The sequence below is a fragment of the Aliivibrio fischeri ATCC 7744 = JCM 18803 = DSM 507 genome (genome assembly GCF_023983475.1).
In the GTDB taxonomy this organism is placed as follows: Bacteria; Pseudomonadota; Gammaproteobacteria; order Enterobacterales; family Vibrionaceae; genus Aliivibrio; species Aliivibrio fischeri.
The window spans coordinates 1151538-1209208 of record NZ_CP092713.1 but is presented as its reverse complement, the minus strand read 5'-3'; the positions used below and the strand labels follow the sequence as shown (position 1 = coordinate 1209208).

At 36.7% G+C, this 57671-nt stretch carries 40 protein-coding genes and 1 pseudogene (1 of these 41 only partly in view); 22 read left to right on the top strand and 19 right to left on the bottom strand.

Features of this window, described 5'->3' with window-relative positions; all coding sequences use genetic code 11:
• Nucleotides 1-183: 183 nt before the first annotated feature.
• Nucleotides 184-1398 carry a sugar metabolism global transcriptional regulator Mlc gene (gene mlc / locus AVFI_RS19000; protein WP_005422660.1) on the top strand — a complete coding sequence of 405 codons (1215 nt, stop codon included), beginning with the start codon at nt 184-186 and terminating at the stop codon, nt 1396-1398.
• A 77-nt stretch (nt 1399-1475) separates the two neighbouring features.
• On the opposite strand, the gene ltaE is transcribed toward mlc, so the two are convergent.
• Entirely contained in the window at nt 1476-2480 is a 1005-nt protein-coding gene (ltaE, locus tag AVFI_RS18995; RefSeq protein ID WP_188863661.1) for a low-specificity L-threonine aldolase, read from the bottom strand.
• A 282-nt stretch (nt 2481-2762) separates the two neighbouring features.
• On the opposite strand from ltaE, the gene AVFI_RS18990 reads away from it, so the two are divergent.
• Together AVFI_RS18990 and viaA are read left to right on the top strand one after the other, a co-directional pair.
• On the top strand, nt 2763-4412 hold the full coding sequence (locus AVFI_RS18990; protein ID WP_188863660.1) for an ATPase RavA domain-containing protein: 1650 nt from the start codon (nt 2763-2765) through the stop codon (nt 4410-4412).
• An 18-nt stretch (nt 4413-4430) separates the two neighbouring features.
• Nucleotides 4431-5879, top strand: coding sequence for an ATPase RavA stimulator ViaA (gene viaA, locus AVFI_RS18985; protein ID WP_188863659.1), 1449 nt, complete (start codon nt 4431-4433; stop codon nt 5877-5879).
• Here viaA and AVFI_RS18980 read toward each other — a convergent pair whose 3' ends face one another.
• Nucleotides 5880-6122: a DUF2960 domain-containing protein gene (locus tag AVFI_RS18980; protein WP_005422664.1), complete on the bottom strand. Its 243-nt coding sequence runs from the start codon at nt 6120-6122 to the stop codon at nt 5880-5882.
• 43 nt (nt 6123-6165) lie between these two features.
• Nucleotides 6166-6603 carry a DUF3069 domain-containing protein gene (locus AVFI_RS18975; RefSeq protein ID WP_069581250.1) on the bottom strand — a complete coding sequence of 146 codons (438 nt, stop codon included), beginning with the start codon at nt 6601-6603 and terminating at the stop codon, nt 6166-6168.
• 208 nt (nt 6604-6811) lie between these two features.
• Between AVFI_RS18975 and AVFI_RS18970 the strand changes: the two genes are divergently transcribed.
• A complete protein-coding gene (locus tag AVFI_RS18970; protein ID WP_054775750.1) occupies nt 6812-7438 on the top strand; it encodes an OmpA family protein in 627 nt (208 codons plus the stop codon).
• Between the two features lie 54 nt (nt 7439-7492).
• Here the strand turns inward: AVFI_RS18970 and AVFI_RS18965 are convergent.
• Nucleotides 7493-7799, bottom strand: a pseudogene (locus AVFI_RS18965) (CreA family protein); the annotation flags it as partial.
• A 336-nt stretch (nt 7800-8135) separates the two neighbouring features.
• On the opposite strand from AVFI_RS18965, the gene AVFI_RS18960 reads away from it, so the two are divergent.
• Nucleotides 8136-11351: a M64 family metallopeptidase gene (locus tag AVFI_RS18960; RefSeq protein WP_188863658.1), complete on the top strand. Its 3216-nt coding sequence runs from the start codon at nt 8136-8138 to the stop codon at nt 11349-11351.
• Between the two features lie 225 nt (nt 11352-11576).
• Here the strand turns inward: AVFI_RS18960 and AVFI_RS18955 are convergent, their stop codons facing one another.
• A complete protein-coding gene (locus AVFI_RS18955) occupies nt 11577-12047 on the bottom strand; it encodes a CreA family protein (RefSeq protein WP_188863657.1) in 471 nt (156 codons plus the stop codon).
• A gap of 373 nt (nt 12048-12420) precedes the next feature.
• Here AVFI_RS18955 and AVFI_RS18950 point away from each other — a divergent pair, with 373 nt between their 5' ends.
• The 3 genes from AVFI_RS18950 to AVFI_RS18940 are packed head-to-tail and all read left to right on the top strand — an operon-like array spanning nt 12421 to nt 15138.
• Nucleotides 12421-12843, top strand: coding sequence for a DUF3010 family protein (locus AVFI_RS18950; protein ID WP_054775757.1), 423 nt, complete (start codon nt 12421-12423; stop codon nt 12841-12843).
• 41 nt (nt 12844-12884) lie between these two features.
• Nucleotides 12885-13370, top strand: coding sequence for a hypothetical protein (locus tag AVFI_RS18945; RefSeq protein WP_054775758.1), 486 nt, complete (start codon nt 12885-12887; stop codon nt 13368-13370).
• Nucleotides 13371-13392: 22 nt separating this feature from the next.
• Nucleotides 13393-15138 carry an HD domain-containing phosphohydrolase gene (locus AVFI_RS18940; protein WP_065604602.1) on the top strand — a complete coding sequence of 582 codons (1746 nt, stop codon included), beginning with the start codon at nt 13393-13395 and terminating at the stop codon, nt 15136-15138.
• Nucleotides 15139-15207: 69 nt separating this feature from the next.
• Here AVFI_RS18940 and gltS read toward each other — a convergent pair whose 3' ends face one another.
• The 3 genes from gltS to AVFI_RS18925 all read right to left on the bottom strand — a co-directional run bounded on the left by gltS (nt 15208) and on the right by AVFI_RS18925 (nt 19650).
• Nucleotides 15208-16431, bottom strand: a complete 1224-nt coding sequence (gene gltS, locus AVFI_RS18935; protein WP_005422679.1) for a sodium/glutamate symporter — start codon at nt 16429-16431, stop codon at nt 15208-15210.
• A gap of 220 nt (nt 16432-16651) precedes the next feature.
• Nucleotides 16652-17647, bottom strand: a complete 996-nt coding sequence (locus tag AVFI_RS18930) for a Solitary outer membrane autotransporter beta-barrel domain (protein WP_188863656.1) — start codon at nt 17645-17647, stop codon at nt 16652-16654.
• A 176-nt stretch (nt 17648-17823) separates the two neighbouring features.
• Entirely contained in the window at nt 17824-19650 is a 1827-nt protein-coding gene (locus AVFI_RS18925) for an ABC transporter ATP-binding protein (RefSeq protein WP_188863655.1), read from the bottom strand.
• A 190-nt stretch (nt 19651-19840) separates the two neighbouring features.
• Between AVFI_RS18925 and AVFI_RS18920 the strand changes: the two genes are divergently transcribed.
• The gene (locus AVFI_RS18920; RefSeq protein WP_155662767.1) at nt 19841-20809 is read left to right on the top strand and encodes a CobW family GTP-binding protein; all 969 of its coding nucleotides are present in this window, start codon (nt 19841-19843) and stop codon (nt 20807-20809) included.
• 67 nt (nt 20810-20876) lie between these two features.
• Here the strand turns inward: AVFI_RS18920 and ylqF are convergent, their stop codons facing one another.
• The 4 genes from ylqF to AVFI_RS18900 all read right to left on the bottom strand — a co-directional run bounded on the left by ylqF (nt 20877) and on the right by AVFI_RS18900 (nt 25640).
• A complete protein-coding gene (ylqF, locus tag AVFI_RS18915; protein ID WP_005422686.1) occupies nt 20877-21812 on the bottom strand; it encodes a ribosome biogenesis GTPase YlqF in 936 nt (311 codons plus the stop codon).
• A 140-nt stretch (nt 21813-21952) separates the two neighbouring features.
• Nucleotides 21953-22402, bottom strand: coding sequence for a lipoprotein (locus tag AVFI_RS18910; protein ID WP_005422687.1), 450 nt, complete (start codon nt 22400-22402; stop codon nt 21953-21955).
• Between the two features lie 12 nt (nt 22403-22414).
• Nucleotides 22415-24526, bottom strand: a complete 2112-nt coding sequence (locus AVFI_RS18905) for an LruC domain-containing protein (RefSeq protein ID WP_188863654.1) — start codon at nt 24524-24526, stop codon at nt 22415-22417.
• Between the two features lie 313 nt (nt 24527-24839).
• Nucleotides 24840-25640 carry an EAL domain-containing protein gene (locus tag AVFI_RS18900; protein ID WP_012535613.1) on the bottom strand — a complete coding sequence of 267 codons (801 nt, stop codon included), beginning with the start codon at nt 25638-25640 and terminating at the stop codon, nt 24840-24842.
• A gap of 397 nt (nt 25641-26037) precedes the next feature.
• On the opposite strand from AVFI_RS18900, the gene AVFI_RS18895 reads away from it, so the two are divergent.
• The 3 genes from AVFI_RS18895 to AVFI_RS18885 are packed head-to-tail and all read left to right on the top strand — an operon-like array spanning nt 26038 to nt 40610.
• A complete protein-coding gene (locus AVFI_RS18895) occupies nt 26038-36123 on the top strand; it encodes a DUF11 domain-containing protein (RefSeq protein ID WP_155662765.1) in 10086 nt (3361 codons plus the stop codon).
• Between the two features lie 20 nt (nt 36124-36143).
• The gene (locus tag AVFI_RS18890) at nt 36144-39680 is read left to right on the top strand and encodes a TonB-dependent receptor (RefSeq protein WP_054775759.1); all 3537 of its coding nucleotides are present in this window, start codon (nt 36144-36146) and stop codon (nt 39678-39680) included.
• 9 nt (nt 39681-39689) lie between these two features.
• A complete protein-coding gene (locus AVFI_RS18885; protein WP_005422695.1) occupies nt 39690-40610 on the top strand; it encodes an OmpA family protein in 921 nt (306 codons plus the stop codon).
• A 40-nt stretch (nt 40611-40650) separates the two neighbouring features.
• Here AVFI_RS18885 and AVFI_RS18880 read toward each other — a convergent pair whose 3' ends face one another.
• Entirely contained in the window at nt 40651-41478 is an 828-nt protein-coding gene (locus tag AVFI_RS18880) for a DUF2797 domain-containing protein (protein WP_054775760.1), read from the bottom strand.
• A gap of 145 nt (nt 41479-41623) precedes the next feature.
• On the opposite strand from AVFI_RS18880, the gene AVFI_RS18875 reads away from it, so the two are divergent.
• Entirely contained in the window at nt 41624-43006 is a 1383-nt protein-coding gene (locus AVFI_RS18875; protein WP_012534711.1) for a DEAD/DEAH box helicase, read from the top strand.
• Nucleotides 43007-43154: 148 nt separating this feature from the next.
• Here AVFI_RS18875 and ppnP read toward each other — a convergent pair whose 3' ends face one another.
• The 3 genes from ppnP to AVFI_RS18860 form a co-directional block, all read right to left on the bottom strand.
• Nucleotides 43155-43436 (bottom strand): pyrimidine/purine nucleoside phosphorylase, encoded by a 282-nt coding sequence (gene ppnP / locus AVFI_RS18870; RefSeq protein WP_005422703.1) that lies wholly within the window; start codon nt 43434-43436, stop codon nt 43155-43157.
• A 61-nt stretch (nt 43437-43497) separates the two neighbouring features.
• Entirely contained in the window at nt 43498-44310 is an 813-nt protein-coding gene (locus AVFI_RS18865) for a phosphate ABC transporter substrate-binding protein (protein WP_012535206.1), read from the bottom strand.
• 62 nt (nt 44311-44372) lie between these two features.
• On the bottom strand, nt 44373-45173 hold the full coding sequence (locus tag AVFI_RS18860) for an AraC family transcriptional regulator (RefSeq protein ID WP_012534737.1): 801 nt from the start codon (nt 45171-45173) through the stop codon (nt 44373-44375).
• A gap of 126 nt (nt 45174-45299) precedes the next feature.
• Here AVFI_RS18860 and AVFI_RS18855 point away from each other — a divergent pair, with 126 nt between their 5' ends.
• On the top strand, nt 45300-47012 hold the full coding sequence (locus AVFI_RS18855) for an SgrR family transcriptional regulator (protein WP_155662764.1): 1713 nt from the start codon (nt 45300-45302) through the stop codon (nt 47010-47012).
• Between the two features lie 47 nt (nt 47013-47059).
• Here the strand turns inward: AVFI_RS18855 and AVFI_RS18850 are convergent, their stop codons facing one another.
• The gene (locus AVFI_RS18850; protein ID WP_155662763.1) at nt 47060-48025 is read right to left on the bottom strand and encodes a coproporphyrinogen III oxidase; all 966 of its coding nucleotides are present in this window, start codon (nt 48023-48025) and stop codon (nt 47060-47062) included.
• Between the two features lie 102 nt (nt 48026-48127).
• Between AVFI_RS18850 and AVFI_RS18845 the strand changes: the two genes are divergently transcribed.
• From AVFI_RS18845 to mog, 7 genes are all read left to right on the top strand, one after another.
• Nucleotides 48128-48379: a hypothetical protein gene (locus AVFI_RS18845; RefSeq protein ID WP_054775761.1), complete on the top strand. Its 252-nt coding sequence runs from the start codon at nt 48128-48130 to the stop codon at nt 48377-48379.
• A 128-nt stretch (nt 48380-48507) separates the two neighbouring features.
• Nucleotides 48508-49953, top strand: coding sequence for a sensor histidine kinase VxrA (vxrA, locus tag AVFI_RS18840; protein WP_017019428.1), 1446 nt, complete (start codon nt 48508-48510; stop codon nt 49951-49953).
• Nucleotides 49928-50584 carry a response regulator transcription factor gene (locus tag AVFI_RS18835; protein ID WP_011263415.1) on the top strand — a complete coding sequence of 219 codons (657 nt, stop codon included), beginning with the start codon at nt 49928-49930 and terminating at the stop codon, nt 50582-50584. Before vxrA ends, AVFI_RS18835 begins: the two co-directional genes overlap by 26 nt.
• A gap of 6 nt (nt 50585-50590) precedes the next feature.
• Nucleotides 50591-51499 carry a DUF2861 family protein gene (locus AVFI_RS18830; RefSeq protein WP_065623685.1) on the top strand — a complete coding sequence of 303 codons (909 nt, stop codon included), beginning with the start codon at nt 50591-50593 and terminating at the stop codon, nt 51497-51499.
• Entirely contained in the window at nt 51496-51654 is a 159-nt protein-coding gene (locus AVFI_RS18825; protein ID WP_170618941.1) for a YoaH family protein, read from the top strand. Before AVFI_RS18830 ends, AVFI_RS18825 begins: the two co-directional genes overlap by 4 nt.
• Nucleotides 51655-51824: 170 nt before the next feature.
• On the top strand, nt 51825-53021 hold the full coding sequence (locus tag AVFI_RS18820) for a conjugal transfer protein TraF (protein WP_054775762.1): 1197 nt from the start codon (nt 51825-51827) through the stop codon (nt 53019-53021).
• A gap of 78 nt (nt 53022-53099) precedes the next feature.
• Nucleotides 53100-53636, top strand: a complete 537-nt coding sequence (gene mog / locus AVFI_RS18815) for a molybdopterin adenylyltransferase (protein WP_005422732.1) — start codon at nt 53100-53102, stop codon at nt 53634-53636.
• A 31-nt stretch (nt 53637-53667) separates the two neighbouring features.
• On the opposite strand, the gene AVFI_RS18810 is transcribed toward mog, so the two are convergent.
• A complete protein-coding gene (locus AVFI_RS18810; RefSeq protein ID WP_012534943.1) occupies nt 53668-53892 on the bottom strand; it encodes a hypothetical protein in 225 nt (74 codons plus the stop codon).
• Between the two features lie 315 nt (nt 53893-54207).
• On the opposite strand from AVFI_RS18810, the gene AVFI_RS18805 reads away from it, so the two are divergent.
• Complete coding sequence (locus AVFI_RS18805) at nt 54208-56172, top strand: diguanylate cyclase domain-containing protein (RefSeq protein ID WP_188863653.1); 1965 nt, start codon at nt 54208-54210, stop codon at nt 56170-56172.
• 289 nt (nt 56173-56461) lie between these two features.
• Here the strand turns inward: AVFI_RS18805 and AVFI_RS18800 are convergent, their stop codons facing one another.
• Nucleotides 56462-57671: the 3' portion of a bifunctional acetate--CoA ligase family protein/GNAT family N-acetyltransferase gene (locus AVFI_RS18800; protein ID WP_188863652.1), read on the bottom strand. 1469 nt of this gene lie beyond the right edge of the window; 1210 of the gene's 2679 nt are visible here — the last part of the coding sequence; the start codon falls outside the window, past its right edge; the stop codon is at nt 56462-56464.

Below are 57671 nucleotides of genomic sequence, written 5' to 3'. Positions count from 1 at the left end.
AATTATTTTACTCAAATAAAAAACTATAAAATTTGGCGTTAAAATTCGTTGTGAAGTCGCATTTTTCGTAAATATTTCATAATCTTCGTGATAGATATCACGTAGGTAAATACTTAAGCTTCACAATTTGTTCGCAAAGTAAAAAAATTCAATTAATTGATATATTTTTTACTGGAGATACGTATGTACGTGGCCCAACCCGGACACATTGATCATTTAAAACAAGTAAATGCGGGCCGGGTGTATAAGTTAATTGACCAACTTGGCCCTATCTCACGCATAGACCTTTCTAAAGAGAGTAATCTAGCGCCGGCTAGTATTACCAAAATCACACGTGAACTTCTTGACGCACACCTTATCAAAGAAACTCAAGTACAAGAAGCAAATAGTCGTGGTAGACCTGCAATTGGCCTTGAAGTTGATAATGAAGGTTGGCAATTTTTATCTTTACGACTAGGACGAGGTTATTTAACCATTGCTTTGCACAGTCTTGGTGGTGAGCAGATCATTGAAGAAAGACAGTTAATCAAAGAGATTGAGCAAGATGAGCTACTTGCTAAGTTATTAAATGAAATTAACGTGTTCTTTCAAAAGCATTCTAAGATTTTAGGGCGAATTACTAGCATTGCTGTGTCATTACCGGGATTAGTGATTTCTTCACAAGGTCTGATCATTCAAATGCCTCACTATAATGTGAAAAATTTACCATTGGGCCCTAAGATCTACGAATCTACAGGCTTACCAGTATTCATAGGGAACGATACAAGAAGTTGGGCATTAGCAGAAAAGCTGTTTGGTAATTCAAAAAATATCGATAATTCTATTTTAGTGTCCATTCATCATGGTGTTGGTGCAGGCATCATTATGAATGGTGAAGTGCTGCAAGGTAGAACTGGTAATATCGGTGAAATGGGGCACATCAAGATCAATAAATTGGGTGCACGTTGTCATTGTGGTAATACTGGCTGTTTAGAGACTGTTGCGAGTGCAAAGGCGATTCGTGATCAAGTCAAAAACTTGATTAATAATGGCCATCAAACCGTCTTAAAAGATCAGACGATTACGATTGAAAACATTTGTCTTGCCGCAAACCAAGGTGACGTATTAGCTAAACAAGTCATTACTGAGCTTGGGCATAATTTGGGTGAAGCCATCGCTATTATGGTAAATCTATTTAACCCAGAAATGATATTGATAGGTGGGGAAATTAACCTTTCTAAAGATATTTTGTACCCAATCATCATGGATTCTATTCAAAACCAAGTATTGCCACTATATGCAAAAGATACGCAATTGGTTGAGAGTCGTTTTTATACTCAAGCCACCATGCCGGGAGCTGCATTGGTTAAGCAAGCAATGTGTGATGGTTCATTGCTAATGAAGGTGATAGAAGGTTAATTACCTCACCGTAAAGTATTAAAAAAGAGCAGCGAATTTGGCTGCTCTTTTCTTTTTATATTGATGAATGGATAAGATTAGTTCTGTTTTAAGAACTCAATTAAGGTATCAATATTTTGTTTTGTGATGTCTTTATGAGTCACAAAGCGAATAGGGTTGCCAGCAGAAAGCAAAATATCTTGTTCAAGTGCTTTATTACAAATGGTTTTGATATCTACTTTGTTGTCTAATTTAGCAAAAACAATATTAGTTTGAATATGCTCAACATTCACTGAAAATCCATTTACCGTATTTAACTGTTCAGCTAAATATTTAGCATTGGCATGGTCCACGGCCAGTTGTGGCACTTGCTCGGTTAATGCGAGTTTTCCAGCAGCAGCAAGAATGCCCGTTTGGCGCATACCGCCCCCCAGCATTTTTCTAATACGGCGAGTTTTTTTGATGTATTCTTTTGTGCCAAGCAGTAAAGAACCAATTGGTGCTGATAGGCCTTTTGATAAACAAATTGTCATACTATCAAAATGTTGAGCAATCTCTTTTATATCAACATCTAACGCAACTGCGGCATTATAGACGCGAGCCCCATCTAAATGCAGAGCAAGTTGATGTTTGTTCACAAATTCTCGAGCTTGAGCTAGGTAGCTTAACGGAAGAACCTTGCCATTAATGGTGTTTTCTAAGCTCAATAGTTTGGTTCTAGCAAAATGGAAGTCATCCGCTTTTATTGCAGCAGCCAGTTTTTCAAAGCATAAAGTGCCATCAGGATTATTTTCAATCGGCTGTGGTTGGATTGACCCTAATACTGCTGCGCCACCAGCTTCATATTTATAGTTATGGGCTTGTTGGCCACACAAATACTCATCTCCACGTTCACAGTGAGCCATAAGCCCTAATAGGTTTGCTTGTGTTCCTGATGAAGTGAACATTGCCGCTTCAAAACCATGGCGCTCAGCAGCCCATTGTTCTAACTCGTTTGTGGTTGGATCATCTCCATAAACATCATCACCAACCAGAGCATTAGCGATAGCTTTACGCATATTTGGTGTTGGACGGGTAACCGTATCAGAGCGAAAATCAATCATGGTATATCCTTTACTGCACTTATTTTTATATAGATAGATAACCTAGCACACAGCTTGTATCCATGAAAACAATGTTATTTGGGTTTTACAAAAAAATAACGAGTATGGTGATTTATATATTAAGAAGAGTGCAATTTATTACCTTTAAAGTAGAGGGATTCGACTAATTGATGAGTGTATATGGTTATTAATCAAACAATTGAGGCAATATGTAACTATAACGACTCTGAAATTTACATTATACTCAAGAGAAAGCAGTTATCTTAAGTGTAAGGGAATGTAATGCAAGGAACCTCAACGAGAACAAGCGCTGCACGTGCGCTGCTATCTGAACGAATTCAAAAACTCACTACCGCATTATCTGATGGTGTGTATGAACGTGAAGATACAATGCGACTATGCTTACTTGCCGCTTTGTCTGGTGAAAGCGTATTTTTATTAGGTCCTCCAGGTATTGCAAAAAGCTTAATAGCAAAACGATTAATTAAAGCGTTTGATAACAGCCGTTATTTTGAATATCTAATGACACGCTTTTCGACACCAGAAGAAGTGTTTGGTCCTCTCTCAATTCAAGAATTAAAAGATAACGGTAAATACGTTCGATTAACTCAAGGTTACTTACCTGATGCTCAAGTTGTTTTTTTAGATGAAATTTGGAAAGCAGGCCCTGCAATTCTTAATACACTACTGACCGTTGTTAATGAAAAAACATTTAAAAACGGTAATGAAATTTTTCCTGTCCCAATGCGACTTCTTATTTCGGCATCAAACGAATTACCCGATGAAGACAGCGGCTTAGATGCGCTCTATGACCGAATGTTAGTACGCGTATTTGTTAACCGTATTCAAAATAAAAATAACTTTAAATCCATGTTGATGACAGGGACGATTCAAGAAACTGAAATCGATCCATCATTAGTTGTAACGGACAGCGAGTACCATCAATGGCAAAAAGAACTGGATGGATTAACCTTATCCGATCAAGTTTTTGAAAAGCTATTTGAGTTAAAGACCATGCTTGAGCAAAACAACACGGCTTATGATGAAGATTTGTATGTATCTGATCGACGTTGGAAAAAATCCGTTAAATTATTAAAAGCATCCGCTTTCTTTAGTGGCCGTGATGAGATTAATCCGATGGATTTGTTGTTATTACAAGATTGTTTATGGACGACTCCTGAGAATAGAGAACAAGTACGTGAAAGTATTCGAGTCTTTGCATCAGAAAAAGCGTTTGATCAACAAGCGGTATTAATGAATATCGATATGATCTTAACGGATATGGCAGAAATGGAAGCCAAGATTCTGGCAAATCACAGTGTTGAACTGCACATGGAAACAGCCGGTAATCGCTTAATGAAAAAAGAAAGCTATGAATTCGATTTTCAAAAGGGTAAGCGCTTTAGTGTTGGTAATGCACATCAATTAATAAAATTAGTGATGCTTCAATCTAATATGTCAGTATCCGAAGGTGAAAAAGGCGATAGCCGCTGGGTTTATGTTAATCCTGATGACATCGAAAAGCAGATGAAAGAAGGCAAAGCCTCGGTATATGGTTATGTAAACCAGAACCCAAGTCTGTGCATGCTTAATTTTGAATTAGATGCGGATTCCAGATTAGTAATCAAAGATATCGCAAATCGTTCTGTTCTTGTCGGTATGGTTGGTCATAATGACCCAACTGAAAGTCAATTTGAGGCATGGGCAGAGCAAGTTTCTGTAAATCAAAAGAAATTAGATGAAGCAGAACATCAACTGTTAAAGAGTCGAACTCAATTTCATGCAGCTTTACCTCATAACTTTATTGAAGAAACTTTGCCTTCAGTGATTGAAAACAGTCTACAGTTATTAACTCAACGTATTGAGGGATGTAAAACTCAATTTAATAACTCCAGTCGACGAGTAATGAAGTTTAGCGATTATTATTCTTAATAAGTAATAAGGACAAATATGTTAGGTGCTGATGCCTTAAACTTGGTAATGATGGTAGCAGAATCAGGGATGATTGATTCTTCGATCGCTGAGGTCCTTTCGCGTCCGCAATTTCTGACAGCTGCCAAATCAAACCCTAATATAAAACCAACCATTAAGAATCATATTTTGAAATGGCGTGGCAAAGTTAAGCATAAAATGACCAAAGTATGCGAAACAGAGCGTATTCAAGATGAACTGGCTTTATATCAGGATGTGATTTATTGGAGCGAAAATGAGTTTTATCAACGCATTGATGAGATTGTATCTAAGCTAAAATGGCACTCTGCATTTTACGTGGAAGCAAAACAACTGGCTAATGATAACAAAGGGTTAATGAACCCAATGTTCCCTCGATTCTTTTGTGAACGTTGGTATCAAAGTTTGTCGGATGCAATCAAAAAAGCGCAGTTAAGTGAATTAAAAGAAGATAAAGAAAAACTCCTTGCTGACTTGTATCAACGAATTGAAACATTAAAAACCATGGAGTCTGTTACTGCTGAAGGTGATGAAGCTCAAATCGGTAAACTGTGGGATATGGCATCAGCAAAATTGACCAAATCTAATGTAGATATCATGAAACTACATGCACGGTTTCTGAAGAAAAATAAAGGATTGCAAGACATCGCCTCTAAGTTAGGACGTATGGCAAATGAAGCTGAACATAGTGATAAATCACAAGCTATGGCTGAAGAAGTCAAAGTGGTGGAAGAGAAAAGTGATTTTGTAACTGACGATATTGTTGGTGTTCATGAAGGTGATGATTTAAGTCGTTTACTTCCTAATGAAACTTTATTTTTATCGCATCCAGAACTTGAAGTTATTTTTTATCAGCACCTTATTGATAAACGCTTGATGAACTATCGAATGCAAGGAGCAGATCGTAAGTTACGTAAAGTGACGGCTCAATCAAGAGCAGCAAGTAATGCTCTTATTGAAAAAGGGCCGTTTGTTGTTTGTGTCGATGCATCAGGTTCCATGAGTGGCTTTCCTGAGCAATGTGCAAAAGCGTTAGCTTATGGATTAATGCAGATCGCATTGGCAGAAGAGCGAGATTGTTATGTAATTCTGTTTTCGACTCAGCAAATCACATATGAATTAAGTAAACAGGATGGCTTGAAAGAAGTCGCTGATTTCCTATCGTATAAATTTCATGGTGGTACAGATTTAGAGCCCGTGTTGGAAAAATCAATTCAGTTGATGCATGGGGATAAGTATAAAAACGCAGATTTAGTGGTATTGTCTGATTTTATAGCACCGACACATTCAGAAAAGATAGATGCAATGGTAGGGGATTTGAAAAAACATCAGAACCGATTTCATGCGGTGTGTTTATCAAAATATGGAAATCCAGCATTAATGGCGATGTTTGACCACACATGGGCATATCATCCATCAATGCTAGGGAGACTAACGCAAATTCGCTAATTAGTCTTCTTTCACGAAACGTACTTTTGAAAAGCCAAGCTTTGTAAAGTAGCTGTGACGGAAATCTTTAACCGCACCAGGGTTATTTGATGCCATTTCAACTTGCTTCAACATAGTATCGAAATCTGAGATATCAATACCTTCAGCAGCTGCTGCAGCTTCAAATGGGCCGTGAAATTCACGAAAAGAGAAAGGGATCTCTTTTGTTTCAGACTTGTAAGTATAACGAACGATACGAGCCATTATTTCTCCGAAAAAGGATGGCACTAAAACCATCCAATATTAATTATTTTTTGAAGATTTCAGCAAGTTCACGCTTCATGATTGGATCACGACGTGCTTTTTTGATTTGCTTAACTAGATCTTTCACACAGTTGTGTAAAACTTGATCAAGAAGTTGTGAACGGTATTCAGCTTGAGCATCTTCGTCCATGTTTTCTGGTAGGTCTAAGTTTTCGAACTCAGCCATGAAATCATAACCAGCGTAGCTTTGGCTTAGAGAAACTAAAGCGTGGAATTGCTCAAAATTATCCAGTACTTTTTGAGCACTTGCTGGCATTTCATCCCAAGATTCACGAACAGCGATTTCAGCTACTTCGTGCACAGAAACAAGCATGTGCCACATTTCTTCAGGAACGTTTTCAAATTCGATAACTTTTTTAAGTTCAGGAGAGATCGTTTCTAGATCGATAGCTTCTTTTTGTGTGTTTTCAACTTCAGACATGGGAATTTCTCGTCATATAAAAGGGAAATGGTAACTAGACCATCAGAAATGTCAATTTTATTCATTCCTATAAGGGATATTTGATAAGAAATCGTGGTTTTAATAAGCGAAAAGCAGGAATCAACATCACATTTATCACCGTTTTTCATTAAAGAAACGATTATAAACGTCGATATTAAGAGTAGGAATTATATTACTCGGATTGATCATGCTAAGACTTTTACCATTATTTGCTTCATTATTATTTGTTGGGTGTGCACCTCAAGGAAGTAGTTTATTAGATACCGCACCAAAGACGAAAGAAGATGCACCGTTCCCTAATTTTGAAAATCCTGAAACTGCGCCCGTTGAAGAGGTGGATACGTCAGAAATGACACGTGCATTGACTGGACCTAATGGTGAGTTAAAAGACGATGACATGCGACAAGTTGCTCAACAATTAACAAATATGGGTATTCAATATCACAAAGTAGGTAATGACCAACTGGTGATAAGCATTCAAGAAAAAGTGCATTTTTCTAGCGCTAAAGCGGAATTAACGCCTTTAGCACGCTCACTACTTAATAAATTAATTGTCGTTATGGCGAGTAAACCAGAACTAGCACTAGTGCTTGATGGTCATACGGATGTGACTGGTGATCCGATTAAGAATCAGAACTTATCTGAACAACGTTCTAACGAAGTACGTCGCTATTTATTAGCGAATAAACTAAATGCGAGTCAATTATACTCTCGAGGCTTTGGTGAATATCTACCGTTATGTGATAACGATACGATCCTAGGTCGTAAATGTAATCGAAGAGTGGAAATTACCATCTTAAAAATTCACTGGTAATAGCATAAAAATGGCCCTTGTTATTTGAGGGCTATTTTGTAGATGTTTATTAACTTAGTTAGCAGCAACCGATTGTTCTACATAAGTCTTTGTTCCCCACAATGGCACCGTTAATAAACTATGCTTAAAGCTGCCTTCCGTTTCTTTTGTTGTGTATGACAAGTACAGCAACGTTTGGTTTTCAGCATCGCAAATACGTCTAATTTTCATTGAATTGAGAAAATAGTTTTAGATTGCTTGAAAACAACCTCTCCAGATTTACTTCTGTCAATTTTAACGATCATTTCAGGTGTAATTTTATCTGTTTACGACATGAGATAGAGTTGTCACTTGTTGCAGAAAGGCTTAAATTTATATCAAGATGACTATTATAAGACTCTTATTGTATGAATTTTTGGATGAAACTGATGATGTTTTTACCACTTTTTTAAGTCGGAGCTGTTTAATTTTACGACTACAGTAAAGATTGCTATTTAAAATAGAGATCCCTATTCAAATTTAGACTTAAACTACGTTAAAGAGTTTGTCTAATATAAATAAATTATTTTGAGTTATTGTAAGGGGCGAATATAATCGCGCCGATCTCTCAAATGATGAAAATGAGTTGTATCAAAAATAATTTATAAAATTAATGACGATAAATGTAGAGCATTTCTATAATGTAAACAGGTTCGTTACATATTAAATCGGAAACAATGTGAAAAAATATATAATATTCTCGTTTTTACTTTTTGTTGTAGCGTGCAATGACGAGTCAATAAATATTAATAAGCCAACAGCTGGCGGAGGCAATGATAAGTATTCACAAATCAGTGACTTCATAGAATCAAATGGTGAAAATGATTTTGATAGCAAACTTCTTTCTGATATAGGAGGGGATATTTATCAAGCGACAAATGATACGTTATATAAAGCAATTCTTCTGAGTTTGGATAAAAATAATTTAGAGAATAATTCTATATTCAGAGTAATTGAAAATGGTAATGAGTTATCTATCAATATAAAGAATTTAAGGAATGTAATTTATTATTCGCCATCATCGATTGGTGTGCATGAGAACAATGGTTTTGATATTGATTTCTATAACGACTTAAAACAACGTTTTGATGTTTTTGATGGTTATATTAAGTCAAAAAAATACAGTGCTATTAATGACACTAAAGATAGTGTGATGAACACTGTTTTAAAAGATGGGATTATTGATTTTAATGTGATAGCTAAGGATTTCTTAGGTGAGATGGAATCATTTGAAATGGTAAGTTTTTATCGAGGTAATTATAATTACATCCATTCGCTTAATTCAGCAAACATCTTTGCGCAAAGAGAGGGGCTTAGTTTTGGATTTATAGATCAGCATAAGGCACCTGGTAGTGACTCAAAACTATTCGTCTTAAGAAATGATCATTTCTTTCCGTGGGATTTTAATTCGCAATACGCCAATATGTCGAAAGTCTCAAGAAATGTTATTGAATATTTCTCAAAGGGAAAAGAGTATGTGATAAATAACAGGACATCGACTAATGGCTTGCAAAATGAATACTCAAAGTTTACAGATGGGAGAATTTCATTTACTCATTCTGTAGAAGACTATGAGCAATATGATGCGTATTACTCTAATTCTACTGAGTACCATAATGACTTTGAAACTAAAGAAGAGTGCGCAAAGGTTGAGAATGCCATAAAAAATGGAGTTGATTTAATTGTGTTTAATCAGACTGGTCGATATGGTAATGATGGAACAACTAAAGACTTATGTATGATTGATTTGGTTCGTGATTATTACGGGATTGAAATGTCAGAGCATAAAGATCAGCACAAGAGAAGCTATACATTTCAAACCAAAGATTATCCATATCTCGCCACTCTATCTGGTACAAGTGGTCTGCTTGGTGGCAAAGAGTCATTGAGAATCAACTCAATTAAAATGCAGCATCCTAAGCATGACGGATGGCTCAAGTCAATTGAGTATCTAAGCGACAAGGTTTCTGGATATGATGTTAGTGAAATGAAAGATAATTTAATAGTATCTTTTAATGATAGAGATTTTGATAAATATGTAACTAATATTAATAATCTACATGCGTTTAACTCATCATTCTTCTCAGAGTATGACTTGAGCTTCTCATTGGTTAGGGATGGTAGTTTTCTAAAGATTGAGCATCCTATATTCAGTGGCAAGGTTTTCGAATACTCATTTGATTTTGGTAAAACGTTCTCAGCAGCGTCAGACGTAGGTATTCTTACTGGTGGCAGGTCGTTCTCTAAAGATCAAATAAAAGTTCGTTACAACAATGACTTTATTAAATTTATTGGTTCAGATTTTAACTCAGTGATCGCTTTTGGTGAACAAATTTTACCTGAGTCAAATAAGCCAAAGGTTTTTGATGTAAATCACCCTAGCTATGTATCTCCTGATGGTGCTTACAAAGTTTACGGTAATAGCATTGAAGGTCATGGTATGGATTTAGTGATCATAGGTGATGGTTATTTAGATCGAGACCAAGCTTTATTTGATGAGCATGTTCAAAACCTAATGGACGAAGGGTTTTATTATTATGATAATCTTCCTGCGCACCTTAGTGCTGTTAATTTCCACACAATCTTCACGGTATCCAATGAACGCGGTGCAGATAATGTAATAGAAGAAGGTTGCAGTTATGATAAGCATGACAACTGCACAAGAGCATCTACGTCTTCAGCTTTCTTACCGAAAGACACCGCTATTGATGGTTCGAAGAACTTAAGAAACCGCACTTATCAAGTTAATCATGATAAGGCAAATGCATACATTAAAAAATACATTAATCATTACGACAATAGGATTGCGCTGATCAATTCAAACGTATATGGCGGTGTAGGTGGAAACATATCCGTTGCGAATAAAATGAATCCTCACGTATTTATTCATGAGCTTGGACATGGTTTTGCAGGTCTAAGAGACGAATATGATTATGGCAACTCAGGGGTTCCAGACCCAACTTATTGTTACCTTAATGCGTGTGCAGTATTTGAAAGTCGTGACTGGAAGCACTTAATGGATGCATCTATCACTATAGATACGGTTTGTAAATCTGGGAGCGACTGTGCTCCTGAAACGTTGGGTTGGTTTGAAGGTAGTTATACTTATGCAAAAGGCATGTGGCGACCAACAAACAACTCCATAATGAAAAGTCTAGGTCAGCCTTTTCATGCTTATAACTCAGAAATATGGGCAATGAAAACCTATGAAAGATCGGGTGGGCAATTTAGTGTTATTAGTCCAATAAGCGAAAGCATTACAGCTAGCACTAATGAAGTTATTGATTTTAGCATATTCCCGTTTAATGAACTTGCTATGTACAAGGGTCAAGAGATTCGAGGTCAAGAGTTCAAGTGGTATATAAATGATGCTTATATGCCACAGTATGATAATCTTACCAGCATAAGCTATAGCGTTCTTGATTCGGAACCAACTACTATCAAAGTGATTTCGAAAGATGTGACAGGTATTATTGTTAGGGAAGAGGCGTTAACGGATGAGCATGTATGGAATATTAATCATCCAAACCGTATTAGCTCGGATAAAACACAACCTAACTATCGATACACATTTGAAGTTGCACAGGGCGCTTTAAGAGTTAAAGATAAGGAAGAGGTAAATAAGCAAGTCTCACCTAATGATATAAGCCCTAATGTGTTTGATGGTTACTTATTAGAGTTAAGCAATGGAACTGATAAGTATTATTATAATCCCTCAAATAGATACTATTCTCATGAAGAGAATCAACTAACACAGGAAAATAGTGGTATGGAAGGCTTGATTTTTGATGTGGTGATTACCTCTGATATGCAGTTAATAGGTAATGACTATAGCGCAAGGCTTATTCATGATAAAGAAAAAATCGAAGTTATGAATCCAATTCCTTTAATTTAAAATAATTTATCTTTGATGGTTAGGATTTTTTAATCCTAGTCATCAGAGGAATAATGAAGTTTGATCATAGTAGTGATGTTTATTTTTATATGGATGTTCCAAATGAATTTGATATCGTATCTTTTGATATATTTAATCCGGAGAATAAAAAACTCCAGATAATGAAAGTAACACATTGATTCGGAGTGTGATGCCACTCATCTGAGTGGCTTCATTAATATTTGTTTAATTTCCTACGACAGGTTGTTCTACGTAAGCCTTTGTTCCCCATAATGGCACCGTTGATAAACTATGCTTAAAGCTACCTTCCGTTTCTTTAGTTGTGTATGACAAGTACAGTAATGTTTGGTTTTCAGCATCGTAAATACGTCTAACTTTCATTGATTTAAAGAAAATACTTTTAGATTGCTTGAAAACAACCTCACCAGATTTACTTCTGTCAATTTGAGCGATCATTTCAGGTGTGATTTCACCAGTTTGACGACATGAGATAGAGCTGTCACTTGGATCAGAAAGACTTAAATTTGCTTCAACTGATGCGATGTGGCAAGTAACACCTGGGATCTTTTCATCATCCAAGTTTGAAATTTTAATGTCTTTCATGGTGAACATACCTAGTGATACATCACCAACTTCGTTATCAGAACAAGCGCTAAGCATAGTTGTGATAGCAAGTGCAAAAATGATTTTTTTCATTAAAGATTCTCTGATTTTAAACGATATAGAAGAGTGTAGCATAAGGATGTCATCACTTTAGCATAAAGTAAGTAACCTTATGCATAAAAGCATTAATTGGATTTCTGAATTCAGGTGATATGTATTAGTATGCGTTGGATAAAATATATGAGTGGAGATATAACTTGAAAAAACAAATGATTACTGTTGCTTTAATGGTTCTTTTATTAAGCGCTTGTAGCTCTCCATCCCAGCCACGCATGTGCGTTCCTGATTTTTGCAATATATGGGGTCAATGATTCAAGTTAGATTGCTTTTATCTTCGATTCAACGTATCAATCTCATCAATTTAAGCCTATAATCAACGGGTTCAAGACATTGTTAGGATTTTAGAATGAAAGTATGTGGCGTAGAGCTTAAAGGTAATGAAGCAATCATCTGTTTAATCAATAAATCAGATGGCATGATCGACTTACCTGATTGTCGAGTAGCTAAATTTGATATTGTTGAGCCATCAAAAACGGAATCAATCCGTGATTTTCAATTTAAATTTAAAAAATTAATGCAAGATTACCAAGTTGAAACGGTTGTTATCAAAGAACGTTTAATGAAAGGTAAATTTGCAGGTGGTGCTGTTGGCTTTAAATTAGAAGCTGCAATTCAACTTATTGAAGATGTTGAAGTAGAAGTTCTTAGCGCTGCTGATCAAAAAGCAAGCCTGAAACGCGCTCCAGAAATGATTCGCGTAAAAGAAATTGGTCTAAAAGGCTACCAACAAGATGCCTACGAAACAGGTTATGCATTTTTGAATTTCTAATTTAAATAAAGGATGGGGTACCATCCTTTTTTGTAGGTGATATGAACAGCGAAACATTCAACAAGAACAAGTTATCTTGGTTGGCAGAACAGGTAAATGTTGATTTCCCAACCCCTGAAAGTCTTAGAGGTAGAGATATCTACCTAAGTCAAAATGCATGCGCACCAACTAAGCTTGAATTTGTTAATTCAAATATTCCTGATGGCGTATTTGTTTTACCTGTTACAGAGCATAGGCTAACCATTCGTTGGGCAATGATTGTTGCAAAACAATGGGATAAAGAATATGACGACGTTCTTGAGTTTTTGACTCAAATTGAATTGTCAGAAGAATATCAGTTATTTGTTGCTTTAAATGGAATGATGCCAATTGCTGCGTGCTTATCGCAAGTTATTGATGGCGAATTATTTATTTCAGATATTGTTATTACGGATAATACCCTTGATGTTGATGGATTCTTAGGATCTGTAATGGAGCAACAATCAAGTTTACATGGGACTACTTTTACAACTTGTATTAAAGCCTAATACATCTTCAGAGTCTTGAAACATGCGTCATTACCTATCTCTAGTTTGTGGTTTTGTTTTCTTATTTGCACCAATGAGTTTGCTTGCTCATGAAATGAAACCACTGAACATACTCGTGTTGCATTCATATAGTCCATCTTATGAATGGACAATGAATATACAACAGGGGATTTCAGAATCCATTGCTAAAGTTGATCGAAATGTTCGACTTTCTGTTGAGTACATGGATTCTAAGCGTGTAAACGGTAACGACTACAAAGCGCAATATCTAACATATTTGAAGCACAAATACTCGGAAGGGTATTTTGATGCGATCATTGCATCGGATGATAATGCACTTAATTTCTTAATTAAAAACGCAAACACAACTTTTCCTAAGCTACCTATCGTTGCTGTAGGTATCAATAATTTGTCAATTGATTTAGCTGATATTGAAGATAGAACAACCGTTTACTATGAACGTGACCATATCGTAAAAAATTTAAAGCTCTCGCAATCTCTTTTCCCTGAAAGAAAAACAGTATATTTGTTTAGTGATAACAGTTTAACTTCCCAACTTGTAAGAAAACAATTCATAGAAGACGCTAAGGTGTTTCCTAACTTAACAGTTAAAATCATTGATGATTTATCTTTAAAAGAAGCGGAGCTGTTCTTGGCAAAGGCGGGCGATGATTCGGTCGCTTTCCTAACTCATTTTAATACTGAGTTAAAAAAAGGGAATTACTATGACTATGGGGCGATAGCTTCAGTGTTGTCCAAGAAAAGCAACATACCTATTTTTGTATTTTGGGAACACTATATTGGATATGGTGTGTTAGGTGGTTATGTTAACCGTTCCTACGCTTTAGGGATCCAATCTATTTTATCGCTATCAAATAAATTACATTTTACGGTTAACGAAAAAGTATCAGCATATCCTGTAGCATGGGAAGGTTATGTATTTGATTATGGAATTGTAGATAAATTCAATATAGATAGAGATGATTTACCTTATGCTTCAAGCATTGTTAACGAGCCTGAATCATTCTTATATAAAAACAGAAATATCATATCCGTAACGGCTCTGCTTATCATTATGATGTTAGGGATAATCGTTACTCAGTACATTGCGATTTTACGTAAAAAAGAGTTAGACGAGAATAAAACGCATATTCTTAAATTACAAAAGAAAACGTTGAACGTTCAAAAAGAGATGATCAACGTCCTCGGTGAAGCAATCGAGACCCGTTCTGGTGAAACGGGTAATCACGTAAAGCGTGTGGCAAAAATGTCTTCTTTGCTTGGGCGTTTATATGAGTTACCAAAATCAGAATATAAATTGCTTGAAGTTATTAGCCCTATGCATGATGTTGGAAAAATAGGGATCCCTGAAGCTATTTTAGATAAACCCGGCAAGTTAACACCAGAAGAAAGAACCATTATCGAGACCCATACTATTATGGGGTACAAATTATTGATGTCTGGTGATGGCGAAATAATGCAATCAGCAGCTCGAATTGCATTAGAGCACCATGAAAGATGGGATGGGAAAGGGTACCCAAATCAGCTAAAGGGCGAAGAAATTCATATTTTCGCAAGAATAACAGCCATTGTTGATGTCTTTGATGCCCTGATGAGTAAACGTTGTTATAAAGAAGCGTGGCCATTGGAAAGAGTTATTGAGCTGTTTAAACAAGAACGGGGTCGACAATTTGATCCCAATTTGTCTCAATTATTTCTAGATAATATATACAGTTTTATTGATATTCGACTTGAATACCCGGATTAAAAATAATTTAATTTCTTGATATAAAAAAGCCCTAACTCCATGAGAGGTAGGGCTTTTTCTTGGTTTTTCTTATCCGATAAAACTGATGTAAGTTTGTAAAATAATTAAATTTACAATATCAATAAAGAAAGCACCAACAATTGGAACGACCATAAATGCTTGTGGAGAAGGGCCGAAGCGAGAAACCAATGAGCCCATGTTCATTACTGCTGTTGGTGTAGCGCCAAGACCAAAACCACAATGACCACCAGCCATTACTGCCGCATCATAATTTGAACCCATTACTCTGAAGGTTACAAAGTATGAGAATAAAGCAAGTACCACTGTTTGAATTGAAAGAATGATAAGTAATGGAATCGCTAGATCAAAGATATTCCACAGCTTAAGACTCATCAATGCCATTGCTAAAAACAGAGCCAATGAAACGGTACCTAAAATATCGACAGTTTCTGTGTCGATTTTATGTACTTTAGTGACTTCGGTAATATTTGTAATGAATACACCAATGAATAGAGCGTATACAAAATCAGGTATTTTTAACCATGCGATGTCAAATGTTGCGATAAAGTCACCAAGATGACCTGCACCAACTACACAAAGCAGTAATACAAATAATGTCTCGATTACTTTTTTTGCGGTTACTTTTTCTTCTTCACGTTCATTGTAGGTAACAACTTCAGGGAAGCGTGAATGTGTATCAACGCCAGTGCCGTATTCTGATTCTAAATTATGCTTATGAATTAATTTTTGTGCGATAGGGCTACCAATTAATCCACCCATGATTAAACCAAATGTAGCTGAAGCCATTGCAAGCTCAAGCGTATTTAAATGGTATGTCTCAGCAAATGTATGTGACCAAGCTGCACCTGTACCATGACCGCCAGATAGTGTAATTGAACCTGCGATTAACCCCATTAGAGGGTCAAGTCCCATTAAGCTAGCAAGGCTGACGCCAATACCATTTTGAATAATGATATAAACAGAAGCTACAGCAAGGAAGATAAATACTTTACTTCCGCCTTTAATTAATTGTTTGTAGTTTGCAGCAAGTCCTACTGTACTAAAGAACATCAACATGAATGTGCTTTGTAATGGCAGTGAGAACTTTAAGTTAATCCCTTGGAAATGTAGGATCGTAATGAAAAAAGCTACGATTAATCCACCTACAATTGGCTCTGGGATATTGTATTTTTTGAATAGTACGACTTTTGAATTGATCAAGTGGCCGAGGAATAACACGGCAATTGCAATTAAAAATGATTCAAGCGCACCAATAGATAGAGTGTGTGACATAGTACTCCTAAGTTGAAATATCTAATTTATAGTTTCGTCCACAATTTTAAATTATGCGAAAATAAATGAAGAATACATGTATTTTAATGCATTCTTAATCTAGATATTGTCTGATTTCAGGGACTGATAGTATCATTTTTATTAATAGAGTTGGGTTAGCGTATGGTAAAACATATGAATACGCTGTTAATATTGAAAATAAGTATGAAAAATTTGGTTGCTATTCATCGTAAAAAAGTACAATGCTGCCGCCGCGTAGGGCGCTACCCACGTTAAATGTGAAGCCGATTCCAACATTATCAACTAAAGAAATCCACTTTCTCGTATCGATTAACCATGCAATATTGAACTCATAATAAAAGTCGGTTCCAAGTGGTTCATTTGCGTCTCCACCAAGATCAACTCGTTTGGCTTTTAGGTATAAAACTTGTGCTAAACGATTCCAATGTGCCATGTTATATCGCAGTTGAATGCTGTTTACGAAACGCCAAACTTCAGGATTTGCATCAGAGCTGTAATCTGATGAGCCACCAAAGCCTTGCCCATAAGCATAGTGGTAGCTGTTGTTAAAACGCCACTCACCCCAATCGGTTTCTTTTTTGTATTGGAAAGTAATTTTGGGTTCAATAATGAACGCATTACTGGATACGTTGTAGTACAGACCGTCTAAAACAGGAGCGAAACTCTGACTGAAATCAGAATTATAAGTATGAGTATTTCGATAGTGCATTAAATGTAAGGCATTACCAACTGAAATAGTCCAATTCTCATAGAAATCATAGTTTTGGGCGTATTCTGCATATAAACCAAATATTTCATCTAAATCAGAATCGGGTGAGGTTTTATCTTTGAACTCGACATCAACATCAGTATTCACATATGAAGCTCTTACCGTGATTTCATGTGACCAGCGTGAGTCAGGATCATCGGTTAACTCAAAAGTATAGGGTAACGAATATACTGTCATTTGGTTACGCAGCTGAATGGAATCATTGCTACCTAAACCATTGTCAGGGTTATTTTCATCTTTAGATAAATAGCGGTTTGGATTGAAGTCAGCAATACCGAAAGTGATCATATTACTGTCTGATAAAACTAATGATGTTGCGAAGGCTTCTTCAAATTGGCTTGCAGGCGTAAAGTTACGAGCTTCAGCTTTATCGTATGCTAAATAAAGCAATATCATAATAAGCAGTGAAGGACGTAGCCTTATCATTCGTTTATAACCTTATATCGTTAATTTATAAATATATAGATACAATCTAGTTCAAAATCAAGTAATAATCTACTTCAAATCAGTATCTTAAATGATAATGGAGATAAAATTATTCCAGATAATATAAACACGCTACATAAACGTTAGCGGCGTGTTTATTTATCTTAGAACTTATGTTATTCGCTAATGAATCCACCAGTTTGATGGTTCCAAAGTTGAGCGTAAATGCCACCTAATGCAACGAGTTCTTTATGTGTGCCTTGCTCAACAACTTGACCTTTATCCATCACTAATAAGCGGTCCATTGCTGCAATGGTAGATAAACGGTGCGCAATGGCGATAACAGTTTTGCCTTGCATTAATTCATCAAGGCTATCTTGGATCGCAGCTTCAACTTCAGAATCTAATGCTGAAGTTGCTTCATCTAAAATTAGTAAAGGTGCATCTTTTAATAGTACACGCGAGATAGCGATACGTTGGCGTTGACCTCCCGATAATTTCACACCACGCTCACCAACTTGTGCGTCATACCCTTTACTACCAAAAGAGTCAGTTAAGGTTTCAATGAACTCGTGTGCTTGTGCTTGTTTGGTTGCTGCAAATAGTTCTTCGTCAGTTGCATCTGGACGGCCATACTTTATATTATCGCGAATAGAACGATGAAGTAGGGAGGTATCTTGGCTTACCATACCAATTTGGCTTCTTAATGAGTCCTGAGTGACATCTCTAATATCTTGACCGTCAATAGATATCGAACCTGACTCAACATCATGAAAACGGAGTAGCAGATTAACAAGTGTTGATTTACCTGCACCTGAACGGCCAACTAAACCGATTTTTTCACCAGGTTTAATTTCCAGATTCAAATCATTAATTACGCTCTTATTTTCACCATAGTTAAAGTTTACACTGTCAAACTTAATGGTTCCTTTAGACACATTAAGCTCTGAAGCATTTTCTTTATCTGTGATTTCAATAGGCTTAGAGAGGGTGTTAATACCATCAGTAACCGTTCCAAGGTTTTCAAATAGTGAGCTGATTTCCCACATTATCCAGTGTGACATGCCATTTACACGAAGAGCTAAACTAATAGCAATAGCGATAGCACCAACACTGAGAACGTTATCTAACCAAAGGGTAATAGATACAGCTGCAATTGAGAAAACCAATAAGTAGTTAATGATTTCAACAGAAATATTAATGCCTGTAGCTAAACGCATTTGCTTGTGAACTGTGCCTAGAAACTCTTCCATTCCTTCTTCAGCGTATTGAGTCTCACGCTTACTGTGGCTAAAGAGTTTCACTGTGTTGATGTTGGTGTAACTATCAACCACACGTCCTGTCATTGTTGAACGAGCATCAGCTTGTTGTTCTGAAATAGCTTTAAGTTTAGGTACAAAGTGAAATTGAATCGCTACGTAAGCTGCAAACCAAATGAGCATTGGCAACATTAATCGCCAATCTGCTTGACCAACCATGACAACCATGGAAGTAAAGTAAACAGAGACATAAACCAATACATCTAATAACTTCATTACCGTCTCACGAACGGCTAAAGCAGTTTGCATTACTTTTGTTGCAATACGACCAGCAAAGTCATCTGAGTAAAATGAAACACTTTGTTTTAATAAGTAACGGTGTGCTTGCCAACGAATTGCCATTGGGTAATTACCTAATAACGTTTGGTGCGTTAGCAAAGAATGTATAAATAAAAGGATAGGAACAATAACAACAATTAAAAAACCAAGCAGTAGTAATGTTTGTCCTTCTTGAGCTAAAAAGGTTTCTCTATCATGAGTTGATAGCCAATCAACGAGCTGTCCCATAAAGCCAAATAATGATACTTCGATCATAGCAATAACGGCACTTAATAGTGACATGCTAATTAATGGAACTTCAAAGCCTTTAGTGTAATGACGACAGAATGCATACAAACCTTTGGGTGGTTGGTCGGGCTCTTGTTTTGGAAAAGCAGTCGTTAACCGCTCAAAGAATTTAAACATAATTAAACCTTAAAATTATTAGCCAACGTTCACTATAGTGAAGTTGTTTGTACATATTATTAACATAACCTAAATCAAGTGCTTATTGTAATGTTTTTATAGGATAAGTAGAGCTGTTTATTAAAAAAATTAGTAGGTTGAGACTCAGTAGAGGTATGATGAAAAAATACCATCACAACAGAGTAAGCAAATGAAAAAAATACCAACCAATATTATTACGGGTTTTCTAGGTGTAGGAAAAACCACCACCATCTTACAATTACTAAAAAATAAACCAGAGAATGAATCTTGGGCAGTATTAGTAAATGAATTTGGTGAAATTGGCATTGATGGTGCTTTTCTTGCTGAAGGCGGTGCCATGGTGAAAGAAGTTCCTGGCGGCTGTATGTGTTGTACTGCCGGTCTTCCTATGTCTGTTGGGATTAACGCGTTACTGAGACAAAAACCGGATCATTTAATTATTGAACCAACAGGGTTAGGGCACCCTAAAAAAATCATTGCTATTTTACAATCAGAAAACTATGAAAAGTACATTGATTTGAAAGCAACGATTGGCCTTGTTGACCCAAGAAACCTATCTGATGATAAGTATGTATCTAATCAAAACTTTAATGATCAATTGGGTATTTCTGATGTCGTTGTCGCGACTAAGATGGATATGGTTTCAGATTACGATGAATGTTTATTTGATTCATGGGCAAAAGAACTGTCAACTCAACCTAAAACAACGAAGATAAATTATGGTGAGCTACCACAATCTTGGTTGGATGAAGAGCGTACTATTGAGTTAACGATTGAAGAACATCACCACCACCATGCTGAACAAGATATTGTCGAAATGGCTCTTGAACCAGGTCAGAAGTTTTGCAGAAAAGAGAATAAAGGCCAAGGCTATGTAAGTTGTGGATGGTTTTTTGGCGCTGAATCAGTGTTTGATTTTGAAGAATTGTTTTCGATGTTATCAGATTTGAATGCAGAACGGATTAAAGCGGTAATGAATACTGATAAAGGGTGTTATGCATTTAATGTGGCTAATCGTGTCGTCTCTGTTAATCAGTTAAGTATTGAAGGAATGGAATCAAAACTTGAAGTGATTGATACTCAACTGCTTCCATGGGATCAGTTAGAAACAATATTGCTAAGTCTGATCATTGAATAATTGATATTGATGTACAGATAAAAAAGGGGAGCGTAAAGCTCCCCGTTTGCATTTTTGTAATGGAATATTAGCGTTTGTTTTTCAGATAACGTTTACGACGCTCTTCTTTTTTCTTCGCTTTTTCTTCTTCTTTACGAGCGGCATCAATTTCAACTTGAATTAACTCTTCAGTGATCATCTCTGGTAATTCAAGAGTGACTTGACCGAGAACACCTGAGCGTAATTCATGAAGTAAAATCTCAGACGCTTTGTAAAGGTTGATTCGACCACCAGCTTGTAAACAACCACGGCTGCGTCCAATCGCTTCCATTAGTTCTAAATCATTGTCTGGTAGTTCATCTAACTTGTAACGTTCTTTTAAACGTTCTGGGTATTGTTTAGCAAGATATTCAACAGTGTAGAATGCAACTTCGTCATATTCCATTGCTGTATCTTTTACCGCACCAGTTGCCGCTAAACGGAATCCACTATGTGGGTTTTCAACTTTTGGCCATAAAATTCCTGGGGTATCAGAAAGTACCACACCGTTTTGAAGATTAATGCGTTGTTGACGGCGAGTAACCGCTGGTTGGTTACCTGTCACAGCAATTGTACGACCGGCTAAAGTATTAATGATGGTTGACTTACCAACATTCGGAATACCCATGATCATGGTACGAACGTTTTTCCCCATTGCCTCTCTGTGAGGAACAAGTTTACGACATACTTCCATGATTTTATGGATTTCTTCTGGGTTTTCTGTAGTAACCGCCATTGCAGTTACGCCTTGTTCTTTTTCTAAATGCTCAATCCAAAGTTGAGTTACTTCTGGATCCGATAAATCACGCTTATTAAGTACTTTTACACACGGCTTGTCTTTACGAATAGAAGAGATAAGCGGATTTTCACTACTAAAAGGAATACGGGCGTCAAGAACTTCAATGATAACATCGATTTTTGGCACAACTTCTTCAATCTCTTTACGAGCTTTGTGCATGTGTCCCGGGAACCATTGGATGGACATGGCGTGAATCCTTTAAAAACGAAAAGGGTTATTTTAACGGTAAAGTGGAAAGTGTAAAGAGCTCCTTGTATTGCTTGGTCATTTTGTATAAAAAACGGCCTAAATAGGCCGTTTAAATTAATGCATAGTTTTAATGATGTTCATAAAGTAGCAACAACAGTATTATCAACGATATCTATCATTTGCTTTATTTCACTGCCTAGTGCTGAAGGGTACCAAATTTCCACCCAAACCTTATCGACGTGGTTTGGAAGCATCATACTGCTTTTAAATTCGGTACTGTCATTCATTGGGGTTAGAATGATTTGAGATGTATAGTCTACGGCACCTTCATTAAATTCAGTGTAGATAGACATAAAACCTCGATCACTTTGAGAGCTTGCAACAGAAAGGTCGAAAGTGACTTCTCGTTCTGTTGAGAATGTAAAGCCTTCTGGTACCGACAACTCACTTGTTTTAATACCGCTTTCTTTTTTAGGTACATCTGCCGCTGCAGGTGCTGCTCCCCCCGATGTACCAGATGACGAATCACTACATGCCGAAAGAAAAGTAATGATGGCGATACTTAGTAATATATTAATTCGTTTCATAAATCCTCCTTGTTAGTCAGCAGTTGACCAAGTATTACTAGCTGTAGGGTTAAGGTACCAAGTTGTTTTTTCTGTACCGCCTGATGTTGCCCATTCAGCGAAGTCTGGGTAAGCATCACCAATATCAATATATTCTGATGGATGATTCCAAGATGATGAAATTAATATCCCCCATGGAAGATTTCCGGTTGTACGGTAGTATTTACTTGTTGCAGGGTCTGAATCATCCTGAGCAATACCATAGAAACTGCTCACCAATGTCCCTTTACTTGTCGGTGGGAAATCCGCTGTGTGAATTTCTAAATCTGTCCCTGGCGCTGTAGAGAAGCTATCACCGTGATACAAGCCATAGCCTGCAGCAAAGATGAATGGGTCAGCACCATTTAGAGGCAATAGTGAACTTACACTAGGCTCACTACCATCATTGAAAGGAAGTGAGATGCTAAATGTCATCTGCTCTGATTCAAGTGATGCACTACATGATGGATTTGTACGGTGGAATTTACACTCTTCGTTAATGATTATGTCTTCTCGTAGATTTAATGAGGCAACAACAACCAAGTCTCCACCAGGAGAGGCGATAGATTTGTCTTCGCCAGTAAATGGTGAAATATTCGCTCGAGTCACGCCATTTTTTTCTAAACGAGCCAACGATAGGTTTATATCCGATTCAGAGAAACCATTCAGTTTCCAACCTAGACCGTTACCATAAGATGCTCCGTATGCCATGATGGTCCCAGTGATATCAAATCGTAATACTTCACCATCTTTACTCACAATAGTAGTTCGGTAATAGGCAACCACATCATTTAAGTCAAAATCACCAATTTCAGGCCAGTTATCCTCAAATGCTGCAGTATAATAACCAGAATGCTGAATTGTTGTTCCCGGGTCAGTAACGTCAAATACATAGTCTTCGACCTCACCATCACCAACGTAACCCGAGCTTGGTATATTAGGGTTGCTTGATAAACGGAAACGAGTTTGTACAGAACCTATAGTTGCGCTATCGCTGACTCTAATTGGAACGATTTGTACGCCACTCACAACTGGGTGGTTTGTTAAAATTTGTTCCCCTTCATCAAATGAACCGTTCATATCCCAATCAGCCCATGCTTGTAAATAACCACTGCCACTGGCATTTACATTAATTAAGGCGTCTAAGCCTTTTTCTAAACTGGTCAAGATAGTGATACCGTCATCGTCGTTACCGTCAACATCAAGATCATCACCATTTGATGCGATCCCTGGTTGGCCATCGGTATCTGCATCGACGCTACTACCTAAGTAAAGGGTACTTGTCATAGCATGTTCTGCACCGTCATTGGATTTTAAGGTGTTGTAGCTATCAGGAGCATCACCAAAATCAGATTCATCAGAGCTTCCAATTGGTGGAGTAAAGTCATCAAGATCCCAGTTACCATCAAAAGCAGAAAAAATTGGGTTTGGCAAAGGACTGTTGCTAGCGGTAACGGTTTCAAATTGAAGAGTCACAATAGACGTGTTTTTATAGGTAAATTTTACAGCACCTGAAGTGTCGGTTTCATTATAGTTTGTGCCAGGACCTGTGAACAAAACAGAAAGACCATCAGGACTTTCTTCTGCTGTTAGACTTGCTCCGGCAGAACCGGTTTGATAGCTGAAAAACCCTTCGTTTTTATATACACGAACTTGCTCTGATTGTACTGGCTCACCATCTATATCGTAACCAATCATCTCAAATTCAGGGATAGTATAAGGAATTGAAAAAGTACCAGATAATCCATCGGTTCCATCAAAAAATTCAAAAGTATAAATAAGACCAGCAGGGCCTGGAGAGTTTGTTTGGTAAAGGAAACCAATATCTCCACTAGGTTGTGTTGAACCTTCTTTATAATTAGGTGTGTGGTATAGGAAAGTGGCATCACCAATAATTCGGCTGCTTATCTTCGCATCAATAGTTTTACCGTTATGAACACCAACGTTTAGGAAGTGCATAACAGGGCCATCATATGAGGGACCAAAACTATTATTTAGATTGGTGTCTTCAATATGATTTGAAAAGTCCAAATCAACGATGGTTGCATGAATAGGAATGCTCGCAGTAGCGAGGGCAATAATCGGTATAAGTTGTTTGTATTTCATAGTCAGCCTCTACTCAATCTTGATGAGACGCTCTCAAAAAATGAAAGCTCTAACGCGTGAAAAAACTCGATGTATTATTCGATTATCTATGTATCAAGCAATACACATACCATTTAGAGCTAGTAGAGGGGAATTAAATTTAATTTATTGAAATATCGAGTTTTAATTTTTTATTTCTGTGCAGTATAGGTATGAATTCTGTTTAGATAAGCAGGGCTATCCTCAATATAGGAATCAATATGAGAATATAAATGTTACAGGTGATTTTGAGTAACAGATGGATGTTTATCCAGCTGTTACTCATTAAGAAGAGTTAAGCCGCTTGATGATTTTGTTCGTGTAAAGGTAATGGTTTTCCAAGCAGGAAACCTTGAAAATAACCAATATTTAATTTTTTCATTAGCTCATATTGATGAGGTGTTTCAACACCTTCAACAATCGTTAAAGCATCTTGTATTTTTGCTATAGAAAGTGCAGATAAAAGAGGAGCTTTGACGCCAGCTTCATACTTTAATAATAGAGCTCGGTCGATTTTAATTACGTTTGGGTTTAATTGTGAAACTCTTTTTGCAGAAGAGGCTTCCGATCCATAATCGTCAATAGCGACAAAAAAATCGTGCTCTTTGATCATCTCGATAGCATTGATGAGCCTCTTTTCATCTTGGTAATGAAATTCTACTAATTCAAATACGATGTTTTGTGGAGATAGATTTAATGCACTGATTCTTGACTCTAATAGCATTGCATTTATATCAGGTAAATGACTGGTATAAAGAAGGACTGCAGATTCAGGTAAAACATTTAAGAATAGTTTGCAATTTAATGGAGCAAAGGTAGAAAAGTTGCGGATATGAATAACGCGACTTAAGCGTTCGATATTTAATATCTGTTCTAAGGTGCGAGATAAGTCCGAAAAGAAAAGGTCGGGTCTGATTGGCTGAGCATTTGAGTCTTGAATTCTAAGCAATGCTTCATAACCAAAAATATTCATTTGTTTATCAAATATTGGTTGGAAAACACTTCTCAAAATGAAGCCGTCATATTGAGCGCAATATGAACCTGCGTCATCAATGAATAAATGAGTTTGAAACTCGTCCTGTGTTGCCAATAGCATTCGTAACTCCTTATACGTTCCAGTATTGATATCTGAATCAATTAAATTAAGCAAATGAACGAAAAGGAAAAATCGAGTGAAATCACAGATTAAGTGTTTCAAAGTTAAGAATTTGCTGAGTAGGGAATTCGATGAAACAAAACATAATCGCGCCTTAAATGGTATTTATTTGGTCAATGTATTTAGTTCTTTTCATTAAAAAAATAATACCTTGTGCTCATTTATGAATAATTGATTGCTATAACTCTTGATTTAATAATTACTCTCACAAATGATACAAAATTTAAGTTAAATTAATATTTAATTGACACCTTTGCGGTTCTTGTTCGATTGACAAGGGAAGTGATTAACCTTGAGTTTGAATTTTTAACATGTTGTGGGTTGGATAAATTAAAATATGAAATCATTTTTACGATTGAATTGTACTCTGATAAGTATGATGATCTTTTTTGTGAGTTCTTTGTTGCAGATAAACCATGTTTCTGCAGCTGATTTATCTGTTAATGTCTCTTCTGATACGACTATTTATGAAAATAGTAGCGAAGTGGCTTATACCATCACTGTTGATAATTTAACATCGAATACCATTGATAATATTTCTCTTTCCGCTGATTTTTTATCTGTGATGTCAGGCAGTGAGCTTGCATTTCAATCGACAGAAATTTCTGGAAAGGCTACATGGTTCTCTAATAAAGGGGATTTTAATACATCTGGTGACCTTATTGTTTCCAATGCAAAATTAAACTCAGGTGGTACATTAACTTATACCGTTTTAGCAAATGTATCAGAACTTGCTCAAGATGATATTTCAGTTCAAGCTACAGCGACAACAGATACGGAAACAATTGATTCAAATATAGCTATTGTTAAGCCCGCGCCATATGAATATTCATTAACACTTTCTGCAGATAAAAGTGAATATAAACTTAGTCAACAAATAACCTATACACTTGTAGCCCAAAATACAGGTAGTTATAAAGTACAGCATTTATCTATTAATCAACTTTTTGCTTCTTTATCGGTTGAGTCAATTGACGGGACATTAATTTCGCCATTTTCATCCGTGGCCATTAGTGCAAAAAAGAGTGGGGGAAATAGTGATATTGGCTCTTTCCCTTCGCAAGGTGACTTAGAAGTAATTGATGCTGTAATTGATGTAGGTGGAAATTTAACTTATACGATTAAAGCCACTGTTGTAGATACGTTAGTTGGTGACATTGTCACCTCTGCGGTTTCGAATACCAAAGATGGTAGTATAAATAGTAACGAATTAACGACACCACCTTCGAATGGCCAATTGGAAATAACATTACATGAATTTGATCAAACTTCGCCTTATTTGATTAATGGTGAGATGCTTATTCGTCTTAGTGTTGGAAATACTGGTGGTGGAATCGTTCATAATTATCGAGTTCAACATAATATCGCTACATTATTATCAACATTAGGTAATGATTTAGATGAAGCAAAGTATGATCACACCGATGTCCAAGGTAACCCTTATCAATCATGGATCGCGAAAGTTGATAGCATAGGTACACATTCTATTTCTGCGTTGAATACCAGTGGTTCATTATCAGATGCTGTTTTTGATGATTTAGTATCGGTTTACCCAAATGAAACCATTGATTATTCGATAAAAACTATTATTACTCCTGTAACTGTTGGAACAATCAATAATTTAATTGCAAAAGTACTTAAATCTGACGGTACTCTTGCAGGTTCAACAAGCCAAATTTCAACACCGATTGATGCAGAGAGAGTATTACAAACAAGTGATTCGGAAATAAAAATCACGAAAGATACTGCTCAGAGTGAGTATGTTCCTGGTGGTTCAGTTGTCTATGACATTACTGTTGAGAATACATCTAATAAATACTTTGCTAATAATTTGATAATTGTAGATAAATTATCATGTATAAAAACAGAGCAAGCTGGTGGTGCTGGCCAAGGGAGCGCATTTAAATCTTGGAAGTTGGAAGTTACGGACGGCAAAGACAAGATTGGTACTGACGCAGGTAAATTTAATTATGGCGCGAGTCAGACTGGGGATTTAGCCATATCACCTGATATCGCACCAGGTAAAAAAGTAACTTATAAATTAACAGCAATCGTAAATGACACGAGTGTTGGAACCATTATTGATGATGATCCAAGTTGTTCTGATGACATATCCGAAGGTGGAACAGGGGTTGAAATGCCTGACGATAGTCTTTCTGTAACCAAAGATGTCGATTCATATTATTACTCAGCAGGACAATTACTTACTTACACTATTAAAGTAACGAATAATGGTGATGGTTTTGCTAACCAAGTACCAGTAGTTGATGATCTTGCATCTATCATGGTAGATAGCATCAATGGAACTCCTGTACCTGCTTATTCAAGCTGGGCTATTACGGCAAACGCCGAGCATATTGATGGTACGCCTGCTACGTCAACAGATACAGGGATAGTTGGAGTTATTACATCTCCTGATATTTTAGATGTTGAAGCAACGATTGAGCCGAAAACAATCGTAACATACACAGTAAAAGCGAGAACATCTAATACCGCAAATGGCACAATTACCAATGAAGTGATTGTTGATGGAAAAGCCATTGCGGATAGAGGTTCTGTACCTAGAGATTTTACGGTTTCGATAAACAAATCAGTAAAGGTGAATGGAGCGACGTCATTTAGTGGTGAACAAACTTCTTATTCTAAACCTGCAACAGAAATTACTTATCAGTTGGTATTAAAAAATGATAAATCAAATGGTTATGCTACGAATGTAAATGTGATTGATCCAATATCTACCATTCAAGCTGATATGTTAGAACCTGATAATACATTAATGCCTGTTTTTACTACGTGGACGATTGATGTAGACAAAGAGGTTGTTGATACAGCTGGTTTGTCAGCGCAAGAAGAAGCTGATCTGTTAGCTGCTACGGATGTTGGTATTGTTGAAAATAATAAGGATCTTGATACTACAGCCCAAATTCCACCTAATGTTCGTATAATTTATACGATCACAGCACAAATTGACCGTACTAACCCTAACAAAATCGTGTGGGGTAGTTTTAATAATATTGCAACAGTAACTACGCCAGATAACGGAAAATCAAATAGTGACAATGCATGGGTTAGGCCTAAAGACCCAGATGTATTTGTGACAAAAACCAGCAGTAATGAGCATTTTGAAATAGGTAAAGAAGTTACTTTTGATATTTACATTTTTAACAAAGGCGCAGGTTTTGCAAATGATGTTGATGTAAAAGATGACATTATTGGAATGGATGTTTTTGAACCCGGCTGGAAAATAGAGGCATCAACGGAAGGACATCTTAATAGTGGCAGTTTTGCAGACGATAAGTCAAATTGGCAAGATGGAAATAACATAAATTCAAAAATTGATATTGATCCACAAGAATCTGCGGGCTCCTTTGGTGGTATGGGGTATGTTGTGTATTCTGTAACCGGTGTCGTAAAATCAGATTATGCAAAAGAAGAAATATCAAACACCGCTGAAATTCACGATCCTGCAACGGGAACTGATCATTCATCAACCGCTGAAATTGGTAAAGATGTCGTTACCGAAAAATTTAATGTTTCAATTTTAAAAACATCAGATAAGGTAAAAGTGGTACCCGGTGAGGACATCACTTACACCATCACACTATTTAATAATAGCTCAACGGTCACCGCTGATCGATTAACCGTTGCTGACCTGATGTCAGAAATTAAATCTGTGCTAGCGAATGATAAAGACGATCATTTCCAAGATGATTTAGATAAGTCTCCTTTTGAATATTGGCAGATAAAATTAGATGGTGAAAGTGCGTTTGGCCCTAGCACTAATGAAGATTTTATTTACCCTGTTAAAGGCTCTGGTAACACGTTAGAACTTGCACCACAAGAAGCTAAAATCTTTCAGATTAAAGCCAAAGTAAAAGATAACTATGTCGGTACCGTTATATCTGGCTCTCAAACGAATTTATTGCCAAATGATGCGTATGTATATCGTGATTTTGGTGAAGTGGATGAAGCATCACACGTATCTCATCACGAAAATGAAATCGCTTGGAACGGTGCAGATACGATTCGAAATTTGCTCGTTAATGGTAGTCCTAACCAATACTACAGTCCTAGTGATGAACTGACTTATACCGTTAAAGTACTATCTAAAACTGGGTATTTAAATAACCATAAGGTATTGGAAGATATTCTTGGTTTAAATGTTTTATTGATGGATGGGTCGTCAGCTAACCCATTTTTAGATACGTTTAGCGTTACCGTAGACAAAGATGATACGAATGGTGGAAAAGGCACAACCAATGGCACTCTAGATGGTGTGGTGGAAGATAATAAGAACATTGATACTACCATTGATGTTGCTGGTGGAGACTATGTTCTTTATACAGTGAAAGGAATTGTTCGTAATGATGCCGTTGGTGATATTACGATCGGTGGAATAACGGTACGTCCAAATGAGTTCCACTTAACCTTCTCTAAAGAAGTGGATGAATTAAACTATAAACCTGGCGAGGCATTAACTTATCACCTGATTATTACTAATGATGGTAAGGGCAATGCTTATGATATCCCTGTTCTAGATGAAATATCAAAAGTACAAGTTGAGTTAGTTGATGGAACGATGGGATCCGCATTTTTGCCGGGGTGGACGATTGACCCTCAAGTGAGTGGCGATGCACCAGGCAGTAATGTTCAAGTTGGAACCACTACGGATGGTAGAGATTTAAATACAAGAGCTTCAATCCCAGCGGGAGCTACCATTGATTATGTTGTTACTACTACGGTAAACCCAACAGCAATAGGCGATATTATTAATATATTATCGGTTAATGGTGATCGTGTAAGTGCATTATCTAAACCCGATGCTCAAAAGTTTGAGTATTCAAAATCGATTCTTGCTTATTATGATACTGATGGTGTGACCAAGTTGAGTAGTGGTCTTGCTGGCTATAAACCCGATGGATTTATTGAGTATCAAATAGAAATAACCAATGATAATGAAGTTCACTTAAACGACATTACTATCACTGACCGAATTCGTTCAATTAAAACTGATTGTTACAATGTAACAACTGGCTCAATAGAACAATGTCCAGCGTTTGATAGTTGGCAGATTGTCACTGAGACGGACAGAAGCCCAATATCCAATCCTGGACATGTTCAAGATAATAGAGATATTGATACAGAATTTGATTTAGCTGCTAAAAGTTCAGATCCGCTTGGCTCATATGTTAGGTATAAAATTAAAGCTCATATTGTTGAAAATGCAGTAGGTGAATTTAAAAATAGTGCCTTGATTGATGGTCGACATACCGTGACATCAGATCGTTCAGTGATGCTACCTGTAGCATTAAACAAACTACATAAAGCTTATTCTGATAATGCACTGACTAGTGTTAAGAAAACCTACAACCATCAAACAGATCAACAAAAGGTCTTTTATCATCTGCGAATTGAAAACACAGGTGATGGTCTTGAATATGGAAAGGCTCTTATTGAAAAGTTTTCAGAGCTTAAAGTACGATTAGCACAAACCGCTGTAGGTCAAGGTAATAACGATAAAGCGTCTGTGTATCAACCGAATGGCTGGACAGTAACAGCAACAACATCAGGCGAACCAACGACTTCTATTGGTGGTTTTGTCGGTGGAAATAATGCAGATATTGATATTCCATCCGTGTCAATCGCCCCAAATGGATGGATAGATTTTGTAATGGAATCGCAAATTCGTGATGACAGTTTGGATGCGATAAAAATTACGCCAACTTATGGCGGTAGTAATCTTCCAAAATCAAACATTACTTCAGATCCTTCAGGCTTAGAAGTGACAAAAACCATTATTTCAGTGGGTGGGAAACCATACAGTCGTGGTGATACTTATAAACCGGGTGATACGGTTGAATATCAATTTATTGTTAAGAATATTCAACCTGTATGGCGTGATAACACCATTATTCAAGATCTGCTTTCTGAGATAAAAGTGGAAGTGATTGGTGGAGGTATCGAATCTGCATTAATCAATACCAACATTACTGATGTTGTAACAACAGGTTTAAATGGTAGCGTTGATACTAAACCTCTTGATTATGATCCCAAAGGGGATGTTGATATTAAAGAAGCTGATGGGCTTGATATCGCACCAATGGAAGAGATAACGTTCACAATCACAGGACAAATTCGTACTGATGCTGTTGGTATTGTTGACGCAAACACCGCTATTGGTGGAAATAATACCGTCAATACGGATCCTATTCCTCCTGTCGCACCAAAACTTGTTTTTGAAAAATTAGTAACCAATACGACAGCAGACAGTAGTACTTGTTCTTTTCCATCATCAACAGGAAGTGGCTGCCAATATAACCCTAGTGGTCAAGTCACTTATGAGGTGATCGTAAGAAATGACGGGGAAGGTACAGCTAATGATGTAGTAATTAAAGATATTGTAAGCTCAATTAAAACATCAGATGGTGGCAGTGCATTTTCATTAACTAATGTTCATTTACTTGAGCAACCCGATCCGTCTCGTTTTTCTATTACTGGTCAATATGAAGGGACATCTGATCTGAATGCCACATTCGATTTAATGTCAGGAGATACGGTTAAATTTGAAATATCGGGCACTGTTTCGAACGATGCAACCGGGTCAATCACTAATATTGCACAAGTTGATGGTACTAATACTAACGATGTAACACTTGATGCCGGAACCGCAAAAATTATTGCAATCAAACAATCTGATATCGATAGTTATACACCTGGACAGTCGATCAACTATACCATTCGTATATTAAATAAATCGGATACTAATACTGAAGTAACGATTGTTGATCTCATTTCATCATTCATGGTGGAAACGGCAGATGGAACGATGAAATCGGCATTAGAATCTTGGACTATAGTTTCTAAGGTTATCTCCGACGGTGATCATGATTCGACACCAAGTTATACGGATATAAGCAGTTTACCTACGAGTGGTGATATTAATTCTGTAATAAAAATGGCAGCAAGACATCTTGATTCAACATTGACTGAAGTTGAAATTAAGATCTCTGGGGTAATACGTAAAGATGCTATTGGCCAATTTACAAATACAGTAACGATCAATGGAGCTGATTATCGCGTTGATGTTGGTTATATCGTACCTGAAAAGGGAGAATTAACCGTATCAAAATCAGCAACAAAAACACCAGCAACCTATGTTCCTGGAGAAGTAATTGGTTTTGATGTTGAAGTTGAAAACATAGGTGGTGGTTACCTAACTAACGTTAATATTAGTGATTTAAGTAAAAGTATTAAAACGGATTTTGCGGGGCAGGCTCGTGATGGGCAAGTATTTGCACAGTGGGATATAACAAATATAACTGTGGTTGGCGCAGAACCGTCATTATCTCAGCCGATATCTGGTAGTGAAATTATCGGGTCATCGGGTTATGAAGTCAACTATAACATTGCACCGTCGCATAAGATCCAACTGCATCTTGAAGGGCAAGTTAATGATAAGGCAATGGGAGACATTACCAACATCGTTAACGTAACTGATGCCGAAAATAAATTAAAAAGAGCAGAAGCAACATACACACCTGAATTAGCGGCGTTAACGGTGAGTAAAACCATTGATAAACCAGTGTATGAGGCGGGAGATACGCTGACTTACACCATTAAAGTGACAAACACGACTGGCGCATGGGCGAAAGACGTTCAAATCAGTGATTTTTTATCAAAGATTGAAAGTACAACGATTGACGGTACAACCATTACTGCTTTTGACCCTAATTCAATAACCATTAGTGGTAGCTCATTAACGGGTGAGACAACCATTCCAACTATACATTCAGGTGATATGAATGGAACCATCGAAATAGCACCAAATGATGAGCTAACTATTACACTGAGTGCAGTATTGTTACCTACGATTCACGGTGAGGTAAAAAATACAGTAACGGTTGAATTAGATGGTGTATCACAAACGGCTGAAGCGATCAGTGTTCCGATTATTCCAACAGTGACTTTAACAAAAGAAGCGCCGGTAGAGTTTTATGTTCCAGGGGAGTCGTCTGATTTCATTATTACGGTTAAAAATGAAACTAATGGCTTTGCAGATGACATAAAAGTTGATGACATCATATCAGCATTAACCGTCGAGACGATTGACGGAACAACAGAGCAAGCATTTAGTCACTGGGTATTAGATGTAGAAGCCAATGACCCGAATACGGTTATTACCCGAACAAGTGCCACTATTAATGAAGATATCGAAGTGAATATCGATTTAGCTCCGTTAGATACTGTAACTTTTACAGTCAGTGGCGATGTAAATCAAAAAGCAGTAGGTATCATTAAAAATACAGCCGTTATGGATTTTAATGTCGTAACCATAACTAAAGAAGCAGAGTTAAAACCAGAACTTCAAAGTGTTTCATTTGAAAAAACATTAAAAGATGGCACTCAAGAAGGAAATTATGTTGCAGGAGAAGAAGCTGAATTCCATATCACATTAGTGAATAATGCCGCTAGTTTTGCTCAAAATATTAAAGTAACTGACTTAATTAGTGACTTAAAAGTAACAACTATTTTAGGTGGAACTGAAGATGCGTTCAGCTCTTGGCGTATTGATTATGAAATACAAAATGACAAATACGACACAACAACAATAGATCCACTACCTATCGGAAGTGATCTTGATGTAACTATCAACCTTGCCCCAAATGCTACTGTCGATTTTATTGTTAGTGGTGTTGTTAATCCTGATGCATTAGGAGAAATAAGCAATACCGCAAGTATGGATGATGGCACAACGAGCATTGATTCAACCGCCATTTTAAAACCAGAAGAAGTGGTCCTTATGGTTAAAAAAGTGGCAGATAAATCAGAATATACCAATGATGATGATGAAATTACCTTCACTTTAGGTGTCACTAACCGAGGTTCTTCAGACGTGACGGGAGTTCGCCTAGTTGATGAAATATCAAAACTACAAGGTGCAAATGGCAACCCATTATTTACTGAATGGACGGCAAAAATCATTGAATTTCCAAGTGGCGCTGTTGTAGATACTCAAAGTTCGGTTGATTTAGATTCAACTCAAACGCTAAAAGCATATGAAGGTAACGCATTTGAAATCATCATTGTTGGTCAAATTGGTAAAGGTCTTGATGATGATATAACTAACACATTTACTGCCACGACTCCGGGAGGAATAACGGCGGAAGACAGCGTAACTATTCATGTTAAGAAGTTTGCAGATAATGAAGGTGAACTGCAAGTAACCAAACAAGCACTTAAAGACTCAGCTCAAGTGGGTGATGTCATTGAGTACGAAGTCATCATTGAAAATCATAATGAAGCTGAATTTAAAGGGGTGAAATTAGAAGATAGATACCCTTCGGGTTTTCAATATGTGGAAGGTTCAACTGAAATAACAAACAGTGGACCTGATGGACAGTTCGATACATTTGATGATGTATTTAATACTCAAGAACCAAGTATTACTAATGTATTAACATTTAATATTGGCGATATGCTTGCGTATGGTTCAAGTGGTTCCACTATTCAAGAAAAGGTGCGTGTTCGTTATTTGTTGCGAGTAACCGTTGGTGCAACCTTTGGTAGTTATGTCAATACAGCTTATGCCATGACACCAGCAGAAGGAATGACGAGTGGGCCTCTGCAAATTAAGTCAAACATGAGTAGTGCTACCGTTGAAATTACGCCTGATAAGTTATTTGATACCGCATCAATTATTGGGAAAGTATTTGAAGATCATAACGGCGATGGCTACCAAGCAGAAGCAACGGCTTATGAGATTAAAATCACCGCAGATATACCTAGGTCAGCGTACATATCAAATTCAACAACCTTAGAGATTTTAGGTCAAGAAGAAAACGTAAGCGAAAGCGATATTGCACCTATCAATAAAAGTATAGTTATTGATCATCTATTTGGTTTATCGAGAAATAGGACTTTGCCAGAAGGAAACAAGGCAGTATTGCAATTTGCAACAATCACTAAAGATAAGTTTGATTTTACTGTAGAAACTGAAGATGGCACTCATATCCTGTTTAAAAAAGACGACAGTGTAATAACAAACCATACCGGTGACAGACAAGAAGGACTAACAGGTGAAAATCTGAATGTTACTCGTAATCTCTATAAAGATGGTGACCATTATTTGTGGGAAATTATCATCGAAAATATAGGCTTATATGAAGATGGTATTCCAGGAGTAAGGTTATTAACCGTTGAAGGGATCATTATAGAAACCGATCAATATGGTCGTTATCACGTACCTGATCAATGGGTATTAGATAAAAAAGGAAAACAATTCCTTGTAAAAGTCGACAGCGATTCATTGCCTACAGGGATGACAGTAATTAGTGAAAATCCGAAGGTATTACGAATAACACCGCATGCACTGACTAAATTTAACTTTAGTGTGCAAAGTGAAGAAAAGAATAACTCAAAATAATAAAAAGAAGAGAAGTTATTATGAAAAGCCTAAATATTTTTAAGAAAAAAAGCATAACAGTGTGCGTATTATCAGCATTACCTGTTATGACTTTTGCTAAAAATACCGAGAATTTACAACAGCTCGATTCTGATACTATGGGGATCTTAGTTGACGCTCATGAACAAACAGACAGTTCACGCATTTATTTAGATGAAGGCGCAATATGGGCAAGTCGTGATATCACCAAATTTAACCCTGTATTAGATTTGAGTGTGAGTGATGAGGCTGAAATTGAAAATGGTGCTTTAGTTAATGCGCTGAATTTTTCTGTTAATACAAACTACAGTTATTACATAAAGACATGGCAGGTAGAAGTATACCGTGGTGCCGATCGCCATTTGTCCGAACCTTTAATCGTAAAAAAAGGCGATGTATTAGCAAATAGTACAGATATCGAGTGGGATGGCTCAACAGAGGTTGACTATCAATTTAGGTTAGGTGAGCAGCTGCTGTTTAGACTCAAAGTTTGGGATAAAGATGGCAATATGGATGTCACCAGTTTGGGTGTGATTGATCTTGTTCGACCTAATAAAGATCTTTCTATTGATAAAAACATAAATGACGAAGACTCGGGTCGTCATTTTGGTAAGTCACGTTTGATGCGTCATAACATTCCAACCTCATCAGGTTTAGCAAAATTCATTGGTACAGGGTTAGATGGCGTCGATAAAGTGATTATCGGCGAAGATGAATTTGATGTTGTAGAAGGGGATTTATATGCGGAAATCTTCCTACCAACGGACGCGTATCGATTCCCTACAACGGTTGTTTTCGACTCAGGAGAAGAGCGTCGATTCTCTCTTTATGCCCGTATTCCTGATACCTATTATGCACAAGCTGGTTTAGCTGATTTTTATGTTGGCGCAAATCGTGTAGGTGGTAGCACAGGTGCGTTAGAGGTCAATGAGCAATATGCTCAAGATATCTATAACCAAGGACGTATTGCCTATTTTGGTCAGGGAAAGTTTGGTGACAAATTACGAGTTGTTGCTCATGTAGATACGAAGGATAGTGCCGTAAAGGATATGTTCAAAAATCCATTTGCTGCAAATGACGCTTCGACTGTCTTTGACATTGTCGATGGTGACGATGAAATGATGTATGGCAATTATGGTGATGGGGCTAATATTCAAAAAGTGGTGAACACAAAAGGTAAAGTTTACCTCGATGTTCAATACGATAAATCTCAATATCTGTGGGGTAATTTCAATACTGGAATTACGGGTACAGATAATGGTGATTACAACCGCAGTTTATACGGTTTTAAAGGAGATTACCGCACACGAGAAACTACCTTATACGGTGAAGACCGTTTAAATATTGTCGGTTTTGCTTCACAAGCAGATTCACTTTATTCGCATGATGAGTTTTTAGGAACGGGTGGTTCATTATACTTCTTACAACATGGTGAAGTGCTACCTGGTAGCGATAAAGTCATGATTAAAGTCATGAATAAAGACAGCGGGATTGTAGAGAGAGAAATCCCATTACAATCAGGACGTGATTATGAGATAGACGAATATCAAGGCCGAATTATCTTAACGAGACCGTTATCCGATATTGTTTCAGACAGTTTTGGTTCGGTAATAGATGATTCACCTCGTGGTGGTTATGAAAACTATTTATCTGTTGATTATGAATACGTTCCAAGGGGTAAAGACGCACAAGATGCGATGGCCTATGGTGGTCGTGTCAAAGGTTGGATCAACGATTATATTGGGGTTGGTGCAACTTACATAACAGAAGAAAAAGACAGTCAAGATTACGAACTGTATTCAACGGATCTCACATTACGTGCAACAGAAGGTACTTATTTAAAAACAGAGTTCGGACACACGACTGGAACACAAGCAGACAGTAACTTTGTTTCATTTGATGGTGGTTTAACCTTTACGCCAATTACATCGGGTAATGTAAATGATCGTGAAGGAAATAACATTCAAGTTCTTGGTGTCGCCAGTTTATATGATCTTGCTCCGGGTTTGTTCGGTGCTGTAGGGAATGATGTCAAAGCTTGGTATAAATCAAAAGATGCGGGGTACTCATACGCGAGCCAAAGTGATGATCTTGAACAAGAGTCTTATGGGACAGAAGTTCGTTTACAAGTTGGTGATCGAGTTCAAGTATCCACTCGTTTTACATCGATGGAAGAAAAAGAGTTAGACGGTACATTAGAAACAGACAGTGAACAAATTGAGTTAGAAACACAGTTTTTGGTTACCGAACATGTAAAAATTTCATTAGCAGGAAAGCATGTTAAAGAACTCAATCGACAGAAAGAGTTAGGAACTGGCTCATTAGCGGGAGCAAAAGCAGAGTACCTTTGGGATAGTGAAAATAGCGTTTACGTTAAAGCTCAAACAACCGTGGATGCGACGGATTCCTATGATGATAACGACAGTGTCACTGTGGGTGCAGAAACAAGAATCCTAGAGGATCTGACGCTTGGTGGGGCATACACAACAGGTAGCCGTGGTGATGCTGCAGAAGCCACAGTAAATTATGATGTAACTAAAGATTATTCTACTTATGTTACTTATGTAGAAGATAATTATCAGGATCAAAATAACGTAATTTTAGGGCAAAGAGCGGCGTTAACTCAAACTGTCGATTTCTATCAAGAGAATCAATTTGTTAATGAAAACAATGGAAAAGGTCGTATTGATTCATTTGGCTTTGATAATGAATTTACCGATGATATTGATCTTGGTATTGCTTACCAACAAGGTGAGATTGAATATAATAATGACCCCAATAATACACTAACGGGTCTTGTTCACCGTAAAGCCATCAGCTTTAGTATAAGTTTTGATCTTGATGACGTTCTTTTAAAGAACAAGTTTGAATATCGTGTCGATGAAACTGAAGAAACCAATGAGAAAATTGAGCAATGGGTAACAACAAATAGTTATACCCACCACTTAACCGAAGAATACACCTTGTTTGGTAAGTTTAATTATTCTCGCTCAGAAAATGAAACCAACAGAGAATTACTTGAGCGCTTTATTGAATCCAGTATCGGTTTAGCTTATCGACCAATTTACAATGATAGATTGAATTTATTGGCACGTTATACATATTTAGTCGACTTTGATAACCTAAATCGGGATGTTGAATATTCAGATGAAGAAAACCATATCATCGAAACTGAGGCGATATATTCCTGGAATGCTCATTGGGATTTTGGCGCGAAATACGCGTATAAAGATAAATATGAACGTTTTGATCGTGCATCAGGTACTGGGATTGATGTTAATAGCCAAATTTATCTCACAGGCATCAGTGCTTCTTATCGCATAATGAAGAATTGGGATGTAACAGGCCAATATCATTGGAAAGTAGACACTCAATACGATGAAATGGAAGATGGAGCACTTATCTCATTTAATAAACATTTAACAGATAACTTTAAGATGGGTGTTGGGTACAACTTTTCTCGATTCGACGATAACTTAACAAACGATGATGATTATGATGCAAGTGGTGTATTCATTAATCTTATTGGTAAAATTTAAGGAAGAAAGATGCAAATAAAACAATCGCTATTTATTGGATTAGGTCTTCTTTCTTTGTTTGGGTGCAGTACTGATACTTACGTAAGCCAAGAAAACATTGATAAATATGATGAGCGAGTTCAAAAGTTTTTAATTGCAGAGTGTTTAGTACCACAGCGTGAAATACAAATCGGTGTAGCTGAACACTTTGAATTTGATAAATCTGAAATAATGGAGGGGGATTTCCCATCATTAAATCAGTTTGTTCGTGATATTGAAAAGTTAAAAGGTCGAATTGCTATTGTTGGTCATACGGACTATCAAGGCTCTGAAAAATATAATGAGCAACTTTCTCTTAGACGAGCAGATTCAATCAAAACATACCTTTTAAAGCAATTGAATGCGGATAATTATGAATGGGAAATTAAATATTATGGTGAGAAAAAACCATTAATTGAAGGGCGAACATTAGAAGCAAATGCGGCGAACCGTCGCGCGTATTTGGTTTTTGAACAAACAGTAGAGAAAGAAACGAACCCTGCGTGCTTACCTCCAGAGCCAAAGAGAAAAGTTTATGTCACGATGGCATCACATTTTGATTTTGATAAATCTGTATTAAAAGAGAAAGATAAAATTGAATTGGATAAGCTAGCGTTAAAATTAGAAGGATTGACAGGTCGCATATTGATCGCGGGTCATACGGATTATCAAGGTTCCGTGAGTTATAATGAAAAACTCGCAAAAGAGCGCTCTATCGCGGTACAAGAATATTTAAAAACTAGGGTAGATCCGACGCAATTTGTCTGGGAAGTTAAATCATTTGGTGAAAGTGAACCGATAATCCAAGAGCATACGTTAAAGGCGAATGCTGAAAACCGTCGTGCGTTTGTCGTCTTTAAAGAAGGTCCATTACCTGAAGAAAAAATTGAATCACTGACCGATAAAAAATAAAAATAGGGCGTTCATTTAGAGGTAAATGAACGCCTTTCTGTTACGCTGTCACAGTGACTTCATAAGAACCAAATTTACGGATGTTGATAACACCAGTATCAAACAGTAGGTATTGCCCTTTAATACCATTAAGAACGCCTGTGACTTCAGGGTTTTTATCAAAGTTATGGCTTACGATTTTTGTCGGGAACTCATTAACAGGAAACCCGATATCAAGAATGTGCTCGTCTAATAATTCAACAGAGTCGTCACCATACTCAGCTTGAATCTTTGCAATTGCCGTTTCAACTTGAGGCAATAGCTCTAAAGCCGCTTCTTTTAAAGGTAGGGGATCACCGTTACCTTTTAATAGCGTGCGCCAATTGGTTTTATCTGCAATGAGTTTTGCTAATTCAATTTCAACTAGGCCTGAAATTAAGCGGTTTTTCACTTTAGCGATAGGCAAACCTTGAGTCGCACCTTGATCAATCCAGCGTGTAGGAATCTGAGTATGACGAGTAATGCCGACTTTCATACTCGATGTATTTGAAAGATAAACATAGTGATCAACAAAGCAATTCTCTTCACCCCATTGAGGTTCACGACACGTTCCTTCAGCGAAATGACATGTTTCAGGTTTCATTATGCACATATCGCAACTTGCTAGCTTTTTCATACACACAAAGCAGTGACCTTGGGAGTAGCTTTTTTTGGTTTTCTTGCCACATGAGCAGCAAAAGATATTACCTGTATGAGTAAGGGTTAGGGTTTTACCAATTAAAGGATTTAAACTGATTTCTTCATCTCCGACAGGTAGACGATATTGAACGGTTCCTTCAGATAAAGAAGAACGCATTTTTGCTAATGTTCCAGTAATTTGAATGCTCATGAACTTTCTACTTTTATTTTTATAAATGAATGTTTATTAGAATAAAACCATTGTAACAAAGTCATGAGAGAGTGTAAGAGCTCAAGTGAATATTTATATGCAAGGATAAACGACAGTTATGATATACTCGTCACATTAGACCAGAATGACTGGTTATTTATCAATAATACTCGAAATTGGAGTGCAGCTTTTGCAATTTAAAGATTTAGGTTTAGATAATCGCCTATTAAAAAATCTCGCTCACCAGAACATTAAAAAACCAACTGAAATTCAACGTAAGGCTGTTCCTGTTGCTATTGCAGGTAAAGATGTTCTTGCGTCGTCAAAAACAGGTTCAGGTAAAACATTAGCATTCGTTTTACCAATGCTTCATAAATCACTAAAAACGAAATCTTTCTCAAAGAATGATCCTCGAGCAGTGATTCTTGCGCCAACTCGTGAATTAGCTAAGCAAGTATATAGCCATTTACGCGCAATGTTAGGTGGCTTAACTTATGATGCGACATTGATTACTGGCGGTGAGAACTTTAATGACCAAGTGAATGCATTGCGCAAGCACCCTAAGTTCATAGTTGCCACTCCAGGACGTTTAGCTGACCACCTTGAGCATCAATCTCTGTACCTTGATGGTTTAGAAACGCTGATCCTTGACGAAGCTGACCGTATGCTAGATCTTGGTTTTGCTGAACATTTACAAAAGATTCATAAGGCGGCAAGTCACCGTCGTCGTCAAACGCTAATGTTCTCAGCAACGCTTGATCACGATGCAGTGAATAAGTTCGCAGGTAACATGCTGGATAATCCAAAGCGTATCTCTGTAGGTTTATCGAATGATGAGCACAAAGACATTACACAACGCTTCTATCTATGTGACCATTTAGATCACAAACAAGCGATCTTAAACAAAATCATTGAGACTGAAGATTACTTCCAAATCATGATTTTCACAGCAACACGCTCTGATACTGATCGTTTAACTAAGTTATTAAACGAAGAGAATTTAAAAGCAGTAGCGCTAAGTGGTGATATGAACCAAACCGCTCGTAATAACATTATGAGTCAGTTTGAGCGTCGTGTTCACAAGATCTTAGTAACAACTGATGTTGCTTCTCGTGGTTTAGACTTAACAAGCGTAACGCACGTAATTAACTTTGATATGCCAAAGCATATGGAAGAGTATGTTCACCGTGTTGGTCGTACAGGCCGTGCGGGTAAGAAAGGTACAGCGATTTCTCTTGTTGGTCCAAAAGACTGGGAAAGCTTTAAACGCGTAGAAACCTTCTTACAACAAGATTTGTCTTTCTCTGTATTTGAAGAATTAAAAGGTAAATTTAAAGGATTGAAACCAAAACATAAACGTACGTTTGTGAAAAAAGGCGATCCTAAGAAATTTAAAGCGAAGGGTAATCAAAACAAACCTAAAGCGCCTAAGAAACGTGATAACTCGTTCCATACAAATGTGGCGGTTGGCGATCAGGTATTTATGCCAAAGAAAAAGCCAAAACAAATTGTGGTTGATGACGAGTAAGCTAACTAGTTTAGTTTTATAGAGTAAATCAGAAATAAAAAATGACAAGGGAGCGAACGAACTTCCTTGTCATTTTTTTTAAACTAAAAACGAGTAATAGTGTGAAACCAGTATTGTGATTTAATACTAATTTAGATAAATACTCGTATTACAAATACTCACATAAATACGCAGTTTCGATTTCTACTTTTACTTCAAATGAAGAGTTACCTTCAACTGAGAAATCTTCACCAGAAGAGAAAGTTACCCAGTCAGCATCTGTTGAGCGTTTAATGGTAAGAGCACCAGTGATAACACTCATTTTCTCAGCAGCAGCTGTGCCAAAAGTGTAGTTACCCGGTAACATTACACCTACAGAAATTGCGTTACTGTTTTGTTCAAATCCAATAGATTTTACTTTATCTTCAAAATAGCTATTTACGGTTAACATGTGACATCCTTGAAATTAAAATCGAGTAAACAATATGTTATTCGACCATTATTTTCAATAGTTACTTTATATAACCAAGTGATTGAATAGTCTTAGTCGCTTCTGGTGAAGCAATGTAATTCATAAACTCTGTCGATTCTTTAGATACTGTTTGGTTCTTGTATACAAATAAGAAAGGGTGAGAAAGAGAATACTTGTTTTCCATTATTGCTTCTTGACTTGGTAAAACATTATCTACCTTTAAAACTCGTAATTGAGCTATATCACCGAGTGTTCCTGCTGAAACATAACCAATAGCATAAGGATTACGTGAAACAATACTTTTCACCATGCCCGTCCCATTAACAACAAGAGCATTATCGCTAATATCTGACACGGTAAATGAATTGATTTCTTGTGTTAAACCGAAGTGTTTTTCAAACGAGAAACGAGAGCCAGAAGCAATTTCACGTGAAATTACAGAGATCTTACGATCAGTGCCACCCAATTCTTTCCAGTTTTTAATATCACCGTGATAGATTTTCCAAATGTTCTCTGTAGATAACTCAGTAATTGGGTTGTCAGGGTGGACAACAATTGCGATGGCATCATAAGCGATAAGAGTTGAACTTAATGATTCTTTTTCTTTATCTGTTAACTCACGAGAGCTGATTGCAAGATTTACTGTGTCATCAACCAGTAGTTTAATGCCTGCACTTGAACCAATACTTTGTAAATCAACAAGTGGTTTATTGTCTTTATTGTATTCATCAATAAAGGGCTCTAATAGTGTAGAAACAGATGTAGAACCAGCAATTACTGTATTTGCAGCAAAAGTTGAGGAGCTAAAAAGTAACGCTGTAAATAAAGAGGTGTAACTAAACGCTTTGAACATGAGCTAAATCCATTGTGAAAAAAAAGCATCATAATCTGGAAGTGTTACACCTTTGTGACAAGTTATCCTTGAAGTGAATCACGAAATTCTTTGGGGGTGATCCCTTTTACGGACTTAAAACTCGTACTAAAGTGCGCCGCTGTTTTAAAACCTGTGTCATAGGCGATTTCAGTGATGGTTTTTCGAGTCAGTCTTAGTTGTGTTGCCGCATAATTAATGCGTTTTACTTTAACTAGATGAGCAAAAGAGAGTTTATCTGATTGAAGTTTGCGTTTTAATGTTGATGCAGACATACCTAGTTTTGGAGCAACCATATCAATGGTTAAATCTGCTGATATATGCTCTTCAACGTATCTTATAAGTTGCTGAGAGGTCGTTAATACCGATATTTTTTGGATAAATGGAATAAGACACGGCTGTTTATTTACCATTTCACTCAACAAAGCTAAGGTTAAAAACTCAAGAGTGTCGTTGTTATCATTATTTGTTAATTGTTCTTTTAACAGTTCAAGCAGTTTGACTACAGATGTATCTTGAGCAGTAAAAATGAAAGTATCAGAATTGCAAGGTGAGTGAGCTGGTGCATTGCTGTATGACAAAAATTTCTGAAATAGAGCAACATCGATAACAACAGATTGAGCTTTAAAATTGTTATTATCGTTTGTCATTTTTATTTTTGAAATATCACCTGAGCTGTATAACAAAAAATCACCAGCATTAAGCGTAATATCATCACCGCTTCTATCGCGATAATGAAATTGACCAGAAGTTACAATGAAAATACCATTACGCTCTACAGGGTAGCGATCTGATTTTCTTCTGGTATGAGTATTAAACTCGTGTAACTGGACTGGAGACATCATGATTTCCCTCTATTATCATTGAAAATTAGTGTAAACTTACTTATTGAAAAATCAAGAGTATTAGTTTGAAGTCTTAAAAAATGAGTAGAAAATTAAGACTTACTTCAACCTACAGAACGGAATTTTATGGGCAGCCCACGATTACGAAAGCAATTCGAAAAATTATACGGTCATTATCACTTATCGTCTGACGGCGTACAGATTGATGATATTGCCGATCTATTGTGCTGTACTCGTCGTAATACCCGTATGGTTCTTAAAAAAATGTCCGAAGAAAAATGGATTGATTGGATCCCTGCGGTTGGCCGAGGTAAGAGTTCAGTCCTTGAGTTTTTATCTACGCCTGATACGGTCTATCTGTCCCTTGCTCGACGTAATATTGAAGATGGAAAACTTGACGTTGCCCTTGATATTTTGGATGGTAATCAAGACGCATTACTGGATTTGATCCATAAAGTATTAGGGGTTTCACACGAAAAGGGCAAACAAGTGGTTAAGTTGCCTTATTATCGCCAACTGAACCTATTAAAGCCATCGTTAGCAATTCGTCGTTCAGAGCAGCATTTAATGCAGCAAATTTTCAACGGCTTAACTCAATGGAATAAGCAAGGAGAAGTGGAAGGTGATATTGCCCACCATTGGGAAATGCTTTCACCTACACATTGGCGCTTTTACTTAAGGCCAAGCATCTATTTCCATGATGGAAAATTACTGACATTTGATGACATTAAAGAGACATTTACTCATTTAAAGACAAACTATGTTTTTAGTCATATTGAGGATGTTTTAAGTCCAAATCTCAATGTCATTGATTTTATCTTAAATAAAGATGATCACTATTTTGATTCAAAATTAGCTCAGTTTAATGCGAAATTGGTTCCAGCAACCAGTCATAATAGTGATGAGCAACAACATTTACCTATTGGAAGTGGGCCATATAAAGTCGCTGAAAATACAGATAAAAAATTAATCTTAGTGGCCAATGAGCAGTATTTTGGTTATCGGCCTCTTATTGATTCCGTTGAAGTGTGGACACTACCAGAGATCGCGCCAATTCAACTGAAATTGGGTTTGGAAGTGTACGAGGGAAATGATCAATCACTTGATTCATATGGTGAAACTGTTGATGTCGATCGTGGTTGTAGTTACTTATTATTTAACCGTAAAACTGGCATTGCAAAAGATCAAAATTGGTTAAGTTATTTATTAAATACGATCACTCCATTACTCCTATTGAATGAGCTTCAAAATTCAACCATGAATGGTATCGGCCTTTTTAACGCATATGGACTATTACCGGGTTTTCAACATTGCTTAAATCGTACGATTCCACCTTACGAGTTACCAGAAAGAGGGAGTGTTGTTCATTTAGGATTTGAGAATGAGCATCCGTTGTATCCATTACTTGGGAAAATCATAAAGCAACGATTAGATAAAGATGGGATCATTTTAAAGATACATCAATTTGATACCTTAGATTTACTTGATTTAGATAAGGCTGCCACCATTGATATTTGGCTACGAGGTATGAGTTTGGGGACTCAATGTCCAGAAGCGTTATTATCTTGGTTATTTGCCTTTGATGAAATTGAACGTGTGATGCCTGAGGATGATTTCCAAACCATATCGAACATGATTGAAAAATGGCAGTCAACGTCACAGTGTCACTTTCCAGTGAATGATATTTGTCGATTTTTAATTGATTGCGGCCAAATCAATCCATTATTTCATGGTTGGATGGGAATTAGTGAAGATACAAACAACAGTATTCAAAATGCTTCATGCAATGGATTAGGTTGGTTTGATTTTGAGAAGGTTTGGATTAAACCAACCTTATAATAAGAATGGTTACCACCACGATATGACGCGTGGTGGCATTATGCATGTTATTTTTTGTAAAATGCGCGAATGGCTTGAGCTAGGTTAGCCTTAACTTCCTTTGTTATTGAACACGTATTTTCACAAGGAAGCGCTGCTAATAAGTCTGAAACTAATCGGTCTGTTGGTTGAGGTGTTAAAGCTTGCCACTCTTCCAGAAGAGAACGGTTAATGTGTGATGGCAAAGAGCCCAAAGTGCCTACATCATTTTGATCGTGAACCAATAAACCCGCCGTGGTTCCTTTGTCTAAGGTTAATACTTGATAGAAGTAAAGTGTGTGGTAATTTAATTGAGCCTGTTTTAGCTCTTTCGTTATTTCACTTTTTTGTAGTAAGTGTGAGCTAAGAATATGCACATAAGTATCAATCACTTTTGTTGCAAATTGTTTTGTAAATAACTCACCATTTTCTCCTTCTGGATTAAACCCTTCTAAATAAAAATGACTCACGCCTCTGCGTTTTTTTAATGCAGGGATATCAAAATATTGATTACCAGCCCTAGTTCCCTCTAAGTAATGAGATTTGGCGGCTACTTTTAATGTTTGATCGAAGTATTCTTTGTCTTCTTTATCAAAGTGAGAAGGGTTTAAATCAGCCATGATTCGCCAATAACTAGTGCCATCTTTTAATTCCGTTAAACTAAAATGCATATGAATCGATGGTGCGAGGGGGTTATTAGGGTGGATAATGGTAGAGAGGGCTGTCGCGCTATTGTAATGTTTGCTGGCGTCGTCTTCGTATTGAATTTGTGAAACATTGATGGATGCTCGATTAAATATTCCACCATCAATGGCTTCAAAGCGCTCACCACCACCATGACTTCCATTATCCCTTAGCCATTCTATGGCTTTAAATTCAGTTGATTGTGATGTTAGACTGCTTGTTTTTAAAAGCTCAGATTTAAAATAAGATTGAATATCGATAAGTAATTGTAATGCACTTTTAGCGTCGGGGTTTTTAGCATTAATTCGCATAAAAAGGCCTTTATAGACAAATGATAGAGAAAGGGTTAAGCATTTATTAATTGAGTGTAAAATAAAGCCTTTGTATCTGGCAACCACAAGTTATGGAAAGAGATGGCTAAACCAAATAAGAAAGGTCCAACAAAGACCATCATGATCTTTTGTTCAAAATGCAAAGCTCCTTTATACAAATATAGAAAAGGTGGGAAAGGCGCTTTAGTAAAATGTTTTGTGGAAAGAATAGTCGAAGATCACACTACAACGAAATGTGAATGTCCGCAATGCCAGTCAATCTTTGCAAGAGAAACGCTTATTCGAGGGACACCCGCATATAAAATGATAGGTGGTAAAGTCATGGCAAAGTAATACTTTGTCAATTTGAGCCCACTTTGAGGAAAAGATGAACAGTTGTAAAAATAAAGTATTCGTATTCATTTGGAACTATAATATACTGATAAATTATGCTTTATTATATTTTTTCTTAGGGGTTTACGTTGCTCAATAAGCGCTTTCTACTTACGACTTTATTGTTATTAAGCTTCTCATCATATGCAGATAGCCTAGCAACGAAGATCGATAACTTTAAAAAAGCGTTTAAAAAACAACAAGCCGTCGAAATTTATGACATTCGCTTAATACAAAAAGAATATCCTACCGTATTATTGTCTCCTGATACATTGTTGCCGCAAACAGCATCTTACCCATTTAAGCAATTACAAAGGCTGTATCGTAGTGCGCAAACATGTACTGGTCCTTGGCCTGTAAGTCCATTAGTGGGTGAGCCTCTGGTTTTGATCCGTGCAATGTGTCGAGGTATAACATTGCCAACAAGATGGTTTGCGCGATCAGGAATGATCCACCCTGGTGGTGGCTCTTATGCATATCGATATGTTCAATTGCACCCAGATGAAAAAGAACATTTGTCACCCTATATGCATATAAAAGAAAGAGCCATTGCAGGAGAAGGGACATTATTGCACCATTTGCAAATGATGGATGATACAGCAATTAGAGCCATCATTAGTGGTTCAGATACCATTATTGCAGATGATTTATTGTGGCTACGTAAAGGCAGCCGTTATTATTTATACCCGACAGAGTTAAAAAATAAGTATTTAGAAAATTACCAACTTGAAGCGACCTTATTTAAACAAGGGGCTAATTGCTATGTAAGAAATGGTAATGTGTGTTGGCAAGATCAAACAGACTCCAAAACATTATCTTATATTGTATTGTTTTTGGTGTTCATTAATGTTTGCTTAGCGATTGGTTGGGGTATCTCTCAGTGGAACGGTAAACGTAGAGAGATGAAAAGTCGAATGTTAGTCTTGCAAATTCTAACGCACGAATTGAGAACGCCAATCGCAAGTTTGGGATTAACCGTTGAAGGATTTCGACGACAGTTTGAAGCATTGCCGGAATCCTTGTACGATGAATTTAGGCGTCTATGTGAAGACTCAAGGCGTTTACGCCAATTAGCTGAAGCAAGTAAAGATTATTTACAATCGGATGATAAAGGGTTCTCAACAGATTGGATACCTTCTGTTGAAGAATGGCTCAGCTATCGTTGTTTGGAGTATACTCAACCAGTTGAATTTAAAATAAATAAAGATGCCTCCATTAAAGTTAACTTATATTGGTTGGGCAATTGCATAGATAATTTAGTTAGTAATGCTCATAAATATGGTGTACCACCCGTTATTTTGAACGTTACTGTAGAACAGAAAAAATTAAGAATTGAAGTCATTGATGGCGGACAATTAACAAAGCGTGATTGGAAAGAATTAAAAACACCTTTTGTTAGTAAAGCAGGATTAGGCCTTGGTCTAACCATTGTAGAATCAATGATCAAAAGAATGGGCGGAACCATGACTCTTCAGGGGCCACCGACGACATTTATATTGGAGATACCTTGTGAAACAGACAATCCTACTTGTTGAAGACGATAAAAACTTAGCGGACGGACTGATTGTCAGCTTAGAAGAAGCGGGTTATCGCTGTTTACATTCCGAAAATGCCGCAAATGTATCTGGTCTTTGGAGCGAAGCTGATATTGTCATTCTTGACCGTCAGCTACCTGAAGGCGATTCATTAACTTGGTTAAGTCAGTGGAAACAAATAAAAGATGTTCCCGTTATTTTGTTAACGGCTCTTGTTTCTGTTAGAGATAAAGTAACAGGTCTTGATTCTGGTGCTAATGACTATTTAACTAAGCCTTTTGCTGAAGCGGAATTGCTGGCTCGTTTACGTGCACACTTACGCTCACCAGAAACAGATGAAGTAAAATCAAAATTAGTTGTTGGTAATTTGGCTATTGATACCTCTACACGTGATGTGGTTAATTCAGGTGAGAATGTTACGTTAACTCGAACTGAGTTTGATCTTCTGCTTTTCTTAGCATCAAACCTTGGAAAAGTGTTTACGCGTGATGAGCTTTTGGATCAAGTTTGGGGTTACAACCATTTCCCAACAACACGTACGGTAGATACGCATATTCTTCAGTTACGTCAAAAGATTGTTGGAATAGAAATTGAAACATTGCGTGGCGTTGGCTACAAAATGAAAGCGTAATTTTTTATGATGTTTATGCGTAAGTTTTTCGTTTTTTGCTCATTGGTTTGTGCATCATACACATCTTTTGCAAATTCAGTGGATTGGTTTAATGAGCAATCTGCATTGTATACTGCGCATAAGCAATTTTTAGAAGGGCATGCAAGAAAAGGCTTTGCCACTTCAATAGAGGTTTTGCAGAACTCGGCTAATGAGAATATCACCAATAATATTGATAAATTACTTAGCTCTGCCATTTCAGTAAATTGCGGGAGAGATTTATCTAATAAAGTGATACCGAACTGGTTAAAATCAGTAAGTGTACAACGTGTTATTATTCAGAGTCCGGGAAGATTACATCATCGATTGATTGTTAAGTTTGATACTAAAAAGCCTATATCAAGTCTTTCATTTATTAAATGGCCGCAAGAAGAGCAATTAACTAATCCGTCAATTAAAATAACACCAACACAAGATGAAAGAATCACGCAATACACTTATGCCAGCGAGTCCTTGAATAACCGAATTCAAAATGGACTGTATAAGCTGATAATTATTGCGGATGATAAAGAAAAAACACAATGGGAATCATGGGTTGTTTTAACCACGCCAAAAACAGAAATGCAAGTGGCGTGGTTAGGCAAAGATAAATGGAAAACGACACAAACCGGTTTACTTAAATCAAATTGTCCATTACCAGAAATGGCTGTTGGTATTTATGATCATCAAGATAATGAATATATAAAGTTATGGGAACAGAAGTACGAAGAGAGGTTTCCTAAATCTTTACCTTCAACAAATGTGCTACCGGGCAGCTATATTTTAAGTGTGTCGTTTAATCATAAAAGATTTCAAGGACCGATTTCCATCCAAGAAATTCAGGCAATAACCAAAGTAATGAATTTTGGTTCAGATGAAAATACAGAGAGTAAATAATGTTAGATTTACCAACATTAACCCATGAAGAACAGCAACAAGCAGTAGAGAAAATCCAAGAACTGATGCGTCAAGGCGTTGGTAGTGGAGAAGCCATTAAAATCATTTCAGACCAAATTAGAGCTGAAATTGCAGAAAAAGAGAAACAACGCTAACTAACTACTATTTTAAAGCCGAGCTAACCCCTCGGCTTTTTTGTATGTATTAAGATTAAAGCCAAATTTCAAAAAGACATCACTAGCATCAATATTTTGATTTATTTCATTAAAGTTAACTTTTTCTATGTCGATAAGTAGGGAAGTGATTTTTTTAATGGGTTAATCAAATGAAACAGTGGATAAAAATTGGCTTACTTTCGTGCGCGACGGTAGCTTCTTCTCAAGTATCAGCAACAAATTTCAGCGTTGATGGTCGAATTGATGCTATGGGTGGCGCTGGTACTGCAGCCGCTGACTATCTTACTGGTGTTTTTTATAATCCAGCTTTAGTTGCAATATATAGCCGTAAAGATGATGCGGGTCTTTTGTTACCGAGTGCCGGTCTACAAGTCATGGACCAAGGCGGTATGGTTGATGATGTTGACCAAGTACAGAAAGGTTTTTCGAAAATACCGTCTGATCCAACAGGTGCCGCAGCTGATATTGAAAACGGTCTAAGAAATTTAAATGGCGATGCCCTGAGCTTTAGTATGGGAGCAGGGATGGCTGTTGCAATTCCTAACCGTTATTTATCAATGGCATTTTATGGCAAAACTTCGGTTGAGGGCATTACGTTACCTGATGTCGATGCGCTTGGTTTACCAGCAGACCCAGCTAAACCACTTCAACTGGCAGATACTACAGCAGTAGGTACCGTTGCTTTAGGCTTAGCAGAAGCAGGTGTTGCCTTTGCGGGATACACTAATTTCTTAGGACAAAACATCACTATTGGTGTAACACCAAAAATTCAAAGTTACTTAACGTATACCTATGTAGAAGCTGTAAACAATTTTGACTTTAAAGACTTTGATAAAAACAAAACAACAGATAACTCATTCAACGTAGATGTTGGTGCCGTGTGGTTTTACGGTCCTTGGCGTTTTGCAGCAGCAGGTAAAAACCTGATTAAAAATGAAATTGAAACCAAAGAAATCACTGTTAATTTTGCGAATTCGCAAGGTGGTGGTTCTCACGGTAAAAAAACATATAAATACAACTATGAACTTACCCCGACTTACACTGCGGGCGTAGCATTCATGACTAACTACTTTATTGTTACGGCAGATTTAGACTTAAATGAGCAAGAACGTTTTGTTGGTTTAGATGATAATGTTCAAATGTTCAGAGCAGGTGCAGAAATCGACTTACTGTACCAAATTCAGCTACGTGGTGGATTCAAGAAAGATCTTGCGGGTACTTATGATGATGCATTTACCGCAGGTATTGGTTTCTCACCACTAAATATGTTCCATTTTGACTTAGCCGCGATTTACTCAGTAGATTCAACTTATGGTGTATCTGTGAACATGGCTTACGAATACTAGATAAAACGCCTTTTTAGTAGAAAAATGAGTAACCGCTTGTAATAATAGTGGTTACCTTACTTTAAAAAGATACAGATTATGACTCAAAAAGCGAAAATCGGCATTGTAACCGTAAGTGATCGTGCAAGCGTTGGTATTTATGAAGATATTTCAGGACCAGCTATTATTGAAACACTAAACGATTATCTAACATCTGAGTGGGAACCTGTGTATGTGGTTATTCCAGATGAGCAAGATGTCATTGAAAAAACACTGATTGAATTAGCTGATGAAAAAAACTGCTGCTTAGTTGTAACAACGGGTGGAACAGGTCCAGCTAAACGTGATGTCACTCCTGAAGCAACAGAAGCTGTGTGTGATCGCATGATGCCCGGTTTTGGTGAGCTAATGCGTGCAGAATCATTAAAGTTTGTGCCAACAGCTATTTTATCTCGTCAAACTGCGGGTTTACGTAAAGATTCATTAATTGTAAATTTACCTGGTAAACCAAAATCAATTCGTGAATGTTTGGATGCGGTTTTCCCTGCAATTCCATATTGTATCGATCTAATGGAAGGTCCATTTCTTGAGTGTAATGAAGAAGTGATTAAACCATTCAGACCAAAAGCAAAATAATCAATACAAAGCCAACGTAACTGTTGGCTTTTTAACATCCTTTTTCTTTCCTTAATTTCTTTAGTGCCTTTTTCTCTTTTAATCTCTCTTTGTATTCCTTTCCCTCACTAAAGCTGAGTAGCTTATTCACATGAGTTAATGTTCTATTTAATGTCTCACAACGTTTTGGTTGATGTTCTTTGTAGTATTTTTGAACTGATTTTGCTGATGATGGAAAAGAGCATAAAACAGCCAAAAAGATAATGAGAGTTCGCATACGATCGCCTTATAAAATAAGAACTAGTATATAAGAAAGCAGTATAAAGTAAGTTTTCGAATCAAAAATTTCGGATGAAAATAAATATTCAAGTTATGAATGGTAACTAATAAATCCATAAGTGTTACTTAGATCACTTTGTCGATGATTTGTTTGCAATTGCTGAACCGTATAGAGTATTTTTAGTTATACTCACCAAATACGATTAAGTTATATCTATTAATAATTTAATTAATAAATCTTAAAGATGTATATTCGATTAAATATCTTAGTTTCTAAAATAATTAAATTGGTTTATGGGGAGAGTTAACGCGGATGAAGTGGATAGAAAATGCATCATTGCGCCAGCGTTTATCTTTACCAATAATCATATTTGCACTGAGTTTATTCGTTATGTTTCATGGTTATAACTATGTAAGTACGTATAAAACGGAAAAAGATAATTTAATTAATCGTATTAAGATTTTATCGATTGGAGTTAGCCTTAACCTAAAACCGGCTTTAATTTTAGATGATAAAGCAACCGCCAATAAAATTTTAGATACGTTTAGTGCAGACGAAGCAATATTACAGGCTGTCGTGATAGACAATGACGGTCAAATATTTATCGAATATAAAAAAACAACCCAATTATCGCATGCGCCTAATGCTGTATTAAAACAACAAATGCTAATTGATGGGTATGTCATAGGTGACCATTTTATTTATGTGTCTATTCCATTTGTTTTAAATCCGCAAGAAACAGCACAAATGAATCTGATTGTTTCAAAAGACATACTAGATGAAACTAGAGATACCGCATTAAAGATGTTTATCTTTATGCTTCTGTTTTTTGTTATTTGCGGTTACTTCATTATTTGTAAAATACAAAAGTGGGTTATTACTCCTGTCAGCAGCTTAAACCATGCAATGCAAGGGATCATTACAAGAGGCGTGTTCGATGAACGTCCGCAAGTAGTAACTCATGATGAATTGGGTGATTTGACTGCTTCGTTTAATAAAATGACAAGTAAACTTGAAGAGCGTCAAAAGCAATTAAGTTATGTATTAAAAAAAGTAGAACATGAGAGAGATTTTGGAGAGCAAATAATCACAGCTGTCCAACATGCGCTTTTTGTTATTGATAAAAAAGGTCTTATTATTTTAAGTAATGAAGCATCAAAAACGATGTTTCCTAGTTTGTCGATTAATTTACTTGAAAGTCGTAACTTACTCGATGTGATAAAACCAAGTAATGAACAAGATTTATTAGAGATTATCGATAATCGTAAAGAAGTGGATGATTTACTTATTCAGACATGTGATAGCAAGACATTACAAATCACATCAAGAGTGCTATCGAATCAAAATCAAGTATTACTTTCAATGGTTGACGTAACTGAAGCATTGAGAAGTCGAACTCAACAGAAATTGGCAGCAAATGTATTTAAAAATAGCCAAGACGGTGTGTTGATATACGATGCAGACGGAAAATTAACACTGATGAACCCTGCATTTACCGATATCTTTGGTTATCAAATGAGTGAGTTAAGTAATATTCCCATGTTGACCTTATTCGATGGTCATCATTTCACAACATCAACGAGTTTGATTACAGAGTCAATTCAGCGTTTTGGTCAATGGCATGGAGAAGTTTTAGAAAAAGATAAGTTTGGTGCGGAACTTCCTCTGTACGTTAAAGCAAGTAAGATCATTGATACTGATCAGTATGGTCAAAATAGTTATATCTTTATATTTACAAACTTATCTGATGTTAAAGAAAAAGAGAGATTGGATCACTTAGCGCATCATGACGTATTAACCGGCCTACCTAATAGAGCAAAATTTTATCAAGCAGCGAATGATACAATATTGCTGAAAAAAGGGAGCATAGGGCAGATGGGACTTTGCTACCTTGATCTTGATGGATTTAAGCAAGTTAATGACACTTATGGGCATGATGCTGGTGATGAAGTGTTAAGAGTGGTTGCAAAGCGATTAGAACATGCGGTAAGAGCGAATGATTTGGCATCGCGTTTAGCTGGTGATGAGTTTGTGTTGTTTATTAATCCGGTTGCAAATAGAGAGCAACTGATAGAGTTAGCTGATAGGGTTATTTATTCGATACAAGCCCCCATTTCATATAAAGGTACTTTATTGTCGGTTAATGTCAGCATAGGGATTACAGTCGCGGATTATAATGATGGTAAAGATGTAGATGCATTGTTAAAAGAATCAGACAAGGCCATGTATGAGGCAAAATTAACAGGCAAAGGAAAGTATATGTTTCACAAAATTTGACAAAAGTTTTACAAAATTGAGTTATATCTGTTTAACTAATGTCATATGATGTTATATTAATCAGGTCTTTTAATTTTTAACACGAAATAAGGTAAGTTTAATGGAAATTTTATTATTGGTTGCATTTGTTATCGCTGGTGCAATTATGGTAAAGAAAGAAAAAGCTGAGCAATCTAAGTAATATAGATATCCCTTTTATAAAACAATTTTGTATCTATATTAAACCAAGATAAATCAAGTGTTTATCTTGGTTTTTTTATACTTGATGAAATATTTACAATGATATGTTTTACAGTTCCAAAAACATATCAACAACACCGTCACTCATTTGAATGTCTACTGAGAAGCCTAGATGCTGTGCTAGTCCAATCATTCCGTGATTTGCTGGCATTGTCATTCCTGTCATCACTTTAATACCAATACTTTGGCAATAACGAATAATTTTTTTCATCAAGATTTTTCCTAATCCTAGTCCTTTTAGATCGGATCTAACTAACACGGCAAATTCAGTGTTTGTATGATTGGGATCGGAAAGAGCTCGTACAACAGCAATAATAATTTCTTCACCATCTACTTGTTTGGTTGCAACGAACGCCATTTCTCGGTCGTAATCAATCTGCGTAAAATTGGCAAGGGCTTCGTGATTAAACTCACCAACTTCTGAGAAGAAACGTTTATATAAATCATCATGCGATACTTGAGAAATAAAAGAAGCATGTTTGGGTTCATCTTCGGGAAGAATAGGGCGAAGTAACACAGAACTGCCATCTTTAAGCTGTGCAAATTCTTCTAATTCATTTGGGTAAGGTCTGATTGCTAAGCGCTTATGAATATCGCCGTTAAAGTGTTGTACTTTCATCGAAGAATCAATAATCGTGAGATCCATACCAGAAACAAGAAGTGGGTGTATATCAAGTTCAACAATCTCAGGGCAATCAAGTATCATTTGTGACAAGCGAACGAGAAACGCACTTAAATCAAATAAACTCATTTTGTTAGGAGAGTTGCGGTTATGAATGATATTTTCTTTAATAGCATGCTTAATTAGGTTTTCCGCTAATGCCATATTCAAGGGTGGTAAGGCTACCGCTGCATTATTGTTAAGATCCCATTCAGATCCACCTTCGCCCAATAAGATCACAGGCCCAAAGACAGGATCTTGGCAGACCTTAATTCTTAGCTCTTGTGATCCTGCTCTTGCCGCCATCTTCTGAACACTTAATCCTGAAATTCGTGCCGATGGATAGCTTAATGAGACTCGGTCGAGTATGGATTGCGCAGCGGTTATCACTTCTTCATTGGTGTTTAAGTTTAATACAACGCCATGCACATCAGATTTATGTGGAATATCTGGTGACCGCAATTTTACTGCGACAGGATAACCGATCTTGTCAGCGACATAGCCGGTTTCAACTGGATCTTCAGTTATCCATGTATCCAATGTTTTGAAACCATAACAAGAGTAAAGAGCTTGGGTTTCATGCGTATCTAATTCAGTT

Coding starts and splice junctions, on each gene's coding strand:
- gltS (WP_005422679.1), bottom strand. CDS start 16,431: ATGTCACACACTCTATCTATTGGTGCGCTTGAATCATTTTTAATTGCA.
- AVFI_RS18830 (WP_065623685.1), top strand. CDS start 50,591: ATGATGTTTATGCGTAAGTTTTTCGTTTTTTGCTCATTGGTTTGTGCA.
- AVFI_RS18930 (WP_188863656.1), bottom strand. CDS start 17,647: ATGATAAGGCTACGTCCTTCACTGCTTATTATGATATTGCTTTATTTA.
- AVFI_RS18865 (WP_012535206.1), bottom strand. CDS start 44,310: ATGTTCAAAGCGTTTAGTTACACCTCTTTATTTACAGCGTTACTTTTT.
- ylqF (WP_005422686.1), bottom strand. CDS start 21,812: ATGTCCATCCAATGGTTCCCGGGACACATGCACAAAGCTCGTAAAGAG.
- AVFI_RS18970 (WP_054775750.1), top strand. CDS start 6,812: ATGCTAAGACTTTTACCATTATTTGCTTCATTATTATTTGTTGGGTGT.
- ppnP (WP_005422703.1), bottom strand. CDS start 43,436: ATGTTAACCGTAAATAGCTATTTTGAAGATAAAGTAAAATCTATTGGA.
- ltaE (WP_188863661.1), bottom strand. CDS start 2,480: ATGATTGATTTTCGCTCTGATACGGTTACCCGTCCAACACCAAATATG.
- AVFI_RS18810 (WP_012534943.1), bottom strand. CDS start 53,892: ATGCGAACTCTCATTATCTTTTTGGCTGTTTTATGCTCTTTTCCATCA.
- AVFI_RS18920 (WP_155662767.1), top strand. CDS start 19,841: ATGAAAAAAATACCAACCAATATTATTACGGGTTTTCTAGGTGTAGGA.
- AVFI_RS18890 (WP_054775759.1), top strand. CDS start 36,144: ATGAAAAGCCTAAATATTTTTAAGAAAAAAAGCATAACAGTGTGCGTA.
- AVFI_RS18845 (WP_054775761.1), top strand. CDS start 48,128: ATGGCTAAACCAAATAAGAAAGGTCCAACAAAGACCATCATGATCTTT.
- AVFI_RS18945 (WP_054775758.1), top strand. CDS start 12,885: ATGAACAGCGAAACATTCAACAAGAACAAGTTATCTTGGTTGGCAGAA.
- AVFI_RS18820 (WP_054775762.1), top strand. CDS start 51,825: ATGAAACAGTGGATAAAAATTGGCTTACTTTCGTGCGCGACGGTAGCT.
- AVFI_RS18910 (WP_005422687.1), bottom strand. CDS start 22,402: ATGAAACGAATTAATATATTACTAAGTATCGCCATCATTACTTTTCTT.
- AVFI_RS18940 (WP_065604602.1), top strand. CDS start 13,393: ATGCGTCATTACCTATCTCTAGTTTGTGGTTTTGTTTTCTTATTTGCA.
- AVFI_RS18875 (WP_012534711.1), top strand. CDS start 41,624: ATGACTGGTTATTTATCAATAATACTCGAAATTGGAGTGCAGCTTTTG.
- viaA (WP_188863659.1), top strand. CDS start 4,431: ATGTTAGGTGCTGATGCCTTAAACTTGGTAATGATGGTAGCAGAATCA.
- mog (WP_005422732.1), top strand. CDS start 53,100: ATGACTCAAAAAGCGAAAATCGGCATTGTAACCGTAAGTGATCGTGCA.
- AVFI_RS18850 (WP_155662763.1), bottom strand. CDS start 48,025: ATGCGAATTAATGCTAAAAACCCCGACGCTAAAAGTGCATTACAATTA.
- AVFI_RS18805 (WP_188863653.1), top strand. CDS start 54,208: ATGAAGTGGATAGAAAATGCATCATTGCGCCAGCGTTTATCTTTACCA.
- AVFI_RS18955 (WP_188863657.1), bottom strand. CDS start 12,047: ATGAAAAAAATCATTTTTGCACTTGCTATCACAACTATGCTTAGCGCT.
- AVFI_RS18980 (WP_005422664.1), bottom strand. CDS start 6,122: ATGGCTCGTATCGTTCGTTATACTTACAAGTCTGAAACAAAAGAGATC.
- mlc (WP_005422660.1), top strand. CDS start 184: ATGTACGTGGCCCAACCCGGACACATTGATCATTTAAAACAAGTAAAT.
- AVFI_RS18880 (WP_054775760.1), bottom strand. CDS start 41,478: ATGAGCATTCAAATTACTGGAACATTAGCAAAAATGCGTTCTTCTTTA.
- AVFI_RS18900 (WP_012535613.1), bottom strand. CDS start 25,640: ATGCTATTGGCAACACAGGACGAGTTTCAAACTCATTTATTCATTGAT.
- AVFI_RS18925 (WP_188863655.1), bottom strand. CDS start 19,650: ATGTTTAAATTCTTTGAGCGGTTAACGACTGCTTTTCCAAAACAAGAG.
- AVFI_RS18975 (WP_069581250.1), bottom strand. CDS start 6,603: ATGTCTGAAGTTGAAAACACACAAAAAGAAGCTATCGATCTAGAAACG.
- AVFI_RS18950 (WP_054775757.1), top strand. CDS start 12,421: ATGAAAGTATGTGGCGTAGAGCTTAAAGGTAATGAAGCAATCATCTGT.
- AVFI_RS18895 (WP_155662765.1), top strand. CDS start 26,038: ATGAAATCATTTTTACGATTGAATTGTACTCTGATAAGTATGATGATC.
- AVFI_RS18905 (WP_188863654.1), bottom strand. CDS start 24,526: ATGAAATACAAACAACTTATACCGATTATTGCCCTCGCTACTGCGAGC.
- AVFI_RS18860 (WP_012534737.1), bottom strand. CDS start 45,173: ATGATGTCTCCAGTCCAGTTACACGAGTTTAATACTCATACCAGAAGA.
- AVFI_RS18990 (WP_188863660.1), top strand. CDS start 2,763: ATGCAAGGAACCTCAACGAGAACAAGCGCTGCACGTGCGCTGCTATCT.
- AVFI_RS18885 (WP_005422695.1), top strand. CDS start 39,690: ATGCAAATAAAACAATCGCTATTTATTGGATTAGGTCTTCTTTCTTTG.
- AVFI_RS18855 (WP_155662764.1), top strand. CDS start 45,300: ATGGGCAGCCCACGATTACGAAAGCAATTCGAAAAATTATACGGTCAT.